Raw genomic sequence first — 57,671 nt, 5'->3', positions numbered from 1 at the left:
ATGCTCCGCCAATATACTCAGGATAATTGCATGTTGCCGTATAGGTCTCTGACGATAGCTAATGTATTCATCATAGATTAAGTAAACATTAATAATCATAGATACGGATTTTATATTTTTTATAAAAAACATCGGAGATAACGCTATTAATAATTAGAGGGGTTACTGCTTTTTACGGTCGATAAAAGCTTTTTAAGATAAATAAAAATAGATGGCGATTTTTCCACATGTAAAGAACTGATCTCGAAGCGTAAGTGCAAAATATTTGTTTTATTTCTATTGGATAGACATTTTACGGCTATGGTTGTCTTTGCTGGCGCTGACGACTGATGTATGGCGTGAGCTCTTTTGTAAATCAACTGTGGGTAGGGCCGAGAGACATTATTGTTTGGTATTGTGAAACTGCCAAAGTGTCGTGTGAACAGGGCGAATGCAAAGTGACAAGAAGCGTTTTCGGGCGTTGTAATCACGGGTGATTATGCATCAACTTAATGATTAACATGAGTAAGAATGGACGAGTCGGCTTGAAAATAAAGTAAGGATGATAATGAGTAAAGAGTGGAAGTGTATCTACGATAAAACTTAACAATCAGAAGTGGCGGTGAGGGAGGGATTCGAACCCTCGATACGTTTTCACGTATACACACTTTCCAGGCGTGCTCCTTCAGCCACTCGGACACCTCACCGGGGTGTCACCGCCATAGGCGGCAACGGGGCGCTACTATAGGCAGTCGACATTATCCGGTCAAGCGCTATTTGGTCGTTTTATTCTTTCTGCTCAAGTGTTGAACGAAGCCGATAAGACCTGCCTGATTTGCCTATGACAAAGATAAAAAAACTACCGCTGGAACGGTAATGCCAGCCAGTTAAGTCATTGACGAGTACGTTTACGCAGGGTGAAAGTACCTGATTCGGTAAGATTGCGGGAAATCAGTTTCAGACCAGGAAAATCGCTTAAGCCATCATCGGATTACGTCATGAATCATAGTGGGGAATAAGGTTAAGACCCTGTCCAATGTGCATAAAAAATCCGGAAATGGGCGAGCATTTCCGGACTCTTAGAAACCACTGGTTTGACCAACTGATCGGCATTACTGCCGAAGCGGCGATTTAATGCGCTGAATATCAGTTCAGTAGTGATTTAATGTATGCGGTAATTTCAGCATTTTTGCTGTTAGCAAAGAAATATTCCTGGAATTTCGGGCCGGCAATCGCACCTTTAACCAGTTCCTGATCCAGTTCTTTCAGAATAGTAATCAGATCGTTGTAAGTAACCGCTTTGACTGCGTCCAAAATTTTCTTGTTACGCTGTTGGGGAGCGACGCGATCGCTCGGGTAGCCCCTGCCACCTTCTTCTTTGAACAGCTGAGTGAACAGGTTTTCCAGGTTCAACTCGGCACCCCAACCAAAGCCCTTGGCATAAGGCAAGGATACGGCATTGCCATTGTTGATTTGGGAGAACAGGTAGGCATCGGACGGGTCGACAACCAGACCGCAAATCACGCCCGGGAAAGAGTTGCAAGCCAACATCGCACCCTGGCCAGTACCGCAACCGGTGACGACAAAGTCGGCAGCACCGGAGTTCAGCAGGATGGCAGCCAGAATACCGTTCTGGATATAGGTCAACTGTGCTGCGTCTTCAACAGCATATTGACCGTAGTTGTATACGGTATGTCCCTGCGGCTCAACAGCTTTAGACAACGCTGCGGCGATCACGGCGTTCTTGGCGGCTTGGCTGTTCTCGTTAATCAGTGCAATTTTCATGTTCGTTCCTTTATTCATATCGGATAACTACATTTTTTAAAACGCTATTTCAATTGCGAAAGTATACCTTGTCGACTGAAAACAGCAAACCATCATATGTGGGGGTGGATCGCAAAAATACGATTGAAGATGCAGGAGATGAGCAGGAACAGCACATTCCGGGATTAACCGTACTTGTCAATGAGGGTAAGTGAATTGAGCAGGTCATCTGGAAGAAAAGCGCCCCTGATTTGTTGACGTTGGGGCGCCTGCCTGATGACGATGGATTAAAAACTACTGGTATCCTTGAACAAACCGACTTTCAGATCTGTTGCGGTGTAGATTAAACGCCCGTCGACAAAAACTTCGCCATCCGCAATACCCATGATCAGCTTGCGATTAATAACACGCTTGAAGTGAATGCGGTAAGTGACTTTTTGAGCATTTGGCAATACCTGACCGGTAAATTTCACTTCACCAACACCCAGCGCTCGTCCTTTGCCTTCTCCACCCAGCCAGCCGAGATAGAAACCGACCAGCTGCCACATGGCATCCAAACCGAGGCAGCCCGGCATAACCGGATCGCCAATGAAATGGCACCCAAAGAACCATAAGTCCGGATGGATGTCCAGCTCCGCTTCTACGTAGCCTTTGTCATGCAGGCCACCGTCTTCGGTCATCTTGATGACGCGATCCATCATGAGCATGTTGCCCGATGGCAATTGCGGACCCTGAGCACCAAACAGCTCTCCGCGCCCGCTGGCGAGAAGATCTTCCTTTGAGTACGATTCGCGTTTATCTACCATGTTTCTGAAACCCTGTTTTTTGTGAAGCTCGCAGGTTAGCGTACAGATGTACGCTGAGCAAGTTTATTACGGCTGGACATACCAGTATGATTGCACGACATTGCCGCTATTTAACGAAAAAACCATGGAAAACGGCGACGTTCCTGCGGCATCAGGCTGGCAATACGCTCTCGGATCGTTGCCAATAAACTGGGATGTCGGTCATCGTCGTAGGCGACTTTCGTGAGTAATTCCAGCACTTCATCAACTGAATCGACCGGATAGATATGGAACTCGCCTTTACGCACGGCGTCGACCACATCCGGCAGCAGACAAAGATGACGCTGATTGCTGGAAGGGATAATGACGCCTTGCTGTCCGGTTAATCCACGACGTTGGCAGACTTCGAAGAACCCTTCAATTTTCTCGTTGACGCCGCCAATCGGCTGAACATGGCCGAATTGGTCAACAGAACCCGTTACCGCGAATTGTTGATTGATAGGCTGTTGCGACAAGGCGCTAATCAGTGCGCTGAGTTCCGCCAACGATGCACTATCGCCGTCAACTTCACTGTAGGATTGTTCGAACACAATGGACGCTGAAAAAGGAAGTTGTTGTTCGAGCTCCAGTTCGGCGATCAAAAACGCTTGCATGATCATCATGCCTTTGGCGTGAAGATTGCCGCCTAGTTCCGCTTTGCGTTCTACATCGGTAAATTCACCGTCTCCGGGGTGGACGACACAACTGATGCGGGTCGGTTCGCCGAACATAATCGGATAACCAGGATACTCTAATACTGATAGCCCGTTGACCTGACCAATGACTTCGCCTTCGGTTTCAATCAGAATCTGCCCTTGTTCGATTTCATCCTGCATGCGTTCATAGAGATAGCTTTCCCGCCAGCGCTGCGATGTTTCGGCATCAATAATAGATTGCCCGGTAATCTCTTCTTGCTGTGCATACAGTGCGGCTTGTTTCAGATGATGGTTTAGCCAGCGAGGGCAGAGCGGTAAGCTGTATTGATCCCCGCTGTAGCGCACAGCAAGACGAATCAGCTCTGGCCAGGCATCGCTGGTTAACCGGGGGAGGGCGTTCTCAAGACATAATGCATTGATATAGGCGCACCAGTTTTTCAAATCTTCTTCGTCAACCAACGGCAGCAGTGCTTCAAATTCGCCGTAGATGGCCAGCTCACCCAACTCGGGTTCCATCTCATGGATATCGCCCAGACTCTCACGATCACCCAAAACGATCAGGCGAATCTCCAGCGGCATGGGCGGGATCCCCAGCGGCAAGGGGCGATGTTCGTCAGGAGACAACCAGTGATAGGTGCCATCAATGATAATCTGTTTCAGTCGCAGCCACATCAACGGCTGTGCCAGCAGCGTTCTTGCTGAAAGGATCAACGTGCCGCCGTTAACCCGATGAATCAGGCCTGGTTGCAGAGAGACGTCATCGTTAAAAATACGCACGCAACCGAAAAGTTGTTCCGGTTCGATCCACTCCTGATAGCCACATCTGAGTGTCGCGGCGAAATTATCAGTTATGTTCTGTGCCGGCTGAACGTTAACTTGGCGCCCCGTAATGTGATAGTGGCTACCGTAAACGATGTCCGATGCCGGGAGCAGACTTGTGACAGCCTGGGCGATCAGTGCGAGATAAGCATTGTTCTCTTGTGCCTTCAGTAGCATGAAGCGGGAAGGCGAACGGGGATGGCAGAACACTGTCAATGCATCATCCAGACGAGATTGCACCGCTGAGAACTCTGCAGGGGGCAACTGCGCTGCCTGGCTGAAAAGTGATTGGAACTGCGTGAGATCGGGCAACAATTGCTGCCATTCGAGTCGGTTACTGGTCAAAGTGTCTATTGTGTTCGTCTTAAGGAAAAGCGCAATTATACAAGATTTCTCCATGCTGCATACGTACCGTAGCGGAAGGATGCGGGAGTGATCTTCTTTGGGAATGATGATTTGATTAAAAAACAGCCAGCAGAGGATTGCTTGGTGCTGTCAACTCGGGCAACAATGGTAATATATACAGTCACGTTACGCGGTCACTAAAGGGTTCATGATGAAATATCAACAATTAGAGAATCTTGAGTGCGGGTGGAAGTGGAAATACCTGGTGAAGAAACACCGTGAGGGTGAGCCGATTACGCGCCTGATTGAACAGAGTGCCGCAGGTGTGGCGATTGATGAATTGTTGAAAATGGAGAGCCAGCCGGTCAAGGTTCTGGAATGGATCGCCAACTATATGAACCCGGCGCTGGAAAATCGGATGAAGCAGACGATTAGGGCTCGCCGCAAACGCCATTTCAATGCTGAGCACCAGCACACTCGCAAAAAGTCGATCGACCTTGAATATATCGTCTGGCAGCGGCTAGCTGCTCTGGCGCATAGGCGTGGGCTTACATTGTCTGAAACCGTGGTGCAATTAATAGAAGATGCGGAATCAAAAGAAAAATATGCCAGTCAGATGTCGGTGCTGAAGCAGGATTTACAGGCTATTTTGGGCAACAATGGCAACAAGTGATTTATTTGCTGATTAGCTGGTATGGCTTTTTGTTATATCAATAATAACTTTTGGGCCGCAGCAATTTTCGCCAGTGAGCGAACGTTTCCAGTTTATTAAATGACATTAATTAAAAAAATGAGAAAACAATGACCACAGGAAAACTTAATGGCCAGGTAAGGGCGATCAGCGTGGAGGCCAGAAAACGAATGAGCAATGAGCGGTCTTTGCTCATAAAGAAAGTGAATAGAATTGCTATACAAAAACCAATGAGATAGATCAGTTTGATCGTTTCCCACATATGATGGTGTGACACATTTATTTCCTTACGCTACAGGGTACGCCCATTCTATGAGGTTGTCTCTTTATAATCAATCAGTTAACTCTGATAAGGCCCTCCCGATTATCACTGCATTGACCGGCTCTTTTAGGGTAACGGCGCAATCGTTATCTCTCATTATCCGGAACTGAATGTCACTCATGTTATAATTCAGCGGGGAATTATTTATTATCTTTTCAAAGCATACCTGCCTGAGAGGTTTATTTCTGACGAGTGAGTCAAAAAATCAATAGTCGATCCATGTTGGTGGGATGAGCATAAACGATGCTGCCAGATAACGTTAGGTCATTATGTTTTCCTCTGCCGTCTTTAAATCTCAGCGTTTATATGTGAGCATTGTCACATTATTTTTTGCGTTAACGGTTATTGAACCGATGCGATTTAGCTCACAATAGACGCTTTTATTATTTACTTCATTTGCATGACATAAATATTAATTTTTTATTTCGCTATGGACATTGTAACAAGAGTGGCATAGGTTGATATTTTACACTGCTATAAAGGTAATGAAATGAGTGAGATATCAAGTTTGTCGCTGAAGATCCCTCTTGAGCTTAAAGAGAAGCTCAAAGAAGTCGCTCTGAAAAATCAGGTGTCTATCAGTGCCGAGGTGAGTGCTCGGTTGTTTAAAAGTTTTGATATCGACGAGCATGCTGCTGATTGCGAAGTAGATGTAATTGATAGTCAGAATACGGAGGAGCGTGTGGAGCCACTGACATCGAAAGAGATCAAGAAACTTCGGCAGTTGCTGAAATTTAAAAGCTCCTCCAAGAAAAAATAATCTTCCCTCTGGATGTGCCACCTTAGTATGCTGGTGGCATTTCATTAATACCTGTCTGCGTATTCACTGTTATTATCACATAATAGATATCCTGTTTTTATTTGCTCTTTTAGTAATTAAATGACGTATTGGAAATGAACTCCAGGATATTTATCAACCATCACCAGCGCTAATTTTTTAATAGCAAACATGATGCGCTGGGTATAATTATTGCCTGTTCACATTAAACGGTAAGTGTCGTCTTTTTGAAAAGATATGTATCTCAAAGTTAATTGGAGTGGAAGTTAAAATCAGGAATATTCATTTCTAATTATTACCTGTGTTATAGTTATGATTAATGATAAGTCCATTGCCGTGCCTATTTGCAATAACATTTATAACAATATGCAATTATTATTGTTGGCGGTTGTAAATAGAATACTGAAGGCTAGGTGTTGTGCGACATGAGTGGTTGATTGCATCGAAACCTGGCGACGGCAGTGAGGCGATAAGGGAGCTGAATGTGCCGAACGTTAACCGAATACCGGTGAGGCGTGCGGATGTCATATTATTGTCTGGTCTGCGTTGTACTTGCTCATGCATGTTGCATAATACGGTGGATCAGTATCCATGGAGGGGAGAATGGTCACCGTGGCAGGTCTGCTTGATGATGACAGCAATGTCATTGTGAACGATTGGGTGCAATCGAATATAGCCATCCCACAACTGTTCTTATCTCAGCGTTCTCTCGACGATGATTCTTGTTGCTATTTATATTCCTATTCCTGTCTTGTTATTTTGAGATGGGAGGTAATCTTATTTTTACTGAGTGTAATGGAATGCCGTTATTAATGCGGAGGACGACCGTTTTTATTATTTATACTTAATCAAAAAATCAATCTTGAAATATGAAAGGGGATAATAATGAGTTTTTCTAATTTACGTATAGGTGCTCGACTGGCAATGGGGTTTTCATTTCTTATTGTCATGCTGTTGATCGCTGGTGGTGTTGCTTTGACGAATTTGAGCGATTTCAACCAAAAGATGGACCAAACGGTGTCCAGGCTTTATCCGCTCACGGTTAAAGGCAACCAGCTGATTGATGCACTTAATAATGCGCTGTTAGGGCAGCAGGTGACACTGGTTCTTGATTCACCAGATCAAATAAAGCGAAAAGCGGAGGAGATAAAAGGTTACTCCGAGAAAATAACACAGCTGATTAATGAACTGAAAAATACCGAACAGGATGAACGCACAGCCCGGCTAGTTAATGAAATTCAACAAGTCCGCAGCGAGTATTCTGTTTCCGGTAATAAATTGATGGCGTTGATCCTTAGCGGTAATAAACCGGCGGCACAGGAAGAATTACTGAATGTATCCCTTGCACTCCAGCAGAAGTATCGAGCCAAAGTGTTGGAATTTATTGATTATGAAGATGATCAGATGGTCAATGCGCGTGAAACGGTTAAACAGAGCTATTCCCGGATCGTTATCTTGTTGGTCGCCGTCTTTGTGATCAGCATTGTCGCCGGCGGGCTGATTGCATGGGCGATCACCCGCAGCGTAACTACCCCGTTGCGACAGGCGCTACTGGTGGCGGAACGTGTCGCTAAAGGCGATTTGACCTCGGATGTGGTGACAACCCATAAGGATGAAACGGGGCTGTTGTTGCGTGCGTTGCATGAAATGAACGGTAGTTTGCGTGCGATCGTAACGCAGGTGCGCGATGGGGCGGATACGATTTCTTCCGCCGCATCGCAGATTGCCGCTGGAAACCAGGATTTGTCGGCCAGAACAGAGGAGCAAGCCAGTTCACTGGAACAAACCGCCGCCTCGATAGAGCAACTGACATCTACTATCAAAAATACGGCAGAGAACACGGAGCACGCGGCAAACCTCGCCAGTCAGGCCTCAGGCATCGTAAGACAAAGTGGTGAAATGATGGCGAACGTGACACGTGAAATGCGTGAGATAAAAGAGTCATCACAGAGAATGGCTGAGATCATCAGCGTGATTGACGGTATTGCCTTCCAAACCAACATTTTGGCGTTGAATGCCGCAGTCGAAGCTGCCCGGGCGGGGGAGCAAGGCCGTGGGTTTGCTGTTGTGGCAAGCGAAGTTCGGGCTTTGGCGCAACGCAGTGCGGCATCGGCAAAAGAGATCAAGGAACTTATCGATGACTCGGTGCAGAAAGTGCAGGATGGCATGGTGCTGGTGGAGAATACGGAACACACCATGGGGGCGGTGATTGACAATGCGCAGAGTACCAACGGCGTAATGAATGAAATCGCGCAGGCCAGCCAGGAACAGAGTGAAGGCATTAATCAGATCAATCTGGCGATTGGTCAAATCGATACGACGACGCAACAGAATGCAGCGTTAGTAGAGGAATCCGCCGCTGCGGCGATATCGCTACAGGAACAAGCGCAAAGTCTCGCGCAGGTTGTAAATATCTTTAAGCTCGGGAGCAGCCTGGCTGGCCGAGATGTTGTACAACCCGTAAGTAAGACGCCGAAGCTGGCGCTGGCGAATGGCATGGTCGCAACAGAGAAAGGGCGTGTTGCAAACGAAGAATGGACATCGTTCTGAACCCGCTGTATCGGCCGTCATAAAGCAGCCTTCCTGAACATCAGTTTAGACTGCTGACCAAGTCCTGGCTCGCGGGCCGGGACTTTGATCTAACTGCCATGCGGTTTATGGGCTTAGTGTCAAAAAGGTGATGCTAATCTTCGTGTCCGTCGTTTCGATATAAGGCAATATCGAATTAACGTAGCAATGTCACATCAATGCGGCCAATACATCAGCAACATGCCGGCAGCCGTTGGGGGTAGCCTGTCAGACAGGCGAAGAGCCGCCGACGGTGCGATGCGGAAAACGGTATAAACAGGAGAATAATGATGGCAAAAACGCCAAACCAGCAAGCCATCAATAATGCACCTGTTATCTCGCGTCGTCGGAATGTTGTTAATGAAATGTCATTTGGGTGTGGCTTGGCGTAAAAATCCAGAAGCTGTTTCCCAGAAATGTCTTGTTAATAAGCGCTTTCAACAGAAGTCTCTTGCCTCGTCAGGATAGAGGGAGGAGAATCTTTCCGCATTTATCTAAGGGATAGCCTGAAGATTTGCGAAACGGGTCATCATGAGTTTTTCAGAACAAGCTGATTCCATATGACGTGTTCCCATTTGCTACAAGCTGACCAGGGTCGAGCGTAGCGAATATTTTCTGGTTAAAGACGGCGGTTTATCATTTTTATCCGTTAATGTTGTATAAACGCTGACCTTTTATGATGAACCAGTCGGTTATCAAGTTGTCGGAAAGCTAATTTATCCATTAATATGGATTTTAGTTGATTTAAGCACACATACAGGGGGAGATGTGCTGGTTAATAAATGTGGGGCTAAGCAGCCGGTTGCAAATCTTCGTTGGCTTTCAGCCGCTATCATGCTGTCTTTTATCTCTTTGCCTTCATGGGCTTTTTCTCTTGATGATGTTGCGCAAAAAGCAGAAAAACTCGCTGAAAAAGGCTATGAAGCGCCCAAGAGCAATCTGCCTGCGCAATTCCGGGATATGAAATTTGCTGACTACCAGCAAATCCGTTTCAATCAGGATAAATCCTACTGGAACACTCTCCAGACGCCTTTCAAATTACAGTTCTATCATCAGGGCATGTATTTTGATATTCCTGTTAAGATCAATGAAGTCACGGCTACTAGCGTTCAGGAAATTAAATACTCCCCGGATTATTTTGATTTTGGGTCGGTCAATCACAATACCGATGTGGTAAAGGATCTTGGCTTTGCCGGGTTTAAAGTGCTTTATCCGATCAATAAGCAGGATAAAGATGATGAGATTCTGAGCATGTTGGGGGCCAGTTATTTCCGCGTGGTGGGGAAAGGGCAGGTTTATGGTCTTTCCGCTCGTGGGTTGGCTATTGATACGGCGCTGCCATCCGGCGAAGAATTTCCACGTTTTCGTGAGTTCTGGATTGAGCGTCCTAAAGCAAACGACAAGCATTTAGTCATCTACGCGCTGCTGGATTCTCCACGTTCTTCAGGAGCGTACCGTTTTGTCGTCTATCCTGGCAGTGACAGTATGATTGATGTGGAAGCGAAAATTTTCCTGCGCGACAAAGTGGGCAAACTGGGAATCGCACCATTAACCAGCATGTTCCTGTTCAGCCCACATCAGCCTTCTCCGACATTGAATTATCGCCCGGCATTGCATGATTCTAACGGGCTAGGCATTCATGCCGGCAATGGGGAGTGGATCTGGCGTCCGTTGAACAACCCCAAACACTTGTCTGTAAGCACCTATACTATTGACAACCCGAAAGGATTTGGTCTTTTGCAGCGCGGGCGTAGTTTCTCTGGCTATGAGGATCTGGATGATCGCTATGATTTGCGCCCGAGTGGTTGGGTAGAAACTAAAGGCGAGTGGGGGAAAGGCAAGGTTGAGCTGGTTGAAATTCCGACGGCGGATGAAACTAACGACAATATTGTTGCCTTTTGGACCCCGGAAAACTTGCCGGAAAAGGGCAAACCACTCGAAGTTAAATACCGTCTGCATTTTAGTCAGGATGAAGAGGCATTGCATTCTCCGGATCAGGCATACGCTATCCGTACTATGCGTTCTACCGGGGATGTGAAACAGTCCAACCTAATTCGTCAGCCTGACGGCACCGTCGCGTTTTTGGTGGATTTCGCCGGCGGTAAGATGAAAGATCTGGATCCGAGTGCGCCTGTTGCCCCTCAGGTTAGTATCGGGGATAACGGTGAAATCGTAGAAAATAGCGTCCGTTATAATCCTGTTACCCATGGCTGGCGTCTGACTCTGCGTCTGCGAGTGAAGGATAACAAGCAACCTACCGAGATGAGAGCGGCGTTGGTTAATGGTGATGCTACATTGACTGAAACCTGGAGCTATCAGCTGCCTGCTAATGAATAAGTCAACTTTCTCCCTCGAATATATCGAGAAACTCCCTCTGTCTGAGTCTCAGGCAGAGGGCCTGCGTACATCGCTTGCGCAGACTCAGGATCCCGCTGCGTTGCATCAGGCGCTGTCTGACGGCGCTTCCGTTAACATGCATTCTGATGATGATATTCCCTTGGTATCCGTCCAGCGACGTCTGGAAATGGCTTGGGAAGATGGATTGAACGGCGGAAAGCAGGTGTCCAAAGATCGTGAAGGGCGCACGGCTTTGCTGGCGATGCGTCATATCGCCCGGTCATCCATGTTCCCTGATGCCTGGCAGACGAATCCTCTGGCGCGCTGGTGGGATGGCTTCCGGGGGCAAGCGCGTCCGCCCCGCCATCAGTACCGGACGGCAGAGGAAAACGAAGCCGAGAATCGCTGGAGAAGCGTCGGCACGATTCGACGTTATATCCTGTTGATTTTGACTTTGTTTCAAACTGCGATCGCTACCTGGTATATGAAGACGATTCTTCCTTATCAGGGATGGGCGCTGATTAATCCGTTCGAGATGGCGCATCAGGATTTATGGCGTACCTTCATGCAGTTGCTGCCGTATGTATTGCAAAGCGGCATCCTGATTCTGTTTGCCGTTCTTTTCTGCTGGGTCTCCGCCGGGTTTTGGACCGCCCTGATGGGATTCCTGCAACTGCTGATTGGTCGGGATAAATACAGTATTTCATCGTCAACGGTCGGTGACGAGCCTTTAAATCCAGCGCACCGTACCGCGTTGATCATGCCAATCTGTAACGAAGATGTGGAGCGTGTATTTGCTGGTTTGCGTGCGACATATGAATCGGTGGCCGCTACCGGAGAGTTGGATCATTTCGACGTTTATGTACTGAGCGACAGTAACGATCCGGATATCTGTGTTGCCGAGCAAAAAGCATGGATGGATCTTTGCCGCGAAGTGAATGGCGCCGGTCGTATCTTCTATCGCCGCCGTCGCCGCCGCGTTAAGCGCAAGAGCGGAAATATCGATGACTTCTGCCGGCGGTGGGGCAATCAGTACAGCTATATGGTGGTGCTGGATGCAGACAGCGTGATGAGTGGTGAGTGTCTAACTTCGCTGGTGCGTTTGATGGAGGCCAATCCCAATGCGGGGATTATCCAGTCGGCACCCAGAGCATCGGGGATGGATACGCTCTACGCGCGCTGCCAGCAGTTTGCGACTCGCGTATACGGTCCGCTGTTTACGGCTGGGCTGCATTTTTGGCAGTTAGGTGAGTCCCACTATTGGGGGCACAATGCGATTATTCGTATCAAACCCTTCATTGAGCATTGTGCGTTAGCTCCGTTGCCGGGCGCAGGGTCTTTTGCCGGTTCGATTCTGTCTCATGACTTTGTCGAAGCTGCATTGATGCGTCGTGCTGGATGGGGCGTGTGGATTGCCTACGATTTACCGGGCAGCTACGAAGAGCTTCCGCCCAATCTACTGGATGAATTGAAACGCGATAGACGTTGGTGTCATGGCAACTTGATGAATTTCCGTCTGTTTCTGGTTAAGGGGATGCATCCGGTTCATCGTGCGGTGTTCCTGACTGGGGTGATGTCTTATCTATCGGCACCATTGTGGTTCATGTTCCTGGCCTTATCGACGGCGCTCCAAGTGGTTCATACATTGATGGAACCGCAGTATTTTCTGCAGCCCAGACAGCTTTTCCCGGTCTGGCCTCAGTGGCGACCAGAGTTGGCTATCGCGCTGTTTTCCACGACGCTGGTGTTGCTGTTCCTCCCGAAGTTGCTGAGTGTGGTTCTGGTGTGTGCCAAAGGTGCCAGGGAATACGGCGGCGTTAACCGACTATTTATGTCGCTGCTGATAGAGATGTTGTTTTCCGTCTTGCTTGCGCCGGTACGCATGTTGTTCCATACCGTTTTTGTTGTCAGCGCATTTCTGGGGTGGTCTGTACAGTGGAAATCTCCGCAACGCGATGATGATGCCACACCCTGGAGCGAAGCGTTTGTTCGACACGGGTCACAACTGACATTGGGCCTTGTTTGGGCGCTCGGTATGGCGTGGCTCGATCTGCGATTCCTCTGGTGGCTGGCCCCGATTGTTTTCTCGCTGATCCTTTCGCCAGTGGTCTCAACACTTTCCAGCCGGGCCAATATCGGGTTAGCTTGCAAACGCGCCAGGCTGTTGCTGATTCCTGAGGAGTACAACCCTCCCCGTGAATTGGTGGCGACAGATGAATATTTCCGTCGCAATCGTGAACGTAAGCTGGATGATGGCTTTATGCATGCGGTGTTTGATCCGTCGATCAATGCGTTGGCCAGTGCAATGGCTACCGCTCGCCATCGCCTTAGCCAGGCGATCGAGTCGGTTCGCGAGCAGCGGGTCAGTGAAGCATTGAGTAAAAGCCCGCAAGACGTGGATAACAATGTGCGTCTTGCGTTACTTAGCGATCCGGTGATCCTTGCGCGTTTGCATCAGCGTGTTTGGAAACAGCCTGAACAATATGCTCAGTGGCGAGAGTATTATCAGGCATTGCCTCGGCCTGTTATCAAGTCCGAATAAGTTCATGTGAAGATGTAGAACAATGATAAAAAGCAACGACATAGTCGTTGCTTTTTTCTTGCTTATAGAAATGCCCCCGTCTGGGCGGGGATATAGACAATCAAAGCCGCCATGAAAACGGTATGTTACGAATGACGGAACCCGGCCGCTAATTCCTAAAGAATGAATGTAGCGGCACTAGTACAATGATGTTTCGCCCGCCGGGCGAGTTTTAAAGCGTCGATGCAGCCACATATATTGGTCTGGTGCCAACAGAATATTCTTTTCAATAATCTTGTTCATCCACGCCGCAGTAGACTCTTCACTCTCCAGCGGAAACTCCAGTTCTGCAGGTTGAATCAGCAACTCATAACCTTTGCCGTCAGGTAAACGGCGGGGGACAAAGGGGACGATCGCAGGTTTGGCTGCTCGGGCTAGCATATAGCTGCCTACCGTCGTCGCTGCTTTATCTACTGCAAACAGAGGAACAAAAACACTGCTACGCGGGCCGTAATCATGATCCGGGGCGTACCATATAATCTCACCCTGCTTCAGGGCTCTGATCATGCCTTTGATATCTTTGCGATCCAACATAGATTTATTCGAGCGCATTCTTCCCCATGTTTGCAGCCAATCGAGCAATTTGTTGTCGTTCGGGCGATAAACGCCAATCCCCGCATTTTGCATACCGAAGATCCGCGCGCCTAATTCCAGCGTGAGAAAATGTAGCCCGATCAGCAAAATGCCCCGCTTTTGTTCACGCAATGGGAGCATGTGCTCAATACCACTTACGCTAAACCAGCGATTAATCCGCCAGTCGGGCCAAAACCATGCCATACCGGTTTCCATCAACCCCATACCGACAGATTCGAAGTTCTTTTTTACCAAGATGAGTCGCTCTGCCTCAGGCATATTTGGGAAGCAGAGCTGCAGATTACGATCAGCAATCCTAGCCCGCCGTTTGAGAACGGACATGGACAAACGGCCCAACGCGGTGCCAAGGCGATAGATGACGGGATAGGGCAGTAAAACCAGCAGATAGAGCACAATAATCCCCAACCAGGTGAGCCAATAGCGAGGATGCAGCAAAGAACGATTAAAAGAAGGGAGTTGTGTCATAGCGTAATTAAATAGTGAAAACTGTTGATGGATAACCTGCCGTCGTCGGCACCTGAAGCAGGTGGTTGAAAACCTCCACCTATTTTTACTAACAAAATCAATGTGCCGTCATGATAACACCGGTAAAAAATAGATTTTAATCTTTGATGGCACATTCCGATGAGGGATATGTGCCACTCGGTACTTGCGCCCGGACGAATTGATTTGCATCGGGTATGGGGTAATTAATTCAATTTTTTTGAAATATGCCATGGGCATACCGCGGCTCGCTGCGCCAGAATTGTGGGGGCACGCTGACTTCCGCGTTGAGGCGGGCTGCTGCATGCCAAGGCCAGCGAGGGTCGAACAATATCGCACGTGCCAATGCCACTGCGTCGGCATCGCCGGTGGCAACAATGGCTTCTGCCTGTTCGGGTTCGGTTATCAAACCGACGGCGATCGTCGTGAGCCCTGTTTGGCGACGAATTTCCCGCGCATAAGGAACCTGATAGTTCGGATAAACGGTGAGTTGTTGGCGTGGGGATAAACCGCCACTTGAGACATGGATGAAATCGCAATCCAATTGGCGCAACAAGTGCGCTAATTCAATTGATTGAGCCAAATCCCATCCACCTTCAACGCCGTCGGTCGCAGAAATCCTGACGCCAACCGCTTTGTGTCGGGGGAATACTTCTCGGACGGCGGTATATACCTCACGTAGAAAACGCATGCGGTTTTGCAATGAGCCTCCGTACTCATCATCACGCTGGTTCGTCAGCGGTGAAAGGAACTGATGTAATAGATAGCCATGTGCCGCATGCAATTCGATTAAATCGAATCCCAGACGGTCGGCCCGCCGGGCCGAAGCGGCAAAAGCATCGATCAGATCTTTAATTTGGCTGTGGCTCAGCGCAACTGGCGCGACATCATCGGGATGATAAGGTAGCGGCGAAGGGGCGACTGTTGGCCAGCCGCCGAGCTCCGGCGCTAACCATGTACGACCAGACCAGGGGACGTCCGTCGATGCTTTACGCCCGGCATGAGCAAGCTGAATACCCAGTGGAATGGTCGAATATTTACGTATACCGCGGATTATCGGGATCAATGAGCGTTCGGTATCATCATCCCATAAGCCCAGATCGTGGGGAGATATGCGGCCTTCGGGCACGACAGCGGTCGCTTCAATAATCAGCAAGCCTGCACCGGAATGCGATAAATTACCCAGGTGCATCATATGCCATTCGGTAGCCCGGCCATCTTCGGCGGAATACTGACACATCGGTGCGATGATAATGCGATTGGGTAGTGTCAGGTTGCCGAGTGTTATCGGGGTAAACAGTTGACTCATGAGAGCTGCCTCCTTGAGGAATTAATCCTGATGTTTGGAGTATTGCCAGAGACAGTGAAGTTGCCAACTAATTATTTTGTATTCGGATACCCCTTCGTTCACGACAGCGGATGTTTGCTTGTGTATGATTTTGACGCTTTGTTAATAAAGTCTGTTTGGGCTTTTAACATTAATAACAGTAAGGATATTAACACCATGCCAGTGTTACATAACCGGGTTTCCAATGAAGAACTGAAAGCGCGCATGCTGGCAGAGACCGAGCCGCGAACCACGGTGTCTTTTTACAAATATTTTTCGTTGGATGATCCACAGTCTTTTCGCGATGCACTTTATATCGCTTTGGTTGACTTAAAAGTCTTCGGTCGCATTTATATTGCGCGAGAGGGGATCAATGCCCAAGTTAGCGTCCCAGCCAGCCATTTTGAACGTTTCAGACGCACGTTATTTGCCGCACACCCTGCATTGGTCGGCATCCGGCTCAATGTCGCGCTTCAGGATGACGGCAAGTCTTTTTGGGTTCTACGTATGAAGGTGCGTGATCGAATAGTGGCCGATGGCATTGATGATCCGTCTTTCGACCCATGCAAGGTCGGGCAGTATCTCAACGCGGCGGAGGTCAATCGCATGGCTGCTGATCCCGACACGTTGTTTATCGACATGCGTAATCATTATGAGTACGAAGTCGGGCATTTTGAACATGCCCTTGAGGTTCCATCCGATACTTTTCGGGAGCAATTGCCAATGGCGGTGGATATGCTAGCCAGGGAAAAAGATAAAAATATTGTCATGTACTGTACGGGTGGAATACGTTGTGAAAAAGCCAGCGCCTATATGCGCCATAAGGGTTTTAAGCATGTTTTCCATATCGAGGGTGGAATTATTGAATATGTGCGCCAGGCTAATGCTCTGGGATTGCCGGTTAAGTTCATCGGGAAAAACTTTGTCTTTGATGAACGTATGGGGGAAAGAGTCTCGGAGGATGTCATTGCACATTGCCATCAGTGTGGTGAGCCTTGCGATACACATACCAATTGTCGTAATCAGGGATGTCATTTGTTGTTTATTCAATGTCAGTCCTGTGCGGAAAAATATAACGGCTGTTGCAGTCAAGAATGTCTTGATGAGACGGCTTTACCGCCGGCGGAACAACGTCGGCGCCGACAATTGAGAGAATCTCGGATGAATGTTTTTAATAAATCCAGAGGTTTTATGCGTGAGTCATTGCATATTCCCGATACGGGTAAAAAATCGTAACTATAAAGTCGTACAGGAAGGCTCACCCAATATCATGGGTTACTTTTGATGAGGATCTTAAAATAACCCACAAGCGATCTACCTGAGGGGGGCATAAAGAAGGCGCAATGAGTCAACTAGGTGAATTACAAGATAAAGAAGAGTTATACACCCCGGATGCTATCATGGATGGCCTATTTTTCGGCTATATCGGGTGATTTTTTGCTCGAGCGTTTTTTGCTATAACGGCCGAATTGAGCTAATGAATGATAAACGCCGCTAGATTAAGCGGCGTTGGTTATAAAAAATCAGGCATGGTGTATATAAAAATATTAATGTTTCAGATAATCAGTTGGTTGATAATCGTTAGACTCAATTTTGGCAATACCGGCTTCAAGAATAGAGATAAGCTGCCTTGCCACATCGGTTGTCAACCACAGAGTACGGTCGACCTGAGCTTCATCTGGCGTTTGATCGGCTGCGGAAAGGTAGTGCAGACGAATCATCATGGCGTCATAACTGTCAACGGTACTGATATCCCAACCCACAAGCGGATGAGTCTGAATAACTTCATTTTTTCTGTCCATAAATACCCCTTAATGACTAGTTACTAACGTGAGTGACTAAACGAGGTTTAAGGCGGCTCTTGTCTGTTGAGCAATATCAGTATATCTCTGCCCTCATCATTTATGGAGATGAATTATAGAAAAATTTGAATATTTGACGGGGGCATTATTCAGCTCCGACAGGAGGAACTGTGCAAACATTGATTTGGTCAAAAAACAGCCATAATTTAAAAACCAATAAATACTTATGTTGATAATTGTCGAATTATTAAGCGTCATTCCGGAGTAAGCATTGCAGAGATCTATATTTATCATTATGAATGCGAACGATTTTATTCATTAGACTGAAACCAGTCATCGGCACTTTCCCACGTTTCTTGCAAAATCTCCGATACCCTTTCTTTATCGCTTTTATCGCCGCCCAGGACGCTCAGATTGTTGGATGAAGCGTAACGGATAGAGACAGGTGTATTCGGATATGTGCTACTAATCCGGCGAGTTAATTCTGTAGTCAATGCATCCAAGGCGCCGGTGGGTAAAAGAGTGGTTTTGGCAATAGTGATCTCAATACGCATGATAGTTTTCCATAATAGTGATTACTGTTTTTTTATACAGTAATCACTGGTGGTTCGCAAGTGGCGTCGGGGTTGGAAATGTTCTGCGGATGCGTGTAAAAAGCGGATTCTCTAGAGAGAGGTTCCTTTCCTGAAACCTCTCTCTGCACATCTTTGCCATCTTGGCCTAAGTGTACGTTTGAACAGTTATTATTGGGGTATAGATCTGCCCATGCATATTAAATAAGTCGTGCTGACCAATCGAGTGTCTGCCCGGCCAGGAAAGGAATGAGCGTCTCTCCGTCTGCCACGATTTCTGCTGGAACCTGTTCAGGTTTTCGATGTAATTCGATGAATGTCTCATTAATCGGTAGGCCATAAAAACGTGGGCCGTTCAACGAACAAAACGCTTCTAGTTTATCTAACGCATTCAGCTCCTCAAACACGGTAGCATAAGCGCTTAACGCGGCCTGAGCATTGAATACGCCAGCGCAACCACAGGATGATTCTTTGCGATGTCTGGCATGGGGCGCGGAATCGGTGCCCAGGAAAAATTTTTCGGAACCACTGGCGACAGCACGACGTAACGCCTGTTGGTGCACGTTGCGCTTGAGTATGGGCAGGCAGTAAAGGTGAGGGCGTATGCCGCCAACCAGCATGTGATTGCGGTTGAACATCAGGTGCTGTGGGGTGATGGTTGCCGCAATAAATCGGTCAGACGCCAGCACATAATCGGCCGCCTCCTGGGTGGTGATGTGCTCGAAAACGACTTTGAGCTCCGGAAAATCGTTGCGCAAAGGGCGCATAACCCGCTCAATGAAGTAGGCTTCGCGATCGAAAATATCGATATCTGGGTCGGTTACTTCCCCATGGACCAGCAGCGGCATGCCTGATTTCTGCATTTGCTCCAATACCGGATAAATGGCCTTGATATTGGATACGCCATGGCTGGAGTTAGTGGTGGCATGGGCCGGGTAGAGTTTGGCGGCGGTGAAGAGCCCCTGTTCATGGCCGAGAGCGATTTCTTGCTTATCTAATGATTCAGTCAGGTAACAGGTCATCAGCGGCTGAAAGTTATCGCCTGTGGGCAGCGCGGCGAGAATACGTTGCCGATATGCTTGAGCCTGGGCGATGGTGGTCACGGGAGGTGCCAAATTCGGCATGACGATGGCACGGCCAAAGAAGCGACTGGTGTAAGGCAATACTGCTTTCAGCATCTGGTCATCGCGCAGATGGAGGTGCCAGTCGTCAGGGCGGCGGATTTTCAGAACAGGGGGAGAGAACGTCATGGAAATGCTCCGGCAGTTTGTCGTTTGATGGGTATGGCGGTGATTCGGCGGGGGATAAGGATAAGCGGAAAGAGACTTCAATGCATCCATTTGCTGTGAAATGGTTGAAATTGGCCTGCGGTTGGCTTTCTATAGTGAAACATTCAAACACCAGGATAATATCTGGAGATTTATTATGGAAATTCGCATTGTTGCCAGCGTACAGGCAAAGATTGATTTTATTGAAGAAGTCGCATCAGCCGTGAGGAAAGTCGTGCCACTGAGCCGTCAGGAAGCAGGAAACCTGCAATATGAACTACATGAAGAGATCAACAAGCCAGGCGTATTCGTTTTCTTTGAGTGTTGGCGCGATAAAGAAGCGATCAACGTTCATGAAAAGACGGCCCATTTCCGTGAGTTGGTCGCCCAACTAGAAGGAAAAATCGAAGGTATGGACATCAAATTGTTGAAGCCCGTCTCTGATATAGCATCAAAATAAGAATGCCCGACATGTGTCGGGCATTCAGCGTAAAACGACACCGGTGATGCTAGTGTCGTTTTTTATGTCGAGCGATTACTCTTTCGGTTGGGTGGCCGGCGCGCTGGATTGATTGACTGCAGAATGCCCGCCCGCGGCGCCTTTGCCAGAGAACTGATAAGCCGGACGTTGCCAGTCGCTGATATGCGGTGCATCCGGAATATAAGCCGGTGCAGGGGCTTTCGTCATTGGCGCTGTCGCGTGTCGCTGGCGGCACTGCGGTTCGTCACTGCTAATCGTCGGCACAACTTCACCTGCAGTTTCTTCGGCCGATGCGACAACACTCTGAACCTCGGTTTGCACTTCGGCTTGAGTATCCTGCTCGGAAGCGGTGGCGATATTATGCGTTACCGGTGCGATTTTCTCGTCAGTCGCGACGGGCAATGGCATCACGACAACCGCTTCTTCCGTGGGTTCCAGAACATCGACATCGGCGGTAGCAATCGACGGTTCAATAATCTCAACAATCGGCTGCGATTCAACATCGTTCTGTGACGGAACAGTTAACTCCATGGAAACGGTTGCTGGCTCTACTGGCTGCGTTGTAGTTTCCGCTACGGCGCTTTCTTCATGCTGGAAAGCAGCGGGTGTTTCGACATTGGTAGAAATAATACTCGCGTGTTCAGTTACTTCGTGAATGATGTCCGCATCACTATTATTCTGTTCGGCGACCTCTGCCACCACAGGTTGAATCACCGGATAACGAACCCACACCTTACCGGACGCCATTTCCGGTGAGGCGGATGCCTGCGCCAACGGCATAGGCGACATGATAGGATAACGTTCATCACGATAGCGGCGACGGCGTTGGCCGCTCACCCGCAAATGACGAGGAGAACGACGGGAACGACGCGGCAAGCCGTTTTCACGAGGCGTCTCGGTATTGGCATCACTTTCAGCTACTTCCGCAGTATCGGCAACCGGTACAACGGTAACAGGCGCTTCTAGCAATGGCAGTGCAACACCGACATCGGAGGAAACAGGAGTGACGCTGTCGCTTTCAGTACGCTCGTCAGTATTGTTAATGCGAATCTTCTGACTTAACTGACGACGTTGGCGCCGAACCATTACTGGCGCGGGTTTGTCCTGTTCGGAGGATGTTTCATCATCGATTTCGGTCGCGCTGCCATTCAGATCCTTGATTTCTTGCTGAGCCTGACGTTTGTCTTCCTGACGACGGCGCTGACGCTCCGCACGTTGTTCTCGACGCTGCTCGTCTCGGGCGTCGCGGTCAGGTGTTTTATCCTGAACGTCTTCAATGACAGTATCTGTGGGTTCTGGCGCAATAGCCTGCTGCGCACGCTTAGCCCGGCGCTGCTCGTCGCGCTCACGTGGTTCGCGATTATCCCGTTGCCCGCGATCTCTGCGATTTGATTGACGGCGTCCATTACGTCGTTCCTGTTTCTGCTCTTCTTCCGTATGGACTGCTGCGATTTCTTCTGGCTTCACATCCGCTTCGGTTGCGCCGCCAAACAGATTTTTCAACGCGCCCATCATACGGCCCAGTATGCCTGGGCGTTCGGTGCCAGTGCTGGTCGCGATGTTCGACGTTTCCTGTACCGGCTGCGGGGATTCAACAGGAGGAATATCAGGAATGGTGAATGATGCCAGTGCGGGTTGTTCCGGCATCTTCTTCTCAGGCGCAGGTTCATCGCTGGTTTGCTGTGTTTCAGATTCCAGCAGTTGCGGCAACATATAACTCAACGCCTGTTTTTCTTCGCCTTTACGGATGCGAAGAACAGAATAATGCGGGGTTTCCATGCCGTCGTGCGGCACGATGATTGCGCGAACGCCGCCTTGACGTTTTTCAATCGCATTAACCGCATCGCGTTTTTCGTTCAGCAAGTAGGACGCGATAGGTACTGGCACGATGGCATGCACTTCTCGCGTATTTTCTTTCAGCGCCTCTTCTTCAATCAGTCGCAGGATAGACAGCGACAGCGATTCATTGTCACGAATCGTGCCGGTGCCGCTACAACGTGGGCAGACGTGATGGCTGGACTCACCCAGCGACGGACTCAGGCGCTGACGTGACATCTCCAGCAGACCAAAACGGGAAATCCTGCCGATCTGGATGCGTGCGCGATCCTGGCGGACAGCTTCCCGCAGGCGGTTTTCCACCTCGCGCTGATGACGAACCGGGGTCATATCAATGAAGTCGATGACGATCAATCCACCCAAATCACGCAGCCGGAGTTGGCGTGCAATTTCATCGGCGGCTTCCAGGTTGGTATTAAATGCTGTCTCTTCGATATCACCGCCACGGGTTGCGCGTGCTGAGTTGATATCGATAGCGGTCAGCGCTTCGGTGGTGTCGATAACAATAGAACCGCCGGAAGGCAGACGCACTTCGCGCTGGAAGGCGGATTCAATTTGAGATTCGATTTGATAATGGCTGAACAACGGAATTTCGCCGGTGTACAGTTTGATTTTGCTGCTGAAGTCAGGACGGCCCAACGCAGCAATATGCTCTTTGGCCAGTTCCAGAACTTTGGGGTTATCGATAAGAATTTCGCCGATATCCGGGCGCAGATAATCACGGAAAGCGCGAACAATAACATTGCTCTCCTGATGAATCAGGAATGGCGCCGAGCGTCCTTCAGCCGCTTTCTTGATGGCCTCCCAGTGTTTGAGACGGAATGCCAGATCCCACTGCAACGCATCAGCCGATTTGCCGACGCCGGCGGTTCTGACGATCAACCCCATACCGTCAGGCAACTGCAACGCGCTCAGCGCTTCTTTCAGCTCGGTACGGTCATCACCTTCGATGCGACGGGAAATGCCACCGGCTCTGGGGTTGTTTGGCATAAGAACCAGATAACTGCCCGCAAGGCTGATAAATGTGGTTAGTGCTGCCCCTTTGTTGCCGCGTTCTTCCTTATCTACCTGAACAATCACTTCCTGGCCTTCACGCAAAACATCTTTGATGTTAGGGCGGCCATGGGATGAGTAATTGTTGGGAAAATATTCGCGAGCGATTTCTTTAAGAGGAAGGAAACCGTGTCGTTCAGCGCCATAATCAACGAAGGCAGCTTCCAGACTGGGTTCGATGCGCGTAATTTTACCTTTGTAAATATTCGCTTTTTTTTGCTCATGTCCTGGACTTTCGATATCCAGATCGTAAAGCCGTTGACCATCAACCAAAGCAACACGCAACTCTTCTTGCTGAGTTGCGTTAATCAACATTCTTTTCATCGCGATTTAACTCGTTATTTTTACTTGCATTATTGATAGAGCTGCAGGCAAGCACGGCGAGTGACCGGGGAAAACCGATGGCCTCGAGTCTTATCGCAAGGACGCCAACCTCACGGTTGTCGCCTGCATAGAGGCGCATGTTTCGGTAGCCTGTATTTCCTGATGGAACACAGCGCGTTTACTGCGGGAACAGCTTCTGAAAATAGGTTGCCAGATCTGATTCCATTTGCCGGCCAAGCTGCAAACCACAGCTCGCTAACTGCCTGATTACACAATACGTCTTACGCCATTGCTGCGTTTATGTGTAATCCGGCAAATATAATAATTCCGCAATTTCCCTTGTTTAACTGGGAATCAGCACGGAAGCCCATGCATTATTCCATTGCTGATGCTCGTATAGCAAGGTGACTTTGCCTGTCATTACTCAGATTAGTGTGCTGTTTTTAATCAAACTGGTGTGGATTCCTGCTAACAGCAATCGTTTCACAAACAGTAACACTCTCTTCATAAGCCAGAGTGACAGTTAAGCATAGAAAAAGAAGTGGCGCTATCAGTCTGCGCTCTTTAGAATCCGCCTCCATGAAAACAGAGAATCCAACCGTACAATTCATGACGATTTCCTCCGAGGAAGCTGGTCAGCGAATCGACAATTTTTTACGTGTCCGCCTGAAAGGTGTGCCTAAAAGCATGATTTATCGCATTCTGCGTAAAGGTGAAGTGCGGATAAATAAAAAGCGCGTAAAACCGGAATATAAGTTGCTTGATGGCGATGAGGTTCGCATTCCTCCCGTGCGTCAATCTGAACGCGACGTGCCTGAGGTGTCTGCCAGTCTGGAAAAAGTATCTTCTCTGACCCATTGCATTCTCTATGAAGATGACTATCTGTTGGTGCTGAATAAACCGTCGGGAACGGCTGTTCACGGTGGTAGTGGATTGAGTTTCGGTGTGATTGAGGGACTCCGAGCGCTGCGCCCTGAAGCGCGTTTTCTTGAGTTAGTACATCGGCTTGATCGCGATACGTCCGGCGTCCTTTTGGTGGCCAAAAAGCGCTCGGCCTTGCGTGCGCTTCATGAGCAGTTACGTAGTAAATGTATGCAGAAAGATTATCTGGCTCTGGTCAGGGGACAGTGGCAATCCCACTGTAAATCCGTGCAGGCACCGTTGCTTAAAAATATTTTGAAGAGCGGGGAGCGTGTCGTGCGGGTCAGTAGCGAAGGTAAGCCTTCCGAAACCTTGTTTAAGGTTGAAGAGCGATTTGATTGTGCGACGTTGGTTAAAGCCAGCCCTGTAACTGGCCGAACCCATCAGATTAGAGTCCATGCCCAATATGCGGGACATCCGATCGCGTTTGACGATCGTTATGGTGATCGAGCGTTCGATCAACAGCTTGACGATACCGGGTTGAAGCGGCTTTTCTTGCATGCGCATGCGCTACGGCTTGAGCATCCGCATACAGGGGAGACATTACGCTTCGAGGCCCCTCTGGACGATGCGTTGCGCCGTTGCTTGCAATTGTTGCGTCAGCGCAGCGGGAAGTAAAAAAATAAACCTGCCATCGGCAGGTTTATTTTTTATTCGGGTCAGTCTGAATCCAGCGGATTCACACCCTCCTGCCGCAACATCTCTAATAGAGCAATCAGTGGCAACCCGACTAATGTATTGGGGTCGCGGCCTGATAGCCGGTCAAACAGCGTAATACCCAACCCTTCGCTCTTGAAACTGCCCGCACAATCGAGCGGTTGTTCTTGAAATATGTAAGATTTGATTTCTTTCTCCGTCAATGTCCGGAAGCTGACAGTAAACGTCTCCACGGTGCTTTGCATTTTGTTACTTCGGCTATTGAGCAGGGCAAGGCCGGTATAAAAAATAATACTGTTCCCACTAGCTTGCTGTAATTGGCGAATCGCATTTTCCGTCGTGTGGGGTTTACCGGTGATTTGACCGTTCAAAACGCAAACCTGATCGCTGCCGATAATCAGATGGTTCGGGTAATGTGAGGCCAGAGCCATCGCTTTACTTTCTGCCAGACGGAGCACGAGATCAGCGGCGTTTTCACCTGAACGTGGTGTCTCATCGATATTTGGCGCGGCACAGATATAAGAGAGCGCGATTTTTTGCAGCAAAGCCTTGCGATAAATTGATGTAGAGGCAAGTACAATTTGGAACATAATTTTTGGTAAACCCTTGGCGTAATCATGTGATGCATTTTAAACTGTGCGCCGCTCTGTAAGCGAATTCCGGTGAAAGTGTTTATCACCACCTTTTTCTTTGACTCTGTGTCGTTACGACGTTAATATGCGCGCCCTATGCAAAAGGTAAAATTACCCTTAACCCTTGATGCGGTTCGCACTGCTCAAAAGCGTTTAGATTATGTTGGTATCTATGCCGCTGAACAGTTGATGCGTGTTGCCGAATCGGTGGTTAGTGTGGATAGCGATGTTGACGCAGTGTTGTCATTCAGTATTGATAGCCAGCGATTGGCCGTTATCAACGGGCATGCTGATGTCAAGGTGACTTTGCTGTGCCAGCGCTGTGGCAAGCCTTTCGAACATCAGGTCCACACCACGTTCTGTTTTAGCCCGGTCACCAGTGACGAACAGGCCGAAGCTTTGCCGGAAACGTATGAACCAATCGAAGTCGATGAGTTCGGAGAGGTTGATTTGCTGGCAATGATCGAAGATGAAATCATCCTTTCTTTGCCTATCGCACCGGTGCATGATTCTGAACACTGTGAAGTGTCCGAAACGGAGATGGTGTTCGGTGAATTACCCGCTGAGGCGGAAAAACCGAATCCATTTGCCGTGTTAGCCAGTTTAAAGCGTAAGTAATTAAGGAGTAAGGTCCATGGCCGTACAACAGAATAAACCCAGCCGTTCCAAACGTGGTATGCGTCGTGCTCACGATGCTCTGACCACCTCAGCTGTATCTGTAGATAAAGTTTCTGGTGAAACTCATCTGCGTCACCACGTCACTGCGGATGGTTACTACCGCGGTCGTAAGGTGATCGCTAAGTAATTCCTGCCATTTCAGCAAGGAAATACTTTGACGCGCCTAACTCTGGCGTTAGATGCGATGGGCGGGGACTTCGGACCCTGCGTCACAGTGCCTGCTGCATTGCAGGCACTGTCTTCTCATCCAAGCCTCCAGTTGTTGCTGGTTGGCGATCCTTCTGCGCTTGCTCCATTACTTACCAAAGTCGATTCTTCGTTGCTCTCCCGTCTAGAAATCGTGTCGGCCGAATCAGTCATTGCCAATGATGCTCGCCCATCTCAGGCTATTCGCGCCAGTCGGGGAACATCCATGCGAGTCGCATTGGAGTTGATAAAAGAAGGTCGAGCTCAGGCATGTGTAAGTGCGGGGAATACGGGTGCCCTGATGGGGCTGGCGAAATTATTGTTAAGGCCGATCGAGGGAATTGATCGGCCTGCTTTGGTCTCGATGCTTCCGCATCAAAAACACGGCCGGACGGTAGTATTGGATCTTGGCGCCAATGTCGCATGTGATGGTGCAATGTTAGTACAGTTCGCGGTTATGGGCGCGGTGATGGCGGAAGAGGTGTTGGGCGTGAGTAATCCTCGCGTAGCGCTTTTAAACATCGGCGAAGAAGAAAGCAAAGGCGTTGATAGCATTCGGGATGCCGCCGCGCGATTAAAGATTACGCCTTCGATTAACTACATCGGTTATCTTGAAGGCAATGAATTGCTGACCGGAAAAACGGATGTGATGGTCTGTGACGGCTTTGTGGGTAATGTCACATTGAAGACTATGGAAGGTGTGGTGAGGATGTTCCTGTCTCTTCTGAAAGAAGGGAGCGGTGGCGTAGGAGAACGAAATCGGCAACCCTGGTGGTTAAAATGGTTGGCCCGTTGGTTACAAAGACGACTGGTTCGACGTTTTGGGCACCTGAACCCTGACCACTATAATGGCGCATGTCTGTTAGGATTACGTGGAACTGTAATCAAAAGCCACGGTGCCGCGAACCAAAATGCGTTTGCGGTAGCTATTGAACAGGCAATGCAGGCAGTGCAGCGGCAGCTTCCAGAACGGATTGCGGCTCGGCTAAAGACTGTATTACCTAAGAGTGACTGAGCGTACATGTATACAAAAATTATCGGAACGGGAAGTTATTTACCCGCACAAATCAGGACGAACGCTGATTTAGAGAAGATGGTGGATACGTCGGACGAATGGATTGTCACACGTACCGGTATCCGTGAGCGTCGTATTGCTGCGCCAGACGAGAATGTCGCCACGATGGGTTGTCTTGCTGCAAAGCAAGCGCTTGATATGGCGGGAATCGATAAGAACCGAATTGGCTTGTTGATTGTTGCAACTACCTCTTCATCGCATGCGTTTCCCAGTTCTGCCTGCCAGATTCAGCATATGCTGGATATCGACGATACGATCGCTTTCGATCTGGCCGCTGCGTGTGCGGGTTTCACTTACGCTTTGGGTGTCGCTGATCAGTACGTGAAGAGCGGGGCAGTGGATTATGCTCTGGTCATCGGCTCTGATGCGTTATCCAGATCGTTGGATCCAAACGATCGTGGCACGATTATTTTGTTTGGTGATGGTGCGGGTGCTGTTCTTCTGGGGCGTTCGGAAGAACCCGGTATTATCACTACCCACTTGCATGCTAACGGGCGTTATGGCGAATTGCTTGCTCTTCCGCATCAGGATCGCCGTAAATCAGAGCCAGCATATCTGACGATGGCTGGCAATGAAGTGTTTAAAGTCGCGGTAACAGAGCTTGCTCATATTGTAGAAGAAACGCTGGATGCATCCGGTTTCGCAAAAAATCAGCTTGACTGGCTGGTTCCTCATCAGGCGAACCTCCGTATCATCAGTGCAACAGCCAAGAAGTTAGGCATGGGACTGGATAAGGTTGTCGTGACGCTGGATCGTCATGGCAACACGTCTGCAGCATCTGTGCCTTCTGCGCTGGATGAGGCCGTTCGCGACGGGCGTATTAAACGTGGTCAGTTGATTCTGCTGGAAGCTTTTGGTGGCGGGTTCACCTGGGGTTCTGCTCTGGTTCGTTTTTGATTAATCAGGACGTTTTGATATGACGCAATTTGCAATGGTATTTCCCGGACAAGGCTCTCAGTCTGTAGGCATGTTGGCTGAATTGGCCGAGAAGTTTCCGCTGGTCAAAGAAACTTTTGATGAAGCCTCTTCCGTGCTGGGGTATGACCTTTGGCAACTGTCCCAACAGGGGCCGGCTGAAGAACTGAACAAAACTTGGCAGACCCAACCTGCGCTGTTGACCGCCTCAGTTGCGATTTGGCGAGTGTGGCAACAGCAAGGGGGCGGGCGTCCAGCTCTGCTGTCAGGCCATAGTCTCGGAGAGTATTCGGCTCTGGTTTGTGCCGGGGTGCTGGATTTCAAACAAGCTGTCAGTTTGGTTGAATTGCGCGGTAGGCTGATGCAGGAAGCGGTACCGGAAGGAACAGGGGCTATGTATGCCATCATCGGCCTTGATAATGACGCCATTACCAAAGCTTGTGCCGAAACGGCGCAAGGGCAGGTTGTTTCTCCGGTAAACTTCAATTCTCCTGGACAAGTTGTGATCGCCGGGGATAAAGCGGCTGTTGAGCGTGCTGGTGCTGCTTGTAAAGCGGCAGGTGCCAAGCGAGCGTTGCCGCTGCCTGTCAGTGTGCCCTCCCATTGTGCATTGATGGAACCGGCGGCCCGCAGGCTAGAAGAGGCATTGAAGGTCATTACGTTTAATGTCCCGCAGATCCCAGTGGTCAACAATGTGGATGTTCGTACGGAAACCACGCCGGAAGCGATCCGTAGCGCTTTGGTTCGACAACTGCATAATCCGGTTCGCTGGACTGGGTGTGTTGAGTTCATGGCATCCCAGGGCGTAGAGCACCTGATTGAGGTTGGTCCTGGTAAGGTACTGACAGGACTGACAAAACGTATCGTTGACAGTCTGACTGCTACGGCGATTAACGATCCCGCTTCTTTATCAACAGCGCTTGAACAGTAAAACGGTGAAGATAATGAGTTTTGAAGGAAAAATTGCTCTGGTGACTGGGGCGAGTCGTGGTATTGGTCGTGCTATTGCAGAAACGCTAGTTTCCCGCGGTGCAACAGTAATTGGTACGGCCACCAGCGAGAAAGGCGCTGCGGAAATCAGCGGCTGGCTGGGAGAGAAAGGCAAAGGATATATGCTGAACGTCACAGACGTGACGTCAGTCGAACAGGTTTTATCCGCTATTCAGAAAGAATTCGGTGACATCGACATTCTGGTTAATAATGCTGGCATTACTCGCGATAACCTGTTGATTCGCATGAAAGATGAAGAATGGAAAGAGGTGCTGGAAACGAACTTAAGTTCAGTATTCCGTCTCTCCAAAGCCGTATTGCGCGCCATGATGAAGAAACGTTTTGGCCGCATCATCACCGTTGGGTCCGTCATCGGTACACGTGGGAATGCAGGGCAAGCTAACTATGCGGCAGCGAAGGCTGGTCTGGTTGGATTCAGTAAATCCCTGGCATATGAAGTGGCCTCGCGTGGAATTACCGTAAATGTGGTCGCTCCTGGTTTTATTGAAACCGATATGACCCGAGCATTGACAGACGAACAACGTGCGGGCATTTTGGCGGATGTTCCTGCCAATCGCCTGGGTGATGCCAAAGAAATCGCCAGTGCTGTGGCGTTCCTGGCCTCTGACGAGGCTGGCTACATTACCGGCGAGACATTGCATGTCAATGGTGGCATGTATATGATCTGACGAGTACCACGGTAATTTGCGTTAATTTGCAGCGAAAACTGCAAAAAAGCACAAAATCTTGGTTCGACCAGTCTTGATTTTGTTGCATCTTTTTCAACATTTTATACACTACGAAAACCGTCGCGAAAGCGAGTTTTGATAGGAAATTTAAGAGTATGAGCACTATCGAAGAACGCGTTAAGAAAATCATCGTTGAGCAGTTGGGTGTTAAACCGGAAGAAGTGGTAAACAACGCATCTTTCGTTGATGACCTGGGCGCTGATTCTCTTGACACTGTTGAGCTGGTAATGGCACTGGAAGAAGAGTTCGATACCGAGATTCCAGACGAAGAAGCTGAGAAAATCACTACTGTTCAGGCAGCTATCGATTTTATTCAGGCTAATCAGCAGTAATCGAACATATCTAGGCGGTCATTCGACCGCCTAAGTTTTCTTTAATACCTCAGTATCATCTATTTCCCTCCCTGGAGGATCAGCGTGTCTAAGCGTCGAGTAGTTGTGACTGGTCTGGGCATGTTATCCCCTGTCGGCAACATGGTGGAATCCACCTGGAATGCACTCCTTGCCGGTCAGAGTGGTATCAGCTTGATTGACCATTTTGATACTAGTGCCTATGCAACGCGTTTTGCTGGCTTAGTAAAGGACTTTAATAGTGAAGACTTCATCTCGCGTAAAGAAGCCCGCAAGATGGACGCCTTTATTCAATATGGAATTGCAGCCGGCATTCAGGCCATGCGGGACTCTGGTCTTGAGGTGACAGAATCGAATGCTCCTCGTATCGGGGCGGCTATCGGTTCCGGAATTGGCGGTTTGGGTCTGATCGAGGAAAATCACGGGGCGTTAGTTCATGGTGGTCCGCGAAAAATCAGCCCGTTTTTTGTGCCTTCTACGATTGTAAACATGGTCGCAGGGCATCTGACGATCCTATTCGGCTTGCGTGGCCCGAGCATTTCGATCGCCACAGCCTGTACCTCTGGTGTTCACAATATCGGTCATGCCGCACGTATCATTGCGTACAATGACGCCGATGTGATGTTGGCCGGCGGCGCAGAGAAGGCCAGTACACCGCTGGGTGTAGGCGGTTTCGGCGCGGCACGTGCGCTTTCAACCCGCAATGACAACCCTCAGGCAGCCAGCCGTCCGTGGGATAAAGATCGCGATGGGTTCGTATTGGGTGATGGCGCAGGCATTCTGGTATTGGAAGAGTATGAGCATGCCAAGAAACGCGGTGCAAAAATTTATGCCGAGATCGTCGGCTTTGGGATGAGCAGCGATGCTTATCATATGACGTCTCCGCCGGAGAATGGCGCCGGCGCAGCGCTGGCGATGGAGAATGCACTGCGTGACGCAGGGATCTCTGCGGCGCAGATAGGCTATATCAATGCGCATGGTACATCGACATCAGCAGGGGATAAGGCTGAAACCCAGGCGGTGAAATCGGTCTTCGGCGCGGATGCTTCTCGTGTGCTGGTCAGTTCTACCAAGTCTATGACGGGGCACTTGTTAGGCGCAGCCGGTGCGGTAGAGTCTATTTTCAGCATTCTAGCGCTGCGCGATCAGGCGGTTCCACCCACGATTAACCTGGATAACCCGGATGAAGGGTGTGATCTGGACTTCGTGCCTCATGAAGCCCGTCAGGTTTCCGGTATGGAGTACACCTTGTGTAACTCCTTCGGTTTCGGCGGGACCAACGGTTCAGTGATATTCCGTAAAGTCTGATGCGATATGTTGCGTTTCAAGAGCCCGGTTCTGCCGGGCTTTTTTTTGTCTGTATAAAATAGGACGTTACTGGTTGCTGATGGTATGGCGAGCTGACAGGCTAGCTGGCGGATAAAGGAGATAGCGTATGTGGTGGATTGACGGAGTTCAGGAACAAGCGCTGTCTGTGCTGGATCGCAGCGCACAGTTCGGCGATGGCTGCTTTACAACGGCCAGAGTATCGAATGGCCGGATTATCTGGCTGGAGCGCCATCTTCAACGATTGCAGCAGGCCGCTGAACGGTTACGTTTACCCGAGATTGACTGGTTGCTTCTGCAACGAGAGATGGCGCAGGCGGCAGCGGGACAAGAAAAGGGTGTAGTCAAGGTTATTCTCACCCGGGGACAAGGCGGGCGAGGGTATAGTCCTGCCGGATGTCATGCGTCGGTACGGGTTGTGATGCAAACGGCTTATCCGGCGCATTATGCCCGTTGGCGTCAGGAGGGTATCCGCTTGTCGCTCAGTTCGGTGACATTGGCCCAAAGCGCGTTATTGGCTGGCATAAAGCATCTGAACCGGCTGGAACAGGTGTTTATTCGCATGGATCTCGAACAGTCCGGCGCTGATGAGGCACTGGTGCTTGACACTTCCGGGGCGCTGGTGGAATGCTGTGCCGCCAATCTGTTCTGGCGGAAAGGACGTCGCGTTTTCACGCCGGATCTTTCGCTCTCGGGCGTGAATGGCGTGGCCCGGCAACACATCATGGCAGTGCTGGCATCGACGGATCTCCGGGTGCAGGAAGTCACGGCGCCGCTGGACGTATTGGCGGACGCGGATGAGGTTTTGATCTGCAACGCGCTGATGCCGGTCATTCCCGTCAATCAGGCCCATACCTGGCATTATCGCTCAAGAGAGTTGTTTGATTTCTTGAGCCCTCAATGTGAGTCGTAGCGTTTTATGAAGAAGATGAAAATAGGTGCGCTGGTCGTCGCGCTGCTGGCAGTCATCCTGTTCAGCCTGTGGAAACAGTTGCAGCAGTTTGCCGAGTCGCCTCTGGCTATCGGGCAGGAAACTCTATTTACGCTCCCTGCCGGTACCGGGCGGGAGAGTTTGGAAAAACTGTTGACTGAACAGCACGTGATCACTCGTGGTCAGTGGTTGCCCTGGCTGTTTTATCTGGAACCGGAGTTAGCGTCGTTCAAAGCAGGTACCTATCGTTTCATGCCGGGTATGAAGGTTCGGGAAATGCTGGCACTTTTGGCGAGCGGCAAAGAGGCGCAGTTTCCCCTGCGTTTCGTCGAAGGTTCGCGCCTGCGAGACTGGATGGAAATACTCCGTACCGCGCCATATCTAAAACACACGCTGGATGGCAAGACACCGCAGGACGTTGCCGAATCGCTTGGATTAAAAGACAAGAACAATCCTGAGGGTTGGTTTTACCCCGATACGTACCTGCACACCGCCGGAATGAGTGATAAGGCCATCTTGCAACGTGCCCACCAGCGCATGGAAAAAATGGTTAATGATGTCTGGCAAGGGCGAGACGAGGGATTACCTTATCAGACCGCAGATGAGTTGCTGATTATGGCGTCCCTGATTGAAAAGGAAACCGCCGTTAGCGATGAGAGGCCATTGGTGGCATCGGTATTTATCAATCGACTACGAGCCGGCATGAAGCTCCAGACGGATCCGACGGTCATCTACGGTATGGGTGATAGCTATTCCGGTGTTATCACACGCAGTGCGCTGGAGGCCGCATCACCTTACAATACTTATGTGATCGCCGGTTTGCCGCCGACGCCGATCGCCATGCCGGGTAAGGCGTCACTGGAGGCTGCAGCGCATCCGGCCAAAACCGATTACCTCTATTTTGTTGCAGATGGGAAAGGCGGCCACAAATTTACGACCAACCTCAATGATCATAATCGCGCCGTGAAGGAGTACCGCTCCACACAGGCAGCCGCCGGAAAAGAGAAACATGAACAGTAAATTTATCGTTATCGAAGGGCTTGAGGGCGCGGGGAAAACCAGCGCTCGCACGGTGGTGGTGGATGGATTGGCGGCGTTCGGCATTCGGGATGTGGTTTTCACCCGCGAGCCTGGCGGTACACCGGTGGCTGAAAAACTGCGTGAGTTGATAAAACAGGGCGTTGACGGCGAACCGCTGACCGACAAGGCTGAATTGCTGATGTTGTATGCCGCCCGCGTACAGTTGGTTGAGAATGTCATCAAACCCGCTCTGGCGCGGGGATCCTGGGTCGTGGGGGATCGTCACGATCTGTCCTCTCAGGCCTATCAGGGCGGCGGCCGAGGGATTGATGCCCGCCTGTTATCGTCGCTCCGGGATATTGTATTAGGGGATTTTCGACCGGATCTGACGCTCTATCTCGACTTGCCGCCGGCACTGGGGTTGCAGCGCGCTCGTCAGCGCGGCGAACTTGATCGCATCGAGCAGGAATCGCTGACGTTTTTCGAACGTACTCGAGCGCGCTATCAACAACTGGCAGCCAGTGATAACTCGATTGTGACTATTGATGCTTCCCGTGCCATAGACCAGGTCAGCATGTCGATTCATCAGGCTCTGGGAAACTGGCTGACTGCTTTAGGGTTGGTGCGAGAGGTCAACGGCTGATGGAATGGTATCCGTGGCTTAACGGGCCCTACCGGCAATTGCTGTCATGGCATCAGGCCGGACGCGGGCACCATGCGATATTGCTGCATGCCATAGACGGCATGGGCGAAGCCTCGCTGGCGTATGCCTTCGGCCGTTGGCTACTGTGCCGGCAACCGGATGGCATCAAAAGCTGCGGAACATGTCACTCCTGTGCGCTGATGAGCGCCGGCACCCACCCGGACTGGTATGTGCTGATGCCGGAAAAAGGGAAACTCGCGTTGGGTATCGACCTGGTACGTGAAGTGCTGGAGCACGTTCATCAGCGTTCAAGGCAGGGTGGGGCAAAGGTGGTATGGATCCCCCAGGCGGAGACATTGACGGAGGCCGCAGCTAATGCGCTGCTGAAAACGTTGGAGGAGCCGCCTGAGCAAACCTATTTTTTGCTGGCTTGCCGTGAGCCTGGCAGATTACTGGCAACTCTGCGTAGCCGCTGCCTGCACCATCATTTGGCGGCTCCGGCTGAATCACAGGGGGCGCAGTGGCTGCAAGGTCGTGGTCAGTATGATAACGCCGTTATGAGCACCGCATTGCGATTGTACGGCGGCGCGCCACTGGCGGCGGAAACGTTGCTGCAACCTACCCGGTGGCAAGCGCGCCAGACTGTGTGCCAGGGGATGCTGCAGGCATTGTCGTCAGGAGATTGGTTATCGATGTTATCGACGTTTAGCCATGAAGATGCCGACGCTCGCTTGTACTGGGTCGCGACGTTGTTCCTTGATGCGCTGAAGCTCCGTCATCAGGCGGGCGCGGCACGGGTCAATCAGGATCAACTTGAGTTGGTTCGGCAATTGGCTGCGTTTGGCGATGATAAGCTGCAACAAAGCGCTCGCCGCGGGCTGCAATGCCGGCATCAGTTGCTCTCGATCACGGGGGTTAATCGCGAATTGCTGTTAACGGAACTGTTGCTGGACTGGGAAAAAATAGTGTCGTCCGGCGCGCAGCTTCATCCTCATCCTTTCTCTGTTTAAATACCGGAAATTGTTATGTTGCTAGTCGATTCCCATTGTCATCTTGATGGGCTGGATTATCAGTCTTTGCACCAGAATGTGGCCGATGTACTGGCCAAAGCCCGTCAGCGCGATGTCGGTTTTATTTTGGCCGTCGCCACGACGTTGTCCGGATTTCGCGGTATGACCGACCTTATTGGCGAGCGCGAAGATGTGGCTTTTTCCTGCGGCGTTCACCCGCTCAATCAGGATGAACCTTATGATTTTGCTGAGTTGCGCGCGCTGGCGGCGGCGCCGTCGGTAGTCGCACTGGGGGAGACCGGGCTGGATTATTACTACCAGCAAGAGACGATCGCCCGCCAGCAGGCATCTTTTCGTGCGCATATTCAAATCGGTCGTGAATTGAACAAGCCGGTTATCGTACATACCCGCTCAGCCCGCGAGGATACGTTAGCGATCCTGAAAGAAGAGCTGGCTGAGGAGTGTGGCGGCGTGCTGCATTGCTTCACCGAAGATCGTGCTACGGCTGAAGTATTACTGGATATGGGGTTCTACATTTCCTTTTCCGGTATCGTCACTTTTCGCAACGCTGAGGCGCTGCGCGATGTGGCGCGTTATGTACCGCTTGACCGTCTGTTAATTGAAACCGATTCCCCCTGGCTGGCGCCAGTTCCGCATCGCGGCAAGGAAAATCAACCGGCTTATGTGCGCGATGTCGCCGAATATTTATCCGTTCTCAAACAGGTCAGTCTTGAAACGCTGGCAGCCGCAACAACCGAGAATTTCGCCCGTCTTTTTCACATCGACTCGGCACGGTTGACCCTGTCCCGATAGTGGTGAAGAATAGCCGGGTTTTTTTGAGCCTCGTAATTAATCAATGAGATCGCCTGCTGTTTTCAGGATAAAAACTGGAAGCAACAGGTTTTTTTTGGCGATGGATCACAAAGTATCGTGTATGTGATGTGGGTGCTTAGCATTCTTGGTTTGAAACGTGATTGCTATCAAACATTAGTCGGCTCATTTATTTTACTCTGCGTAAAAATTAAAAGGATGTTAATAGCATCCAATGGCGTGAAGGACAATCTCCCCTCCTTCCAGTGATGTATCAGAAAGAACTTCAAGCACTATTACTCAGGAGCACTCTTTATATGTTCAAGAATGCATTTGCAAACCTACAGAAAGTAGGTAAATCGCTAATGCTGCCGGTCTCCGTACTGCCTATCGCAGGCATTCTGCTGGGCGTCGGATCGGCCAACTTTGGTTGGTTGCCTGCTGTTGTATCCAGCGTTATGGCACAGGCGGGCGATTCGGTATTTGCCAATATGCCGTTGATCTTCGCGATCGGCGTGGCGCTTGGTTTTACCAATAACGATGGCGTTTCCGCCCTGGCTGCGGTTGTCGCCTACGGCATCATGGTGAAAACCATGGCTGTAGTTGCGCCGCTGGTACTGCACATGTCGCCGGCAGATATCGCGGCCAATCACATGGCCGATACCGGCGTACTGGGTGGCATTATCGCCGGTGCGATCGCCGCTTACATGTTTAACCGCTTCTACCGCATCCAGTTGCCGGAGTATCTCGGTTTCTTCGCCGGTAAGCGTTTTGTCCCGATTATATCCGGTTTGGCTGCCATTCTGACCGCGCTGGTGCTGTCTTTCGTCTGGCCGCCGGTTGGTACGGTTATCCAAACGTTTTCTCAATGGGCGGCGTATCAAAACCCGGTCGTTGCCTTCGGGGTCTACGGTATCGTTGAACGCAGCCTAGTGCCGTTTGGTTTGCACCATATCTGGAACGTCCCCTTCCAGATGCAGATCGGCGAGTTTACCAACGCGGCGGGCCAGGTGTTCCATGGCGACATTCCTCGCTATATGGCGGGCGACCCGACGGCGGGCAAACTGTCCGGTGGATTCTTGTTCAAAATGTACGGTCTGCCGGCTGCCGCTATTGCTATCTGGCACTCCGCTAAACCGGAAAACCGCGCTAAAGTCGGGGGTATCATGATCTCCGCGGCGTTGACATCGTTCCTGACCGGTATCACTGAACCGATTGAATTCTCTTTCCTGTTTGTCGCACCGATTCTGTACGCTATCCACGCGGTCATGGCAGGTCTGGCTTTCCCGATCTGTATTCTGCTTGGCATGCGCGACGGTACCAGTTTCTCGCACGGGTTGATCGACTTTATCGTATTGAGCGGCAACGGCAGCAAACTGTGGTTGTTCCCGATTGTGGGCTTGTGCTATGCCGCGCTGTATTACACCGTTTTCCGCGTGCTGATCGTCAAATTGGATCTAAAAACGCCGGGTCGTGAAGAGTCTGCTACCGAACAGTCAGCCGAAGGCAATACGGAAATGGCCGCCGCGTTGGTTTCTGCTTTCGGCGGTAAAGAGAACATCACCGACCTGGATGCCTGCATCACCCGTCTGCGCGTCAGCGTCGGCGATGTTGCCAAAGTGGATCAGGTCGGCCTGAAAAAATTGGGCGCAGCCGGTGTGGTTGTCGCGGGTTCTGGTGTTCAGGCTATCTTCGGCACCAAGTCCGACAACCTGAAAACCGACATGGATGACTATATCCGCAATCATTGACGATATCGCATCATGAACAGTAGAAAGGGGCTTAACAGCCCCTTTTTTATTGTCGTTGGTTTTCTGCAGGATAACCGTTTCCCTGATAGGGAAATTTGGCGGTAGGATACGGATAACAATAAAAATCATCACAACATCACGTATTTGATAAGGAAAAAATATGCAGATCGTATCGGAACGGTTGACGCAGATCGCCCGCGTTTTGTTGCAGAAAGCCGGATGTGACGAGAGCGAGGCTTGCTGTGTAGCGGATCATCTGGTATCCGCCAACCTGAAAGGGCACGACAGTCATGGCGTCGGCATGCTGCCGGAATATGTCACCTTCATCAGCCAGGGGATCATGCACCCCAATACGCCGGCGCGACGAGTGCAGGATGCCGGCGCTATCTTGCAGTTTGCGGGCGATCGAGGGTTCGGGCAGCGAACGGGGCGTGATGCCATGCAGGCGGCGATCGAGCGAGTAAAAACTACGGGAGTGTGCCTGATGACGCTGGCGTCAACTTGCCACCTTGGGCGCATCGGTACTTACGGTGAAATGGCAGCGGATGCCGGGCTGATCTCCATTCATTTCGTTAACGTATCCGATATTGCACCGCTGGTCGCGCCGTTTAGCGGCAGTGAGGCCCGGTTCGGCACTAACCCGATCTGTATCGCCTTTCCGGGCAGTGACACTCAGCCGCCTTTTATCCTGGACTTCGCTACCAGTCTGGTGGCGTTGGGTAAGACCCGCGTAGCCTGGCTGGCGGGTAAAACCTTCGACGAGCCCGTCATGTTGGATAGCGCGGGGGATCCCACTGGCGATCCTAAAGTGATGTGGGAAGGGGATAAAACCGGTGCGTTATTACCGATTGCTCGTCACAAAGGCGGCGGGCTGATTCTGGCGGCGGAGCTGCTGGCGGGTATTCTGTCCGGCGGTGGTACGATTCAGCCGGAGAATCCGCGTGAGGGGGCGATCGTCAACAACATGACGACGATTTTGATCGACCCCAGCAAACTGGTGGACATGGCGTGGTTGCAGCAAGAATACGATGCCATGCTGGCGTATGTTCGGTCTTCAAAAGCGCCGAATCCGGCGTCGCCGATCTTGATTGCTGGTGAGCCGGAGCGGCAGATGCGGCAGCAACGGCTAGCGCAGGGTGTAACGCTTTCCGACGGGGAATGGCAGAAAATAGTGGCGGCAGGCATATCGTTGGGGATGGCGGAGCAGGATTTTCAACTGTCATGAAGAGGCTGTGTCGTGGCGGCAAAGAGAGTTGAAAATCATGGGAATTATCACTCATACTGCCACCACTTTGCCTAAGAGCACTTACTTATGAAGGATCCGTATCATGGCTGAAGAAACCATTTTCAGTAAAATCATCCGCCGGGAAATTCCGGCTGACATCGTATATCAGGACGATCTGGTCACGGCGTTTCGCGATATCGCTCCGCGCACGCCAACGCACGTATTGATCGTTCCCAATGTGCTGATTCCTACCGTGAATGACGCTACGCCGGCGCATGAAGCTGCACTGGGCCGCATGATTACCGTTGCCGCGAAGATCGCCGCGGATGAAGGCATCGCCGATGACGGTTATCGGCTGATTATTAATTGCAATCGTCATGGCGGGCAGGAAGTCTATCATATCCATATGCACCTGCTGGGTGGTCGTGCTCTGGGGCCATTGCTGGCAGGTTGATGATGATGCACATTGGTTTGTCGGGTTCGGTCTGGATACTGACGGCGCTCGCAGTATTAACGGGATGCGGCGGCCGCGCCGTCTCGTTGCCCATCAATCCACAACAGACGCTGGTGTGCGACGACGCCGTTATTGCCGCCGGTCTACAGGCGACGGCGCCTACGTTGTCTACTCCGCGGGAACGGGTTCGGGCAACCGCTCGGGTTCGTAACCAGTCCGACCGGGCCGTTACCCTGCATTATCGTTTTTACTGGTACGACGAGCAGGGATTAGAGCGGTTGCCTTACGACAGCGACCACCCGATTACGGTTCCTGCCCGTCAGGACGTGACCTTGACCTCTGAGCGAGTTGATCCGACGGTAAACCGTGTGCGTCTTCACATTTTTCTCTGAGCGTTCCCAAGAGGATGAAAATGAAAAAATATCTTGGCATGGTGTTGATGGCGATGTTGATCGCAGGCTGTAGCAGTCGCGCGCCCCAACCGGAGCAACCGCCGGTCAGGATCGAACCCGTCAGGCCGCAAAAACCGTCGTTGCCGCCGCAATCCGCCGAAAGTCAACCGTTACCCATACCGCCTAAAATTCAGGTGCCGACCCTGGACTGGTCAGCGGCGGTATCGCCGATGGTGGCCCAAATGTTGAAGAGTGACGGCATCGCCAAAGGCAGCATATTGATGCTGAACCGGGTGAAAAATAACACCAACGGTACATTGCAAACGACGGCGGCGACGACTGCGCTTTATGATGCGCTGTCGTCTGCCGGCGCATTCACGCTGGTGTCCCGTGAGCAGTTAGCCGTAGCGCGCCAGTCGCTGGGGTTGTCTGAGGAAGACAGTCTGCAATCCCGCAGTAAGGCGGTCGGTTTGGCACGCTATGTCGGGGCGCAGTATGTGCTGTATGTCGATGCGAGCGGCGATGTGAAATCCCCGGATCTATCGATGCAGCTGATGCTGGTGCAGACGGGGGAAATTGTGTGGTCTGGCAGTGGCTCAGTCCATCAACAATAACGCGCTGACCGCACTTATCGGGCAGATCCTTCCGGCGGCGTCGACCGCCGGTTTTTATTTGGCGCCGGTACGTGGGTTGAGCGGCGAGAGCCAGCGGATTGATTCACCGCTCGGCCGTTGGCTGGCGCGCTCGGACTCTGGCGCAGGCCGACTGATGGGGGTGTGTCGTCGACGCGAGTTTCGTGTGCTGCGGCATGTCGACGGGCAATCTCTGGCGCCGTCGCCGGTGGCATATCGAGACGGCTGGTTGATTGTCGCCTGGATCCCCGGCGTTCCCCTGACGCCGTCCGACATCCCGGCGCGACTGGTGGATGGAACGCTGGCCGACATGCTGGCGCAGTTGCATCATCTGCCCGTATATGGATATCCGCTGCCGTTGAAGGCGCTGCTGGATAGCCACTGGCGGCACATGTCGCCCGCGCGCCGTACTCCTGCGTTGTTGCGTCTGCATCGTCGGTTCATGCGTTCGCCATTGCCGCCGACGCTGCGCTTATCGCCGTTGCACCTGGATATTCATGCCGACAATGTGCTGGCGATTGAGGGCGGTTGCCGGCTGATCGATTGGGAATACGCGGCGGACGGCGATATCGCGCTGGAGTTGGCGGCGCTATATCGTGCGATGGCATCGGAGGCAGCATCATGGCAGACATTTCTGACGGACTATTGCCGCCATTGGCGCGGTATTCCGCTGCCGTTGCTGACGCGCCGTATCGGGCAGTGGCTACCTTGGGTGGATTATCTGATGCTGATGTGGTTTGAGGTTCGCTGGTGCCAAACCGGTGAGCCGGCGTGCCGATGTTCGGCGCAGTCTCTGCGCCAGCGGATGGGGTTGCCCTGGTAGTGTTTTGTCGGTGATACACCGGCAGTACGTCGTGTTTTGCCGGCAATGAGCCGGCAGTATGAAGAATCAAGAGGTGTTTGTGGGCCCATTAATGTTAGATGTCGCTGGCTATGCGCTGGATGCGGAAGATCGGGACGTGCTGGAACATCCGCTGGTCGGGGGCGTGATCCTGTTCAGCCGTAATTTTCACGATGCCGATCAATTAGCCGAGTTGGTACGGCAGATTCGTGAGGCCTCCCGGGAGCGGCTGGTGGTAGCGGTGGATCAGGAAGGCGGACGGGTACAACGTTTCCGTCAGGGGTTTACCGCTTTACCGGCAGCGCAATCCTTTGCCGCACTTAACGATCTGCCGCAGGCGCAGCAACTGGCGGAAGAGGCGGGGTGGGTGATGGCGGCCGAGATGATCAGCATGGATATCGACATCAGTTTCGCACCGGTGTTGGATGTTGGACATCAGAGCGCGGCCATCGGCGATCGTGCGTTTCACGATGATCCTGATACGTTGCTGGCGGTGGCCGGCCGTTTTATTCAGGGGATGCGTCAGGCTGGGATGAAAGCCACCGGCAAACACTTCCCCGGTCACGGCGCGGTCAGTGCGGATTCCCACCAAGAGACGCCGAGGGATGATCGTCCGTTGGCGCTTATCCAGAAACGGGATATGCACATTTTCCGCACGTTGATCGACGCCAATCTGCTGGATGCCGTCATGCCGGCTCACGTCATTTATTCCGACGCCGATCCACACCCGGCAAGCGGCTCGCCATACTGGCTGAAGCAGGTATTGCGACAATCGCTGGGGTTCGACGGCATCATATTTTCCGACGATCTTTCCATGGAAGGCGCGGCGGTGATGGGAAATTATGTGGATCGCGCGCAGGCGTCGCTGGATGCCGGATGCGACATGATTCTGGTGTGTAATCAGCGTCAGGGGGCTATCAGCGTGCTGGATAACCTGCCGTTGATCAATGTAGACCGTCTGATGCGGCTTTATCATCAGAGGAGGTTTACCCGTCGTGAATTGCTTGATTCATCACGCTGGAAGCAGTCTAGTCAAGCATTGACTACACTCAGTGAACGTTGGCTGGCCTATAAGGCTACGTGCTGAACGTCTAACATGCGCGTCGGCCACCGAACCATCGGTATCAGGGGACGTCGGTATCAGGGGAAGGTTATCAGATGATTATCTATTTACACGGTTTCGATTCCAGTAGTCCGGGGAACCATGAAAAAATACTGCAGTTGCAGTTTATCGATCAGGATGTCCGGTTACTCAGTTACAGTACGCTGCATCCCCGTCATGATATGCAACACCTGCTCAAAGAGACGGATAAGCTGTTGCAGCGCGGTGAAGACGAGCGCCCATTGATTTGCGGGGTCGGGCTGGGGGGATTTTGGGCGGAACGCATCGGTTTTTTGTGCGGCATCCGGCAGGTGGTGTTCAATCCGAATCTTTTCCCGCAAGAGAACATGAGCGGCAAAATTGATCGCCCGGAAGAGTATGTGGATATCGCGACCAAGTGCATCGAAAATTTTCGTGAAAAAAACCGCGAACGCTGTCTGGTGGTGTTGTCCAGGAATGATGAAATGTTGGATAGTGCGCGCAGTGCCCGGTTGCTCGGTGATTTTTACAATGTGGTCTGGGATGAAACCGAAACCCACAAGTTCAGAAATATTGCGCCGCATCTCCAGCGTATCAAGACATTTAAAGTGGAGGACGCTGCGTCCTATCCTCATTAAGTGTTAGGGCCGCCGCGGAGGTGATCCTGGGGTGATCCTCTGTGCCGACCCGTTCCCGCCTCGGTCTTTGCCCCCTCCTTATCATCGCGGGTGCCGCCGATTCCGTCGGCGGCATCGCTGTTTCACAGTATGAATCTTCCAGCATCGCCTCTACCCTTGTTGTCACGCCTTCTCTCGCCAGCGCGCTCTGGATAGCTTGATGTTACCGCCGTGCTACGGGACGGTATGTCCGATACTTTCCACCCTATTTTTCATAAAACTCAGCACATTCAATGGGTAATCAAAATCCTGTTGAGATGCGTAACTAAAGTAAATTGATATAAATCAATTTTGGTATGACCAAATGACCTTACATGATATTCTGGCCACAATATCTGGTTTTTATTATTGGAACCCTATGTAATGCAAGGATATTATTATTTCACCTTCCATTAACTATTGGTTCACAAATTTTCAGGGGGTCGTTTTGACATCAGCATCATTGAAAAGAATCGTAGTGGTTGGCGGCGGCGCCGGTGGTCTGGAACTGGCGACCCGTCTGGGTCATAAATTGGGACGCAGGCAGAAAGCTGAAATTACGCTGGTGGATCGCAATCACAGCCACGTTTGGAAACCGCTGTTGCACGAAGTCGCCACCGGTTCATTGGACGATGATATGGACGCGCTGAGCTATCTGGCCCATGCCCGTCATCATCATTTCAATTTCCAGTTGGGTTCCCTGACCCATATCGATCGTGAGTTGAAAAACATCCGTCTGGCGGAGATCCGTAACGACCAGGGCGAGTTGCTGGTGGCTGAACGTGAACTGGCCTACGACATTCTGGTGGTGGCGCTGGGCAGTACCTCGAATGATTTCGGTACGCCGGGGGTTAAAGACCACTGTATTTTCCTCGACAGCCCCAAACAGGCGCGTCGTTTCCACAATGAAATGCTCAACCTGTTCCTGCGTTTTTCCGCCAGCCACGGAGAAAAAGACAAGGTCAACATCGCTATCGTGGGCGGTGGCGCGACGGGGGTAGAGCTGTCGGCTGAGCTGCACAATGCAGTCAAACAGTTGCACAGTTATGGGTTCGACGGGTTGAGCAACGATACGCTCAACGTCACGTTGGTGGAGGCCGGCGAGCGTATTCTGCCGGCGCTGCCGCCGCGTATTTCCGCCGCCGCGCATCAGGAGCTGACGAATATCGGCGTGCGTGTGCTGACCAAAACCATGGTCACTAGCGCCAGTGCCGGGGGGCTAAACACCAAGGACGGCGAATTTATCAACGCGGATCTGATGGTGTGGGCTGCGGGTATCAAGGCGGCTGATGAAATGAAAGAGATCGCCGGCCTGGAAACTAATCGCGTCAATCAACTGGTGGTTGAGCCGACGCTGCAAACCACGCGCGATCCGTTTATTTTCGCTATCGGCGACTGTGCATCCTGCCCGCAGCCCGCCGGTGGGTTTGTACCGCCCCGTGCACAGGCGGCGCATCAGATGGCATCTCGTTGCTACAGCAACATTCTGGCGCTGATGAACGGCCAGCCGCTAAAAGCTTATGTGTACAAGGATCACGGTTCGTTGGTGTCGCTGTCCAAATTCAGCACCGTCGGCAGCCTGATGGGCAACTTGATGCGGGGTTCTGTCATGGTGGAGGGGCGCATCGCCCGTATTGTGTACATTTCTCTGTACCGCATGCACCAGATCGCGCTGCATGGGTATATCAAGACCGGGCTGATGATGCTGGTCGGCAGCATCAACCGGGTGATTCGCCCGCGTCTCAAATTGCACTAAGTCCCTCGCTTGCCTTGCCCGCCGTCCGGCGGGCAATTTCCTGATTTTTCTTGAATATTTTTACTGTTTGACAGCGTAACATATTGAACTAACAGCGAAATAAGGTAAGAAAACTCCCAAATGTGACATTTATGTTATCTGGCTCCTGTTTTGGGCGACTAATCTGATTGAGCGACCTGAGATGATTGGGCAGACTGCATGCGACAGGCGGTGTGGCACATCCGTCCTGTCTGTTTCGGTGGCGGGTTAGCGCGTTTGCGGTAAGCGGCGCAGAGCAATTTGCCAACCGGGATAAACGTGTAGCTATCCATATCAGGAGGTTTCCTGTGAACAAGTCAATGTTGGCAGGTGTAGGCATAGGTATTGCTACATCACTGGGCGTAGCGGCTGTGGCGAGTTTGAATATGTTGGAATCCAAACCGCAGTTCGCGCAGGTGCTGACAGCAACGCCGATCAGGGAAACGGTCAGAACGCCGCGGCAGGAGTGCAATAATGTGACCGTCACACATCGTAAACCGGTACAGGATGAAAACCGGTTGGCCGGGTCACTGCTCGGTGCGGTGGCCGGCGGCGTGTTGGGGCATCAGGTCGGTGGCGGCCGCGGTCGCGATGTGGCGACAGTCGCCGGTGCGCTGGCGGGGGGGTATGCCGGCAATCAGGTGCAGGGGCAGATGCAGGATAATGATACCTATACATCAACCCAGCAGCGTTGCCAGACGGTTTATGACAAAGCGCAGAAAGTGCTCGGCTATGACGTCACTTACCGTATCGGCGACCAGGAAGGCAAAGTCAGGATGGAGCGCGATCCCGGGACCCGTATTCCGCTGGATCGCAATGGCCAACTGGTGCTGAATCAAGCTGGATGATGTTCTATTTTTTAGACTCATACCCGCACACAGGGGTATGAGTCACCTTATTCCCGTTATCCGTGAATCATCACGCACTGCTGCTGTTTGTCATATCTCATCGCGGAACCTGTGTTCAGTCGATGATGGCGTTTCAGTCATAGAGATCGTAATCCTGCACCGGGCAATGTTGTTTGCTGGCGCGGATCCGTTTTACCGACTCCCGGACGATGAGCGTACCGTTCAGCATCATATTTCCTGCGGGGCGACCCGGTTGCAGTAGTTGCAATTGCAGCAGCCGCACGGCTTCACGCCCTAATTCTTCTCGCGGCACCAACACGGAGGTGAGCGGGATATCCTGTACGGCGGCCAGGTTAGCGCTATCCATGCCCATGATGGAAATATCCTGCGGGACGCGCAACCCAGCTTTCAGCAGCGCATTGACCGCACCCACGCACATAAAATCACCGCCGATCAACAGGGCCGTTGGCCAGCAATCCTGCGGCGTGTCGGCAAGATAGCGGCTAACGGCGAGTTCGGCCTCGGAGGTGCTGAACCCTTGCGTCGTAAGCAGGCAGGCATCATCGGAAAATGGCAGGTTATGTTGTTGATAGGCATCGCGGATCCCCGCCAGACGCCATTCCATGGTATAGCGGCGCAGACAAAGCAGCGTGAGGATCTGCCGATGTCCCTGTTCAACCAGATAGTTGGCGGCGAATTCGCCGATGAGCCGATGCGCCGGCGAAACGCCAGCGAGCTTCATTCTGCGGTCAAAGCAGTTGATCAGTACACAGGGTTTGCCCAAATCAGCGGCCAGCGCATGGATGTAAGGATCATCGATACCGATCAATACGGCGCCCTCGGCTTCCGGTGAGGACATCTTTTCCAGAAATAGCGTGACATCACTGTCATTTTCCGCCAGCCCGCAGTATTTCAAACGCACGTCGTAGGCATCGAGCGCATCGTGAATCCCTTGTAAAACCTTGTGATAGAAAATATCGGTACGGCTGTTGAACGCGCGTTCCGGCGCGAACACCGTCAGGCTGTTCATAAAGAGCCGACCGCTGACCAGATCGTCCATCACGCCATACTGCCGGGCCGAGGTCAGTATGCGGGTTCTGGCGGTTTCGCTGGTGTTGGATTTCCCAGCCAGCACCCGCGATACCGTGCTGATGGAGAAGCCGGTTTGCTGGGCAATCTCTCGTATTTTGAGGCTCTTTTTCATTTTGTGATCCGGCTCAATTTGAGAAATGAAAAAATTTTCATCAATCAAAAATCGTTTCAGTACGGTGGGTTAGCGTCTAAGAATGACATTCTGGACGCTATCATGAAAATCCTTGCAAAAAAGTGAGTATCTCCGGCTTTTCAATTTTTCTAGTCTGAGCCGGGCAATAGGACGGGCAAGTGCACGGCTCTCGTATTGTCTGAAGAAATAAAAAATAGACATTCAGGCGCGTTTGAAAAATTTAGAACATCTGGATGGTGAACGACGATCGCGTTTCACTATCGTCTGCCGCAAGGAAAACGTTATGAGTCTCGATGTAAATTCTTCGACTTCCGCTGTTAACCAAAAACGTAAATTCAAGCACTTGCGCTGGTGGATGCTGGCGCTGTTTCTGTTAGGCGTGACGGTGAACTACATCACACGCAACTCGCTCGGTATTCTGGCCCCTGAACTGAAAAGTGTGATGCACATCAGCACTGAACAGTATTCGTGGATCGTTGGTGCGTTCCAACTGGCGTATACCCTGTTCCAACCGCTGTGCGGATGGCTGATTGATGTCATCGGGCTCAAGCTGGGCTTTATGATTTGCGCCACCATCTGGGCGTTGATGTGTCTGTTGCATGCCGGGGCGTCAAGCTGGATCCATCTGGCTATCCTGCGCTTCATGATGGGCGGTGCGGAAGCCGCCGCAACGCCGGCCAACGCCAAGACCATCGGCGACTGGTTCCCGCGTCAGGAACGTCCGGTCGCCGCCGGTTGGGCCGGGGTGGGGTTCTCCATCGGCGCCATGCTGGCGCCGCCGATCATCGTCGTTGCTCATACTACGTTGGGGTGGCAGGGCGCCTTCTTGTTCGCAGGGGTATTGGCGCTGCTGTGGGTAGGGCTGTGGGCGTTTTTCTACCACCAGCCGGAAAAACACCCCAACCTGAGCGCGTCGGAACTGGCTTTTATCCGTCAGGACAATGAACCTGAACCCGTAAAACAGCCGTTCCTGACCGCGCTGAAAACCGTAATGAAGAACCGCCGTTTCTACGGTATCGCCATCCCGGCGTTTATGGCGGAACCCGCCTGGGCGATGCTGAGCTTCTGGGTACCGCTCTATCTGGCCAACGAACGCGGTATGGATCTGAAACAAATCGCCATGTTCGCGTGGTTGCCGTTCCTGGCGGCGGATTTCGGCAGTATCGCCAGCGGCTACCTGACTAAGCTGTACACCCGGCTGTTCGGCTGCTCCCGCATTAATTCGGTGGTGGCCAGTTCAGTCACCGGCGCGTTCATGATGATTTCGCTGGCGCTGGTCAGCATGACGAAAGACCCGTACCTGGCGATTGCGCTGATTTCCATCGGCGGGTTTGGTCATCAGATCATCTCCTGCATGTTGAGCGCCGTAGTGGTTGAATCCTTTGATAAAGGCCAGATGGCGACGGTTAACGGGATGCGCGGCGCCAGTGCCTGGATCGCCAGTTTCCTGTTCTCGCTGGTGATCGGCGTGACCGCCGACAAAGTGGGTTATAACCCGTTGTTTATCGCTATGGGGTTCTTTGATTTGTTTGGCGCGATTTTCCTGATTACGTTCATTGCCGAACGTCGTCAACGCGCGCACTGATATTGAAAATACGGAACGGATGAGCAGCGTATGAAAACATTGAAAAACTGGGAGTTCCATCAGCAGACAGTCGATCGCATCGAGCTGCGCGTCGAAGGAAAACATATCTTTCAACTGTATGTGCTGGCGCCGGGGCTGATGCGGGTGCTGATCAAACAGCACGGTATGCTGCGGCTGAACCGTACCTGGAGCATTGCGCCCGAGGCGGATGTGCCTTGGGAAGGGCGTCGTCGGGACAGTGTCGAGGGGTTTCCGCTGCCAGGCTATGAACTGAACTGGCAGGAAGAGACGCTGTGGGTCACGGCGGATCGGCTACGGGTAGCGATCCATCAGCCGCTGTGGCTGGAGTGGCAATACCAGGCTGACGACGGTACCTGGAAAACGTTGGCGGCTGATCGCTCGACCAGCGCCTATCAGCTAAATGCGCATGGCGACGGTGTGGCGCACTACCAACGGCGTTTCGCTGAAGAACGGTGCTACGGTCTGGGGGAAAAGGCGGGCGATCTCAACCGTTCGGGACGGCGTTTCGAGTTTCGCAATCTGGATGCCATGGGGTATAACGCGGCGACGACCGACCCGCTGTACAAACATCTGCCGTTTACCATCGTCAATCATGATGGCGTCAGTTACGGGGTGTTTTACGACAACCTGAGCTCCACATGGATGGATTTGGGCAATGAGATCGACAACTATCACCAGCCTTATCGCCGTTATCAGGCGGAGGCCGGGGATCTGGATTATTACTTCCTGTTCGGCCCGAAAATTGCCGATGTCACCAAAGCATTCGTGCGCCTGACCGGGAAGACCTGCTTTGGCCCGAAATGGAGCCTCGGCTACAGCGGTTCCACCATGCATTACACCGATGCGCCGGACGCGCAGCAGCAATTGCAGCAGTTTATCGCGCTGTGCCGTCAACATGAGATTCCCTGCGATTCGTTCCAACTGTCGTCCGGTTATACCTCGATCGGCAATAAACGTTATGTCTTCAATTGGAACTACGACAAGGTGCCGCAGCCGGAACGGATGTCGCAGTCCTTCCACGATGCCGGTATGAAGTTGGCGGCTAACATCAAGCCTTGTTTGTTGCAGGATCACCCGCGTTATTTGGAAGTGGCGGAACGGGGGATGTTTGTGCAGGATTCGGAATCCGGTCAGCCGGAACGTTCCAGTTTTTGGGATGACGAAGGCTCGCACCTGGATTTCACCAACCCGGAAACCGTTGCCTGGTGGCAGGAAAACGTCACCCGACAATTGCTGGAAAAAGGCATCGATTCCACCTGGAACGATAACAACGAATTTGAAATCTGGGACGGCGAAGCGCGTTGTCACGGTTTTGGCGAACCGATCACCATTAAGCATATTCGGCCGCTGATGCCATTGTTGATGATGCGGGCGTCGATGGAAGCGCAGCAGCGTTTTGCGCCGGAGCAACGTCCTTACCTGATTTCCCGCTCCGGCAGCGCCGGGATGCAACGCTATGTTCAGACCTGGAGCGGTGATAACCGTACCAGCTGGCAGACGCTGCGTTACAACACCCGGATGGGCGTTGGGATGAGCCTGTCAGGGCTGTATAACGTCGGGCATGATGTGGGCGGTTTCGCCGGCAATAAACCGGATGCGGAGCTGTTTGTGCGGTGGGTGCAAAACGGCGTGATGCATCCGCGTTTTACCATCCATTCCTGGCATGACGACGGTTCAGTGAATGAACCCTGGATGTATCCAGAGGTGACGCCGATGATCCGGGACGCCATCCGGTTGCGTTATCGTCTGCTGCCTTATCTCTACACGCTGCTGTGGCAGGCCAGTGCGGACGACGAGCCGATGCTGCGCCCGATGTTCCTCGACCACGAGCAGGATGCGCGGACTTTTGACGAAAGCGACGACTTCATGCTGGGGCGGGATCTGCTGGTGGCGAGTGTGATGGAACCGGGACAGCGCCGACGTCAGGTTTATCTGCCGGATAACCACACCGGTTGGTACGATTTTTACTGCGGTGACTGGTATCCGGGTGGTCAGACGGTCGAACTGGACGCGCCGCTGGATCGCTTGCCGCTGCTGGCCCGGGCCGGGGCGATGATCCCGGTGTCGGCACGCGAGGCGTTTGTCGAGCAGGCCGCAGACGACCAGCGTGCCTTCCTGGTTTTTCCGTCGCAGGAAGGTTGCCATCAGGGGGTGCTGTTCGAGGATGATGGCGAAACCCATGGGTGGCGTGAAGGCCAGGCGTTGTGGTTGCGTTGGGAGATGCGCTGCGATGCGCAACGCATTGAGGTGACATTTACCCCGCAGGGCCGTTTCTGTCCCGCCTGGCAAACCGTTGACCTACGTTTACCTCAGGGGGAAACGCGGGCGTTGTACATCAATGGTAAGCCGGCTTGTCGTTATGAACTGTCGTTATGATGTGTAGCGATAAACGGTAGCAATAACATCCCGTTATGCCCGGCAGACTCGGCTTGTCGGGCAGTCCATCATGACCGGTTGCCGATGGCGTCAACAATTCCGATGTCATCGGCATCGTTCCGGTACGCCGGTTCGACCGCGTTGTCTGTCATTGTTGAGTTTTGTGCATTTTATTCCTTGAGATGGCCAGGTTAACCCGATGCCGATATTGCGTTTATCAACAGGTAATGAAAGGGTATTATCCTGTTGACTGCATTCGGTTTTGCCAGTGGGATCAGGCCCGGATGCCGTCGGATAGATTGGACGTTTATTGCGGGCTCCGGGAATACTTATGCTGAATCATTCGGACATTCATCGTTATCTCTTACGTATTGGGGTGGAAACCTTGCCAGAGGCGCCGCGCCCCCGGCTTGACGCTCTCCATCTGGCGCACCTTAGGCATATTCCTTTCGAAAACCTCGACGTTATTTTCCAACAGACCATTATCCCCGGCCTGCCGGCCACCTACGACAAAGTCGTCGAGAGACGTCGCGGCGGTTTCTGCTTTGAGTTGAACTACTGTTTTTATGTGCTGCTGAAATCGCTGGGGTTTGACGTCCAGATGCTGGCCGGGCAAGTCTGGAATGAGGAAGGGTTTTATGGACGGCCGTTCGATCATCTGTTTGTGCTGGTAAAACTGCCGCAGGAAACGGTGCTGGCGGATATCAGCTTCGGTGATGCGTTCAGCGTTCCACTGTCGATCGACGGGCAGATATCACATGAGCGTTATGCCAGCTTTCGAGTTGAGGACGACCAGGGGGAATACCGGTTGCTGAAGCGTACGCCGACGCAGAACTGGCAACCGCTGTACAAATTTTCGTTGCAACCGCGACAACTGCCTGAATTCGACGACATGCTGGCCTATCACCAACATTCACCCGCATCGCCGTTCACCCGCAAGGCGCTGTGCACACGATTGACGCCGGAGGGCCGGATAACGCTGTCCGATAATAAATTGATCGTCACGCGGCACGGGCAAAAAACGGAACAGAGAGTAGGCAGTGTCGACGAGTACGTTTATTGCCTGCGGGAACACTTTGGTATTGAACTGCCGGCGGAGTACAACCTGCCGGCATGGTTTGAACGCTGCGACGTGGTAACGCCGCAGGCGTAAAGTTAGCGGAAGAGGGTGTGTGCCCAGCGGGCCAACCCGGCGGTAACGGAACCGAAGTCATCGCCGCTGGCCAGCGGTACGCCCGGCAGGCTTTGCGTAATGGCGGTACGCAGCAGCGGTGAACGGGCGCTGCCGCCGGTCAGGTAGATGATGTCCGGCTTGGTGTGACTGATTTCCTGTACGCGCTCCAGTTGCAACCGGATATGCTCCAGCGGCTGCTCGATGGCGTCCTGCAACTGTCCGACGCTGATTTGCGTGCTCAGCGCATCGTCGATGAAAGACAGCGTGGCCTGCGAATGCTGCTGTTCCGACAGCGCGATTTTCTGCTCTTCCGCCAGCCGAACCAGCCGGTAACTCAGCCGTTGCCGCCATACCGTCAACAGATGTTGCACTTGCGCCGGTTCCCGCGCCGTTTGCACCAGTTCGCGCAGCAGTTTACCGCAGGCTGCGCTGTAGAATTCGTGTTGCGCCGGTACATCGTTGATGGCGACCGCGTTCCACCATGGCAACACCGGCAGCGCAGTGCCTTTTTCCGTGATGCCGTTCATCCCGAGCAATGGGCACAACTGTCGGAATGCCAGCATGATGTCCAGATCGTTACCGCCGACCCGGCAGCCGCTGTGGCCCAGCAGACTTTCGGTGCGCTCGCGCCGATTCATCCAGTTCGGCCCCATCAGCAGCATGGAACAGTCGGTGGTTCCGCCGCCGATATCCACTACCATCACCCGTTTTTCCTGTTCGAGCGTCGCTTCAAAATCCAGGCCGGCGGCCACGGGCTCGAACTGGAAAGCGACTTGCCGGAAACCTGCACGCGCGGCGGCGCGGGCCAGAATGCCCTGAGCCTGCCGGTTGGAGGTTTCACCGCCCATCCCCTGAAAGTTGATCGGCCGTCCAATCACGGCGTGCTCGATCGGTTGGTCGAGGTGTAGCTCCGCTTGTTGACGGATATGCAGCATCATCGCGCACACCAGATCCTCAAACAGCGCTACCTGCTGAGCTTTCAGCCCAATGGCCCCCAGAAAAGACTTGGGCGATTTGACGAACCACACCTCCTCTGGATCATCCATATAGTGCGCCAGTGCGGTCAGGCCGAATTTCACACTGTCGGTCGTTACCCGAATATCCTCTTCCAGGTTGTGTGCGATGGCGCGCTTTAATAATTGTGCGTTTTCACCGTCTGCCGGTACCTGATGGCTGCGCCACAGCCATTCGCTGATAGCTTCGCGTCCCGGCCCGCACAGCATCGAGGGTAGGTAGGGCGACGGCCCCTCCAGCGGCAACAACCGCGGTATACCCCGTTCCATGACCGCCACCGAGCAGTTGGCGGTTCCGTAGTCAAAACCTACAAACATCATAAAATCCCCATGCCAATAGAGAAGGGGGCGGAATTTAGCGCCTGGCGCAGGGGTTGTAAAGATGCTGTACGGTAAAAACCCGTGTTCGCACGGGATGTCGTTTGCCGGAAAGGACAGCGCAAGCGCGTTGCCGGGTGATGGAATCTGAATGGATAACGGGCGATGGCAGAATCTAGACGCCAATGGGGGAAATGAAGTCATACCCCCGCGTTGAACCTATGGCGGGAGTATAATCACGCACGATTTCTGTTATGGAGCAACTGACGATGAATGACGAACAACAGCGGTTTCTGGCGTGCTATTTACAGACATTGACGGCTGATGAGCGCAATGCGATCCCCCGTATTCTGGCGGAGCATTTTTGTGCCGATGAAACCCATGCCAATTTATGTGCCGACCTGATTTTGACAGGGAAAAAACGTGCCTCTTGCAGCCTGAAAGCGGCATGGGAGCATGACAATCAATCGTTACCGCAGGTCGGCCAGTTGACGGTAGTGCTGGACTGGGCGCAAAAACCGGTTTGTATTATTCGGATGACCGAGGTGTGTCTTTGCCAATTCGACCAGGTCACGCCGGAGTTTGCCGCCCTGGAGGGTGAGGGCGACGGCAGCTATCTCTGGTGGCTGAAGACGCACCTCACGTTTTTTACCGACTACGCCACAATGAGCGGTGTTCAGTTTGATACGTCGTCGGATTTGGTGCTGGAGTATTTCGAGCGGGTTTATCCGTGATGCGGCTATGATCAGCCCCGCTCTACGATTTTTGTAGCCAGGTTTTCACCAATTCATCGAAGGGTAAGGGGCGTGAAAAAAGGTATCCCTGCAGGTAATCGATATTTTTTTCTGACAGAAACTCAGCCTGGAATTCGGTTTCCACGCCTTCTGCAATGGTTTTCAGATTCATGTTTTGGGCCAGATCGATGACGCAATTTACCAACGGGGTCGACTGGGAATTTTCATTGATCATGCTGATAAACGATTGGTCGATTTTTATCAGATCGGCCTGCAATTGCCGCAGATAATCAAAATTGGAATACCCGGTACCGAAGTCATCCAGCGCAATCAATATTCCCGCTGCCTTGAGATTTTGGAAAAAACGCAGGGTTGTGGGGGTAATTTCAATTTTTTCGCGCTCGGTAATTTCCACCATCAAGCGTATTTTTCGGGTGCCCAAGGCATCAATAAAGTACTTGCAGTCGTCAATAAATTTTTCGTACTGGCAGTGTTGGGCGCTGATGTTTATCCCGATATGCAAATCATCGGGCAGCATGTCCTGACAGGAAATAAGATCGTTAATCACACGGTCCATCAGCAAGCGGGTCAACGGAATAATTAGGCCGCTCTGTTCGCTGAGGGGAATAAATACATCCGGTGGAATAAAACCCGTTTTAGGGTGATGCCAGCGAGCTAGCACTTCAACACCGTAGAGTTCGCGCGATTCGGTGGAGATAACCGGCTGGTAGAACGGCACAATTTCCTGATTACGAATGGCACGTTTCAGCGCTTCTACCGGGGAGGTAATGCGCGACGTGTATTTGTAAGCCAGCATGCCGGAGCCCAGCGCAATCAGGAATACAATCAACAGCGTCATTTTTTCCTGATCCCAGAAGTCGACGAGCGTGTAATTGTCATCGGCGGCATACAGGATGGAAAAATAATAATGCCGGGAAGGTACCTCGACGTAATTAGGGAGTGTGCGTTCATCGAACGGCTCGACCATGCCGTCCCGGGATAGCCAGGTTGAGCCAACGCGCAAATACAGATCACGTTGTTTACTCAGCGAATTGAGAATATTGAACAAGTGGATACCATGAATACCTGCAGCGACGCTGCCGTTTTCCGTGGTTTCCATATACATCACCAACGGTTTGTTGGGGGTCACGGAGTTCCCCGGCAGCAAGGCCAGTTGACCTTTGTAAAAGCGTTCAAGCGCCGCCGGACGGTTATCAACCCCAAATAATGATGAACAGTAAACGATATCGTTTCTCACCAGGCTGATTGTACGGAGATAATTTTCGATAGCGGCCAGCAAGTTCAGTTTTCTGATGACTACCGTATCGCAGGGCACCGTCAACAGCGTTTTTCCAAGATTCACTACCCGCTGCGCATCGTTAAAGATCGTTTCAATATCGCCGACAGCCTTCACCGCACTGGCGTTGGTATCCTGTATATCTGATTGATAATTATGGTAATAGATAGCACCGCAGCCGATGGCTAACATCGCTAAAAATGTCAGAATAGCGACTAATCTGCGCATTTGCATCTTGCCTTCTTTATCTTCATCGCTTTTACATATCGGCGTGGCTACTCTCAATTTTAGAGCAGAGCATAAAATCAGCTTAGGTGGAACCGGTATGCTGCGCCATATCGTTAAGTAATTCAGTGACAAATGTCAGCCGCTGCTGTCTATCGCCTTGTTCCCGAATAAATTTCAGACGGGTCGGGCCATCCAGACGATAGACGCTCGGGTTGCGCTGCAACAAACCGATCAGGTGCATCGGATCGACACGGTTATGCTGGCTGAACTCGACGAAACCGCCCTTATCGTTACCTTCTATCCGTTTGATCCCCAGTGATTGTGCCTGCTGGCGTAGCCCGGCTATTTGCAGCAGGTTGCGGGCGGCATCCGGCAGTTTGCCGAAACGGTCGATCAGTTCAACCTTCAGATCATCCAGCTCGTCGTCGCTATGGGCGCTGGCGATGCGCTTGTAAAACGACAGGCGGGTGTTGACGTCTGGAATAAAATCGTCGGGCAGCAGGGCTGGCAGACGCAGCTCCACCTCCGTCTGACTGCTGATCAAATCCTCCAGTGACGGCTCGCGCCCGGCCTTGAGTGATTCCACCGCGCTTTCCAGCAGTTCCATGTATAACGAAAAGCCCACGCTTTCCATCTGGCCGCTTTGGTCTTCCCCCAGCAGCTCGCCGGCGCCGCGGATCTCCAGATCGTGGGTGGCGAGGGCAAAACCGGCACCCAGATCCTCCAGCGAAGCGATGGCCTCCAGCCGTTTGTGGGCATCGGCGCTCATGGTTTTGGGATTCGGGGTCAGCAGATAGGCGTAAGCCTGATGATGTGAACGACCGACGCGGCCGCGCAACTGATGCAACTGTGCCAGACCGAAATGGTCGGCCCGCTCGATGATGATGGTGTTGGCGCTGGGAATATCGATGCCGGTCTCGATAATGGTGGTGCACACCAGCACGTTGAAACGCTGGTGATGGAAGTCGTTCATCACTCGTTCCAGATCGCGCTCGCGCATCTGACCGTGGCCGATGGCGATGCGCGCTTCCGGCACCAATTCCTCCAATCGCTGCGCGGCTTTGCCGATATTTTCCACATCGTTGTAGAGGTAATAAACCTGACCGCCGCGCAGGATCTCACGCAGAACGGCTTCACGCACCACCAGACTGTCGTACTCGCGCACAAACGTTTTGACCGCCAGACGGCGGGCCGGTGGCGTAGCGATGATGGACAGATCGCGGATGTTGTGCATGGCCATGTTCAGCGTGCGGGGGATCGGCGTCGCCGTTAAGGTCAGAATATCCACATTGGCGCGCATGGCTTTGATGCGTTCTTTGTGCCGCACCCCGAACCGGTGTTCTTCATCGACGATCAACAAGCCCAAATCACGCCAGTGGACGTCGCTTTGCAACAGCTTATGGGTGCCGATCAGAATATCAACCTTCCCCTCCTGCGTTTCCTCCAACACTTGCGTTTGCTCACGCTGGCTGCGGAAACGGGACAGCATTTCTATCCGTACCGGCCAGTTGGCGAAGCGGTCGCGGAAGTTGTCGTAGTGTTGCTGAGCCAGCAGCGTGGTGGGAACCAGCACGGCCACCTGTTTGTGGTTCTCCACCGCCAGAAAAGCGGCGCGCATCGCCACCTCTGTTTTGCCGAAACCGACGTCGCCGCACACCAGGCGATCCATGGCCAGCGGCTGACACATGTCGCTCAGCACCGCGTTGATGGCCTGTTCCTGATCCGGCGTGGTTTCAAACGGAAAGCTTT

At 51.9% G+C, this 57,671-nt stretch carries 50 protein-coding genes and 1 tRNA gene (1 of these 51 only partly in view); 35 read left to right on the top strand and 16 right to left on the bottom strand.

The window, feature by feature from the left end; all coding sequences use genetic code 11:
- Positions 1–596 precede the first annotated feature (596 nt).
- The 4 genes from HEP82_RS14265 to HEP82_RS14250 form a co-directional block, all read right to left on the bottom strand.
- A tRNA-Ser gene (locus tag HEP82_RS14265) sits at positions 597–686 on the bottom strand.
- 439 nt (positions 687–1,125) lie between these two features.
- Positions 1,126–1,764 carry an RpiB/LacA/LacB family sugar-phosphate isomerase gene (locus HEP82_RS14260; protein ID WP_012765178.1) on the bottom strand — a complete coding sequence of 213 codons (639 nt, stop codon included), beginning with the start codon at positions 1,762–1,764 and terminating at the stop codon, positions 1,126–1,128.
- A 266-nt stretch (positions 1,765–2,030) separates the two neighbouring features.
- Positions 2,031–2,549: a bifunctional 3-hydroxydecanoyl-ACP dehydratase/trans-2-decenoyl-ACP isomerase gene (gene fabA, locus HEP82_RS14255; protein ID WP_192458683.1), complete on the bottom strand. Its 519-nt coding sequence runs from the start codon at positions 2,547–2,549 to the stop codon at positions 2,031–2,033.
- A 110-nt stretch (positions 2,550–2,659) separates the two neighbouring features.
- Positions 2,660–4,441, bottom strand: coding sequence for a S16 family serine protease (locus HEP82_RS14250; RefSeq protein WP_407938291.1), 1,782 nt, complete (start codon positions 4,439–4,441; stop codon positions 2,660–2,662).
- 157 nt (positions 4,442–4,598) lie between these two features.
- Between HEP82_RS14250 and matP the strand changes: the two genes are divergently transcribed.
- Positions 4,599–5,060: a macrodomain Ter protein MatP gene (gene matP, locus HEP82_RS14245; protein WP_192458700.1), complete on the top strand. Its 462-nt coding sequence runs from the start codon at positions 4,599–4,601 to the stop codon at positions 5,058–5,060.
- A 109-nt stretch (positions 5,061–5,169) separates the two neighbouring features.
- Here matP and HEP82_RS14240 read toward each other — a convergent pair whose 3' ends face one another.
- Entirely contained in the window at positions 5,170–5,355 is a 186-nt protein-coding gene (locus HEP82_RS14240) for a GhoT/OrtT family toxin (RefSeq protein WP_192458681.1), read from the bottom strand.
- A gap of 535 nt (positions 5,356–5,890) precedes the next feature.
- Between HEP82_RS14240 and HEP82_RS14235 the strand changes: the two genes are divergently transcribed.
- From HEP82_RS14235 to mdoH, 4 genes are all read left to right on the top strand, one after another.
- The gene (locus HEP82_RS14235) at positions 5,891–6,160 is read left to right on the top strand and encodes an Arc family DNA-binding protein (protein WP_192458680.1); all 270 of its coding nucleotides are present in this window, start codon (positions 5,891–5,893) and stop codon (positions 6,158–6,160) included.
- Between the two features lie 903 nt (positions 6,161–7,063).
- On the top strand, positions 7,064–8,728 hold the full coding sequence (locus tag HEP82_RS14230) for a methyl-accepting chemotaxis protein (protein WP_192458679.1): 1,665 nt from the start codon (positions 7,064–7,066) through the stop codon (positions 8,726–8,728).
- Positions 8,729–9,580: 852 nt separating this feature from the next.
- Entirely contained in the window at positions 9,581–11,083 is a 1,503-nt protein-coding gene (locus HEP82_RS14225; protein ID WP_192458699.1) for a glucan biosynthesis protein G, read from the top strand.
- Complete coding sequence (gene mdoH, locus HEP82_RS14220) at positions 11,076–13,625, top strand: glucans biosynthesis glucosyltransferase MdoH (RefSeq protein ID WP_192458678.1); 2,550 nt, start codon at positions 11,076–11,078, stop codon at positions 13,623–13,625. Before HEP82_RS14225 ends, mdoH begins: the two co-directional genes overlap by 8 nt.
- A 177-nt stretch (positions 13,626–13,802) precedes the next feature.
- On the opposite strand, the gene HEP82_RS14215 is transcribed toward mdoH, so the two are convergent.
- Together HEP82_RS14215 and HEP82_RS14210 are read right to left on the bottom strand one after the other, a co-directional pair.
- Positions 13,803–14,723, bottom strand: a complete 921-nt coding sequence (locus HEP82_RS14215; protein WP_192458677.1) for a Kdo(2)-lipid IV(A) acyltransferase — start codon at positions 14,721–14,723, stop codon at positions 13,803–13,805.
- A gap of 229 nt (positions 14,724–14,952) precedes the next feature.
- Complete coding sequence (locus HEP82_RS14210) at positions 14,953–16,050, bottom strand: NADH:flavin oxidoreductase/NADH oxidase (RefSeq protein ID WP_192458676.1); 1,098 nt, start codon at positions 16,048–16,050, stop codon at positions 14,953–14,955.
- Positions 16,051–16,245: 195 nt separating this feature from the next.
- On the opposite strand from HEP82_RS14210, the gene trhO reads away from it, so the two are divergent.
- Complete coding sequence (gene trhO, locus HEP82_RS14205) at positions 16,246–17,304, top strand: oxygen-dependent tRNA uridine(34) hydroxylase TrhO (RefSeq protein WP_192458698.1); 1,059 nt, start codon at positions 16,246–16,248, stop codon at positions 17,302–17,304.
- A 311-nt stretch (positions 17,305–17,615) separates the two neighbouring features.
- Here the strand turns inward: trhO and bssS are convergent, their stop codons facing one another.
- From bssS to pyrC, 3 genes are all read right to left on the bottom strand, one after another.
- Positions 17,616–17,870 carry a biofilm formation regulator BssS gene (gene bssS, locus HEP82_RS14200; RefSeq protein ID WP_012765191.1) on the bottom strand — a complete coding sequence of 85 codons (255 nt, stop codon included), beginning with the start codon at positions 17,868–17,870 and terminating at the stop codon, positions 17,616–17,618.
- A 311-nt stretch (positions 17,871–18,181) separates the two neighbouring features.
- The gene (gene dinI, locus HEP82_RS14195; protein WP_192458675.1) at positions 18,182–18,424 is read right to left on the bottom strand and encodes a DNA damage-inducible protein I; all 243 of its coding nucleotides are present in this window, start codon (positions 18,422–18,424) and stop codon (positions 18,182–18,184) included.
- Between the two features lie 218 nt (positions 18,425–18,642).
- The gene (pyrC, locus tag HEP82_RS14190) at positions 18,643–19,692 is read right to left on the bottom strand and encodes a dihydroorotase (RefSeq protein WP_192458697.1); all 1,050 of its coding nucleotides are present in this window, start codon (positions 19,690–19,692) and stop codon (positions 18,643–18,645) included.
- Positions 19,693–19,867: 175 nt separating this feature from the next.
- Between pyrC and HEP82_RS14185 the strand changes: the two genes are divergently transcribed.
- Entirely contained in the window at positions 19,868–20,170 is a 303-nt protein-coding gene (locus HEP82_RS14185) for a putative quinol monooxygenase (RefSeq protein WP_192458674.1), read from the top strand.
- Between the two features lie 75 nt (positions 20,171–20,245).
- Here HEP82_RS14185 and rne read toward each other — a convergent pair whose 3' ends face one another.
- Positions 20,246–23,404, bottom strand: a complete 3,159-nt coding sequence (rne, locus tag HEP82_RS14180) for a ribonuclease E (protein ID WP_192458673.1) — start codon at positions 23,402–23,404, stop codon at positions 20,246–20,248.
- A 579-nt stretch (positions 23,405–23,983) separates the two neighbouring features.
- Here rne and rluC point away from each other — a divergent pair.
- Positions 23,984–24,943, top strand: coding sequence for a 23S rRNA pseudouridine(955/2504/2580) synthase RluC (rluC, locus tag HEP82_RS14175; RefSeq protein ID WP_192458696.1), 960 nt, complete (start codon positions 23,984–23,986; stop codon positions 24,941–24,943).
- 41 nt (positions 24,944–24,984) lie between these two features.
- Here the strand turns inward: rluC and HEP82_RS14170 are convergent, their stop codons facing one another.
- The gene (locus HEP82_RS14170) at positions 24,985–25,572 is read right to left on the bottom strand and encodes a Maf family protein (RefSeq protein WP_192458672.1); all 588 of its coding nucleotides are present in this window, start codon (positions 25,570–25,572) and stop codon (positions 24,985–24,987) included.
- 138 nt (positions 25,573–25,710) lie between these two features.
- On the opposite strand from HEP82_RS14170, the gene yceD reads away from it, so the two are divergent.
- From yceD to HEP82_RS14055, 23 genes are all read left to right on the top strand, one after another.
- A complete protein-coding gene (gene yceD / locus HEP82_RS14165; RefSeq protein ID WP_192458671.1) occupies positions 25,711–26,232 on the top strand; it encodes a 23S rRNA accumulation protein YceD in 522 nt (173 codons plus the stop codon).
- 16 nt (positions 26,233–26,248) lie between these two features.
- Positions 26,249–26,419 carry a 50S ribosomal protein L32 gene (gene rpmF / locus HEP82_RS14160; RefSeq protein ID WP_012765199.1) on the top strand — a complete coding sequence of 57 codons (171 nt, stop codon included), beginning with the start codon at positions 26,249–26,251 and terminating at the stop codon, positions 26,417–26,419.
- 27 nt (positions 26,420–26,446) lie between these two features.
- The gene (plsX, locus tag HEP82_RS14155; RefSeq protein WP_192458670.1) at positions 26,447–27,493 is read left to right on the top strand and encodes a phosphate acyltransferase PlsX; all 1,047 of its coding nucleotides are present in this window, start codon (positions 26,447–26,449) and stop codon (positions 27,491–27,493) included.
- A gap of 6 nt (positions 27,494–27,499) precedes the next feature.
- Positions 27,500–28,450: a beta-ketoacyl-ACP synthase III gene (locus tag HEP82_RS14150; protein WP_192458669.1), complete on the top strand. Its 951-nt coding sequence runs from the start codon at positions 27,500–27,502 to the stop codon at positions 28,448–28,450.
- 19 nt (positions 28,451–28,469) lie between these two features.
- Positions 28,470–29,399 (top strand): ACP S-malonyltransferase, encoded by a 930-nt coding sequence (fabD, locus tag HEP82_RS14145; RefSeq protein ID WP_192458668.1) that lies wholly within the window; start codon positions 28,470–28,472, stop codon positions 29,397–29,399.
- Between the two features lie 13 nt (positions 29,400–29,412).
- The gene (gene fabG, locus HEP82_RS14140; RefSeq protein ID WP_192458667.1) at positions 29,413–30,147 is read left to right on the top strand and encodes a 3-oxoacyl-ACP reductase FabG; all 735 of its coding nucleotides are present in this window, start codon (positions 29,413–29,415) and stop codon (positions 30,145–30,147) included.
- Between the two features lie 155 nt (positions 30,148–30,302).
- Complete coding sequence (acpP, locus tag HEP82_RS14135) at positions 30,303–30,539, top strand: acyl carrier protein (RefSeq protein ID WP_012765204.1); 237 nt, start codon at positions 30,303–30,305, stop codon at positions 30,537–30,539.
- Between the two features lie 84 nt (positions 30,540–30,623).
- Entirely contained in the window at positions 30,624–31,865 is a 1,242-nt protein-coding gene (fabF, locus tag HEP82_RS14130) for a beta-ketoacyl-ACP synthase II (RefSeq protein WP_192458666.1), read from the top strand.
- A 127-nt stretch (positions 31,866–31,992) separates the two neighbouring features.
- Entirely contained in the window at positions 31,993–32,796 is an 804-nt protein-coding gene (pabC, locus tag HEP82_RS14125) for an aminodeoxychorismate lyase (RefSeq protein ID WP_192458665.1), read from the top strand.
- Between the two features lie 6 nt (positions 32,797–32,802).
- Positions 32,803–33,834, top strand: a complete 1,032-nt coding sequence (mltG, locus tag HEP82_RS14120) for an endolytic transglycosylase MltG (RefSeq protein ID WP_192458664.1) — start codon at positions 32,803–32,805, stop codon at positions 33,832–33,834.
- The gene (gene tmk / locus HEP82_RS14115; RefSeq protein ID WP_192458663.1) at positions 33,824–34,477 is read left to right on the top strand and encodes a dTMP kinase; all 654 of its coding nucleotides are present in this window, start codon (positions 33,824–33,826) and stop codon (positions 34,475–34,477) included. The genes mltG and tmk overlap by 11 nt, the downstream gene beginning before the upstream one ends.
- Entirely contained in the window at positions 34,477–35,487 is a 1,011-nt protein-coding gene (gene holB, locus HEP82_RS14110) for a DNA polymerase III subunit delta' (RefSeq protein WP_192458662.1), read from the top strand. Before tmk ends, holB begins: the two co-directional genes overlap by 1 nt.
- Positions 35,488–35,502: 15 nt before the next feature.
- Positions 35,503–36,300, top strand: a complete 798-nt coding sequence (locus HEP82_RS14105; protein ID WP_192458661.1) for a metal-dependent hydrolase — start codon at positions 35,503–35,505, stop codon at positions 36,298–36,300.
- A 314-nt stretch (positions 36,301–36,614) separates the two neighbouring features.
- A complete protein-coding gene (gene ptsG / locus HEP82_RS14100; protein WP_192458660.1) occupies positions 36,615–38,048 on the top strand; it encodes a PTS glucose transporter subunit IIBC in 1,434 nt (477 codons plus the stop codon).
- Between the two features lie 160 nt (positions 38,049–38,208).
- Positions 38,209–39,273, top strand: coding sequence for a malate/lactate/ureidoglycolate dehydrogenase (locus tag HEP82_RS14095; RefSeq protein WP_192458659.1), 1,065 nt, complete (start codon positions 38,209–38,211; stop codon positions 39,271–39,273).
- A 103-nt stretch (positions 39,274–39,376) separates the two neighbouring features.
- A complete protein-coding gene (hinT, locus tag HEP82_RS14090) occupies positions 39,377–39,727 on the top strand; it encodes a purine nucleoside phosphoramidase (protein ID WP_012765216.1) in 351 nt (116 codons plus the stop codon).
- Positions 39,727–40,119, top strand: a complete 393-nt coding sequence (locus tag HEP82_RS14085) for a YcfL family protein (protein ID WP_192458658.1) — start codon at positions 39,727–39,729, stop codon at positions 40,117–40,119. The genes hinT and HEP82_RS14085 overlap by 1 nt, the downstream gene beginning before the upstream one ends.
- 20 nt (positions 40,120–40,139) lie before the next feature.
- Entirely contained in the window at positions 40,140–40,733 is a 594-nt protein-coding gene (lpoB, locus tag HEP82_RS14080) for a penicillin-binding protein activator LpoB (RefSeq protein ID WP_192458657.1), read from the top strand.
- Positions 40,711–41,574 (top strand): phosphotransferase, encoded by an 864-nt coding sequence (locus tag HEP82_RS14075; RefSeq protein WP_192458656.1) that lies wholly within the window; start codon positions 40,711–40,713, stop codon positions 41,572–41,574. The genes lpoB and HEP82_RS14075 overlap by 23 nt, the downstream gene beginning before the upstream one ends.
- A gap of 79 nt (positions 41,575–41,653) precedes the next feature.
- Positions 41,654–42,679 carry a beta-N-acetylhexosaminidase gene (gene nagZ / locus HEP82_RS14070; protein ID WP_192458695.1) on the top strand — a complete coding sequence of 342 codons (1,026 nt, stop codon included), beginning with the start codon at positions 41,654–41,656 and terminating at the stop codon, positions 42,677–42,679.
- Positions 42,680–42,750: 71 nt separating this feature from the next.
- Complete coding sequence (gene ycfP, locus HEP82_RS14065) at positions 42,751–43,311, top strand: alpha/beta hydrolase YcfP (RefSeq protein ID WP_192458655.1); 561 nt, start codon at positions 42,751–42,753, stop codon at positions 43,309–43,311.
- Between the two features lie 466 nt (positions 43,312–43,777).
- The gene (locus HEP82_RS14060) at positions 43,778–45,085 is read left to right on the top strand and encodes an NAD(P)/FAD-dependent oxidoreductase (protein WP_192458654.1); all 1,308 of its coding nucleotides are present in this window, start codon (positions 43,778–43,780) and stop codon (positions 45,083–45,085) included.
- 326 nt (positions 45,086–45,411) lie between these two features.
- Complete coding sequence (locus HEP82_RS14055) at positions 45,412–45,951, top strand: glycine zipper 2TM domain-containing protein (protein WP_192458653.1); 540 nt, start codon at positions 45,412–45,414, stop codon at positions 45,949–45,951.
- A 133-nt stretch (positions 45,952–46,084) separates the two neighbouring features.
- On the opposite strand, the gene HEP82_RS14050 is transcribed toward HEP82_RS14055, so the two are convergent.
- Positions 46,085–47,155 (bottom strand): LacI family DNA-binding transcriptional regulator, encoded by a 1,071-nt coding sequence (locus HEP82_RS14050; RefSeq protein ID WP_192458652.1) that lies wholly within the window; start codon positions 47,153–47,155, stop codon positions 46,085–46,087.
- Positions 47,156–47,459: 304 nt separating this feature from the next.
- Here HEP82_RS14050 and HEP82_RS14045 point away from each other — a divergent pair, with 304 nt between their 5' ends.
- From HEP82_RS14045 to HEP82_RS14035, 3 genes are all read left to right on the top strand, one after another.
- Positions 47,460–48,761: an MFS transporter gene (locus HEP82_RS14045; RefSeq protein ID WP_192458651.1), complete on the top strand. Its 1,302-nt coding sequence runs from the start codon at positions 47,460–47,462 to the stop codon at positions 48,759–48,761.
- A 30-nt stretch (positions 48,762–48,791) separates the two neighbouring features.
- Positions 48,792–51,158: a glycoside hydrolase family 31 protein gene (locus HEP82_RS14040; protein WP_192458650.1), complete on the top strand. Its 2,367-nt coding sequence runs from the start codon at positions 48,792–48,794 to the stop codon at positions 51,156–51,158.
- 331 nt (positions 51,159–51,489) lie between these two features.
- A complete protein-coding gene (locus HEP82_RS14035; RefSeq protein ID WP_192458649.1) occupies positions 51,490–52,311 on the top strand; it encodes an arylamine N-acetyltransferase family protein in 822 nt (273 codons plus the stop codon).
- A gap of 2 nt (positions 52,312–52,313) precedes the next feature.
- On the opposite strand, the gene yegD is transcribed toward HEP82_RS14035, so the two are convergent.
- Complete coding sequence (gene yegD / locus HEP82_RS14030) at positions 52,314–53,663, bottom strand: molecular chaperone (RefSeq protein WP_192458694.1); 1,350 nt, start codon at positions 53,661–53,663, stop codon at positions 52,314–52,316.
- Between the two features lie 254 nt (positions 53,664–53,917).
- Between yegD and HEP82_RS14025 the strand changes: the two genes are divergently transcribed.
- Positions 53,918–54,397, top strand: a complete 480-nt coding sequence (locus HEP82_RS14025) for an ASCH domain-containing protein (RefSeq protein ID WP_225622472.1) — start codon at positions 53,918–53,920, stop codon at positions 54,395–54,397.
- 22 nt (positions 54,398–54,419) lie between these two features.
- Here HEP82_RS14025 and HEP82_RS14020 read toward each other — a convergent pair whose 3' ends face one another.
- Together HEP82_RS14020 and mfd are read right to left on the bottom strand one after the other, a co-directional pair.
- Positions 54,420–55,928: an EAL domain-containing protein gene (locus tag HEP82_RS14020; RefSeq protein ID WP_331252926.1), complete on the bottom strand. Its 1,509-nt coding sequence runs from the start codon at positions 55,926–55,928 to the stop codon at positions 54,420–54,422.
- Between the two features lie 76 nt (positions 55,929–56,004).
- A protein-coding gene (gene mfd, locus HEP82_RS14015; protein ID WP_192458648.1) for a transcription-repair coupling factor crosses the window boundary here: on the bottom strand, positions 56,005–57,671 show its 3' end. It continues 1,777 nt past the right edge of the window; the window shows 1,667 of its 3,444 coding nt (coding positions 1,778–3,444); its start codon lies beyond the right edge, outside the window; it ends in the stop codon at positions 56,005–56,007.

Origin of the sequence: Musicola keenii (assembly GCF_014855505.1) — a bacterium.
In the GTDB taxonomy this organism is placed as follows: domain Bacteria; phylum Pseudomonadota; class Gammaproteobacteria; order Enterobacterales; family Enterobacteriaceae; genus Musicola; species Musicola paradisiaca.
This window is presented reverse-complemented; position numbering and strand designations above follow the sequence as displayed.

What these genes read in the sequence shown, in the direction of transcription:
- HEP82_RS14260 (WP_012765178.1), bottom strand. Translation starts at nt 1,764, where the DNA reads ATGAAAATTGCACTGATTAACGAGAACAGCCAAGCCGCCAAGAACGCC.
- fabA (WP_192458683.1), bottom strand. Translation starts at nt 2,549, where the DNA reads ATGGTAGATAAACGCGAATCGTACTCAAAGGAAGATCTTCTCGCCAGC.
- HEP82_RS14250 (WP_407938291.1), bottom strand. Translation starts at nt 4,441, where the DNA reads ATGGAGAAATCTTGTATAATTGCGCTTTTCCTTAAGACGAACACAATA.
- matP (WP_192458700.1), top strand. Translation starts at nt 4,599, where the DNA reads ATGAAATATCAACAATTAGAGAATCTTGAGTGCGGGTGGAAGTGGAAA.
- HEP82_RS14235 (WP_192458680.1), top strand. Translation starts at nt 5,891, where the DNA reads ATGAGTGAGATATCAAGTTTGTCGCTGAAGATCCCTCTTGAGCTTAAA.
- HEP82_RS14230 (WP_192458679.1), top strand. Translation starts at nt 7,064, where the DNA reads ATGAGTTTTTCTAATTTACGTATAGGTGCTCGACTGGCAATGGGGTTT.
- HEP82_RS14225 (WP_192458699.1), top strand. Translation starts at nt 9,581, where the DNA reads ATGCTGTCTTTTATCTCTTTGCCTTCATGGGCTTTTTCTCTTGATGAT.
- mdoH (WP_192458678.1), top strand. Translation starts at nt 11,076, where the DNA reads ATGAATAAGTCAACTTTCTCCCTCGAATATATCGAGAAACTCCCTCTG.
- HEP82_RS14215 (WP_192458677.1), bottom strand. Translation starts at nt 14,723, where the DNA reads ATGACACAACTCCCTTCTTTTAATCGTTCTTTGCTGCATCCTCGCTAT.
- HEP82_RS14210 (WP_192458676.1), bottom strand. Translation starts at nt 16,050, where the DNA reads ATGAGTCAACTGTTTACCCCGATAACACTCGGCAACCTGACACTACCC.
- trhO (WP_192458698.1), top strand. Translation starts at nt 16,246, where the DNA reads ATGCCAGTGTTACATAACCGGGTTTCCAATGAAGAACTGAAAGCGCGC.
- bssS (WP_012765191.1), bottom strand. Translation starts at nt 17,870, where the DNA reads ATGGACAGAAAAAATGAAGTTATTCAGACTCATCCGCTTGTGGGTTGG.
- dinI (WP_192458675.1), bottom strand. Translation starts at nt 18,424, where the DNA reads ATGCGTATTGAGATCACTATTGCCAAAACCACTCTTTTACCCACCGGC.
- pyrC (WP_192458697.1), bottom strand. Translation starts at nt 19,692, where the DNA reads ATGACGTTCTCTCCCCCTGTTCTGAAAATCCGCCGCCCTGACGACTGG.
- HEP82_RS14185 (WP_192458674.1), top strand. Translation starts at nt 19,868, where the DNA reads ATGGAAATTCGCATTGTTGCCAGCGTACAGGCAAAGATTGATTTTATT.
- rne (WP_192458673.1), bottom strand. Translation starts at nt 23,404, where the DNA reads ATGAAAAGAATGTTGATTAACGCAACTCAGCAAGAAGAGTTGCGTGTT.
- rluC (WP_192458696.1), top strand. Translation starts at nt 23,984, where the DNA reads ATGAAAACAGAGAATCCAACCGTACAATTCATGACGATTTCCTCCGAG.
- HEP82_RS14170 (WP_192458672.1), bottom strand. Translation starts at nt 25,572, where the DNA reads ATGTTCCAAATTGTACTTGCCTCTACATCAATTTATCGCAAGGCTTTG.
- yceD (WP_192458671.1), top strand. Translation starts at nt 25,711, where the DNA reads ATGCAAAAGGTAAAATTACCCTTAACCCTTGATGCGGTTCGCACTGCT.
- rpmF (WP_012765199.1), top strand. Translation starts at nt 26,249, where the DNA reads ATGGCCGTACAACAGAATAAACCCAGCCGTTCCAAACGTGGTATGCGT.
- HEP82_RS14150 (WP_192458669.1), top strand. Translation starts at nt 27,500, where the DNA reads ATGTATACAAAAATTATCGGAACGGGAAGTTATTTACCCGCACAAATC.
- fabD (WP_192458668.1), top strand. Translation starts at nt 28,470, where the DNA reads ATGACGCAATTTGCAATGGTATTTCCCGGACAAGGCTCTCAGTCTGTA.
- fabG (WP_192458667.1), top strand. Translation starts at nt 29,413, where the DNA reads ATGAGTTTTGAAGGAAAAATTGCTCTGGTGACTGGGGCGAGTCGTGGT.
- acpP (WP_012765204.1), top strand. Translation starts at nt 30,303, where the DNA reads ATGAGCACTATCGAAGAACGCGTTAAGAAAATCATCGTTGAGCAGTTG.
- pabC (WP_192458665.1), top strand. Translation starts at nt 31,993, where the DNA reads ATGTGGTGGATTGACGGAGTTCAGGAACAAGCGCTGTCTGTGCTGGAT.
- mltG (WP_192458664.1), top strand. Translation starts at nt 32,803, where the DNA reads ATGAAGAAGATGAAAATAGGTGCGCTGGTCGTCGCGCTGCTGGCAGTC.
- tmk (WP_192458663.1), top strand. Translation starts at nt 33,824, where the DNA reads ATGAACAGTAAATTTATCGTTATCGAAGGGCTTGAGGGCGCGGGGAAA.
- holB (WP_192458662.1), top strand. Translation starts at nt 34,477, where the DNA reads ATGGAATGGTATCCGTGGCTTAACGGGCCCTACCGGCAATTGCTGTCA.
- HEP82_RS14105 (WP_192458661.1), top strand. Translation starts at nt 35,503, where the DNA reads ATGTTGCTAGTCGATTCCCATTGTCATCTTGATGGGCTGGATTATCAG.
- ptsG (WP_192458660.1), top strand. Translation starts at nt 36,615, where the DNA reads ATGTTCAAGAATGCATTTGCAAACCTACAGAAAGTAGGTAAATCGCTA.
- HEP82_RS14095 (WP_192458659.1), top strand. Translation starts at nt 38,209, where the DNA reads ATGCAGATCGTATCGGAACGGTTGACGCAGATCGCCCGCGTTTTGTTG.
- hinT (WP_012765216.1), top strand. Translation starts at nt 39,377, where the DNA reads ATGGCTGAAGAAACCATTTTCAGTAAAATCATCCGCCGGGAAATTCCG.
- HEP82_RS14085 (WP_192458658.1), top strand. Translation starts at nt 39,727, where the DNA reads ATGATGATGCACATTGGTTTGTCGGGTTCGGTCTGGATACTGACGGCG.
- lpoB (WP_192458657.1), top strand. Translation starts at nt 40,140, where the DNA reads ATGAAAAAATATCTTGGCATGGTGTTGATGGCGATGTTGATCGCAGGC.
- ycfP (WP_192458655.1), top strand. Translation starts at nt 42,751, where the DNA reads ATGATTATCTATTTACACGGTTTCGATTCCAGTAGTCCGGGGAACCAT.
- HEP82_RS14050 (WP_192458652.1), bottom strand. Translation starts at nt 47,155, where the DNA reads ATGAAAAAGAGCCTCAAAATACGAGAGATTGCCCAGCAAACCGGCTTC.
- HEP82_RS14045 (WP_192458651.1), top strand. Translation starts at nt 47,460, where the DNA reads ATGAGTCTCGATGTAAATTCTTCGACTTCCGCTGTTAACCAAAAACGT.
- HEP82_RS14040 (WP_192458650.1), top strand. Translation starts at nt 48,792, where the DNA reads ATGAAAACATTGAAAAACTGGGAGTTCCATCAGCAGACAGTCGATCGC.
- HEP82_RS14035 (WP_192458649.1), top strand. Translation starts at nt 51,490, where the DNA reads ATGCTGAATCATTCGGACATTCATCGTTATCTCTTACGTATTGGGGTG.
- yegD (WP_192458694.1), bottom strand. Translation starts at nt 53,663, where the DNA reads ATGTTTGTAGGTTTTGACTACGGAACCGCCAACTGCTCGGTGGCGGTC.
- HEP82_RS14025 (WP_225622472.1), top strand. Translation starts at nt 53,918, where the DNA reads ATGGAGCAACTGACGATGAATGACGAACAACAGCGGTTTCTGGCGTGC.
- HEP82_RS14020 (WP_331252926.1), bottom strand. Translation starts at nt 55,928, where the DNA reads ATGCAAATGCGCAGATTAGTCGCTATTCTGACATTTTTAGCGATGTTA.